This is a genomic window from Streptomyces sp. NPDC049541, assembly GCF_044465725.1.
GTDB lineage: Bacteria > Actinomycetota > Actinomycetes > Streptomycetales > Streptomycetaceae > Streptomyces.
Genome location: NZ_JBITLY010000010.1, coordinates 1 through 57,671 on the forward strand (window position 1 = coordinate 1; position 57,671 = coordinate 57,671).

The window sequence follows — 57,671 nt, forward strand, 5'->3', positions numbered from 1 at the left end:
ACCGACGAGACCGTCCTGCCGACCGAACTCACCGCATAGCCTCAAAAACGAGATCACCGAGTGGCCGTTGATACACCACTCCGGCGGACGTGACCGTTGTTCGCTTGCGTTCATGCAGCCTGCCGGCGGGAATTCGCTCACGGCAGACGAGAAATCGGACGACAGGACTGGATACCCCAGCGGGACCATGTCAACGTACAACGTCCCTGAAAATACCAGGCCAGAATGCGTAGGTGCCCGGCCGCACGGGGGCGAAGTATTTCGCAATCCTGCCCGCGTGTGACTGCTTGCTGGCATGGCATCTACTTGGGAGATTCGCCTGTCTGACCCCACGATTCGATCCGCCCGCATCGCTTCGCTCGCTCTCTGCGCCCTCGGCACACTGAACGTTGGTACGGCCAGGTGGCAATCGATTATGGCTCGGTCACCACCGGGCGTGCGTCTGCGCGGCCGGGTGCTCGGCGAGGACCACTTGCAGCGTGGTTTACGCGGCGACCGCGTCGTCCTTGCCTATGGCGCGGCACATCCTCGAGCCGCAACATGGCAAGCGGCAGTCGCCGTCGGAACTCCCAAGCGGCTTGCAGCGCGGAATCTCGATCGTCTCACGGAATATGGCTGGCTGGTGGTCGCCTCGGATGAGGTGCCCCAGGGCCTGCGCTCGTATCGGCTGACCCCAGCCTGCAGAGAACCTAAGAACTCCTAACAGAATGCCGCAACTTGCCTTGGAATGTTGGTGTCTGATGGGTTGTTAGCCTGGACATGAGAAGGGGTGAGCAGCCGCCGTGGATCGTGCCGGATGGGCTGTGGGAGCGGATCGAGCCGTTGCTGCCGGTTGTGCCGCGCCGCACGGATCACCCCGGTCGCAAGCGTCTGGACGACCGGAAAGTGCTGTCGGGCATCCTGTTCGTGCTGTACACCGGCATTCCGTGGGAGTTCTTGCCCCAGGAGCTGGGCTTCGGCTCCGGCATGACCTGCTGGCGGCGTCTGCGTGACTGGAACGACGCGGGAGTCTGGCAGCGGTTGCACGAGTCGCTCCTGGCCGAGCTGAACGCCGCCGGCGCGCTGAACTGGTCGAGGGCGGTGATCGACGGCTCGCACGTCCGGGCGCTCAAAGGCGGCCCAAAACAGGACCGAGCCCGGTCGACCGTGCCCGAACAGGCTCCAAGCACCATCTGATCACCGAAGGGCACTGCATTCCGCTGGCGGTGTCGCTGACCGGCGGAAACCGCAACGACGTCACCCAGCTCATGCCCCTGCTCCAGGCCGTCCCGCCCATACGCGGCCAGCGCGGACGGCCCCGACGACGACCGGTCTCGCTCTACGCCGACCGCGGCTACGACCACGACAAGTACCGCAAGCAGGTGCAGGCCCTCGGTATCACCCCGGTCATCGCGCGGCGCGGCGTCGAGCACGGTTCCGGACTGGGCGTGCACCGCTGGGTGGTCGAGCAGAGCTTTGCACTGCTGCACTGGTTCCGCCGACTGCGCATCCGCTGGGAGATCCGCGACGACATCCACGAAGCCTTCCTCAGCCTGGCCTGCGGCATCATCTGCTGGCGACGACTGGTCAACCTCTCACTTTGTTAGGAGTTCTAAGAGGGTGTCGGCTTCATGATGCGGCGTGAAACATAGACCACGATCGCCGGTTAGCCAAACCGGCGATTCCCACGACCATTGAGGAGTTCGCGATTGAGCCGAGTCCGATCGCGCGGTGGCGGTAGCGCTACTGCGAGGGCTCGTCTGCGGTTCTTCCCTGTCTCACGACAGGCAGCGGCTGGGCGGAGCACTGGCTTCCGCCCAGCCGGGCTCCCGTTTCCTGCACCTCACAGAGAACCTCCGATGCCTGCACGACCTCTGCTGATGGCGATTCGTGAAAACGGCCAGGGTCGCTCCTCGCCTCACTTGGTTGGTTCTTGATGTATGTGGGGAGGTTGGGGAGCGAAGAGCGGGCCTTGATCACTGGCGGTTAAGTTGGGGCCATGACTGGTGACTGGCGGATGGATCGGATCGGGGCTGCTCTGCGAGGTGAGAACCCGACCGTGCTGCGGCGGCTTGAGTCGGGGTTCGCGGTGATCGGCGACGTTCAGTTCTTGCCGGGTTACTCGGTTCTCCTCGTGGACGAGCCAGGTGTTCAGCGGCTGTCTGATCTGCCGAGGGCGAGGCGGCTGTCGTTTCTGTCCGACATGGACCAACTCGGAGAAGCCGTTGAGCGTGTCTGCCAGCGCCTGGACCCTGGCTTCCGCCGGGTCAACCTGGAGATTCTGGGGAACACTGACCCGTTCTTGCATGCCCATGTCTGGCCGCGGTTCGAGTGGGAGCCGGCCGAGCTGGTGGGCAAGCCTGTGTGGCTGTATCCGGGCGACCGGTGGAGTGACGAGGGCTTCAGGCTGGGTCCGGAGCATGACGTGCTGCGGGACGGGATCGGGAGCGAACTGGATCGGTTGCGTTCGATGGGCTAACGGCGTGAGCCCGCCGACCGTCAGGTCGGCGGGCTCGGTGATCAGTGACGGTCAGTGAACGACGGTCACGGAGTCCTTCGCAGCGGAACGATGTCGGGGCTGGCGGTGGGGACGGAAGGGCGGGCGGCTTCGGGGGTCGCGAGAAGCGCGACGATGGTGACCGGCTGCTGGCAGTGGGGGCAGTTGCGGGTCGCGGTCGGTTCCAACGGGTCACGTTCCGCGGCCACTTGCTGACGCGAGAGGGGCCTGCTGAGAGTCTTGGACGGCGGAGGAAGCTCGGGCCACGACGGCAGAGAAGCGGTCTCACCGAGACGACGCGCGCGGTCTTCGTCTCTTGCCTGGTCACGGCGGCGCTCGGCGTCTTTGCGGCAGGCCGGGGAACAGTAGATCTGGCGGGTGGTTTTCAGGGCCTCGAACGGACCGTTGCAGACCAGACAGACGCGCCGGTCCCGGATGTCGTCGCTGGTGCGGGCAGCGCCGCGGCACTCCTCCGAGCAGTAGGTCCGCCGACGGGCGACCGTCGTGGTGAACTCGTTTTCGCAGACCGGACAAGTCTGCCGGGCTGGTCTGCTGTTGCGGTTGGCCACTTTGCAGGTGGGCGAGCAGAAGACCTGTCGGCTGAAGGGGTAGGTGACGGTGAATACGGTCTCGCAGACCGGGCAGCGACGTGCCATCTCGGGTTCGCCCTCGGTGGTGTCGGGGGTGTCAGGAGACACGGGCGTTCACCCCGGCTCGGATGGTTTCGGCCTGGCTCTGGTGACCGCGGAGCCGGTAGGAGGGCCCGTCGATGCCGGCGACTGCGGCCCGGTGCAGGAGCCGGTCGAGCATCGCGGCGGCGACCGTGGCGTCGCCGAAAGCGGTGGCCCAGTCGGCGATGCCGACGTTGGTCGTCAGGATCGTGCTTGATTTCAGATATCGCTGGTTGATCACCTGGAACAGGGCTGATGCGCCGTCCTCGGGCAGCGGGAGATAGCCCAGTTCATCGATGATCAAGAGCTTCGGGCCGGCGAAGAAGTTCATGCAGGTCTTCCACCGGCCCTCCAGCGCGGCCTTGTGGCAGCGGGCGGCCAGGTCCGCCGCAGTGGTGAAGTAGACGCGGTTGCCCGCCTCGACCGCCGCCCGCCCGAGCGCGACGGACAGCATGGTCTTGCCGACCCCGGGCGGCCCCACGAACAGAACATTGGAGGCGTCGTCCAGGAAACGCAGGGTGGCCAGGTCTCGGATCAGCTTCTCGTCGACGCCGGGCTGGGCGGCGAAGTCGAAGTCGGACAGGGTCCACGGCTCGGGCAGGCAGGCGAAGCGTTCCCGGGCCGCGAGCCGGCGCGCCTCGGTGGCCTCGACCTCGATCTCCAGCAACCGCTCCAGGGCCGCGGTCAGCGACATCCGCTCGGTGCGGGCCTGGTCCAGCACCCGGTTCAGCGCCTCGGCGGCGTCGTTGAGTTTGAGATAGGACAGGTGGCCCCGCAGCTGCTGGAAGCGGCGTGCTTCGCTCACCTGCATCGGTGACGTACTCAATCCGCGTTCTCCTCCTCGGAGTTAGGGGCGGTCCGCAGCCGGTCGGCCACGGCGGCATAGTGGGACAGGTCGATCACGACCCGTTCGGCCGGATTCCCGGCGGCAGTCCCGCCGCGGAGCCGTTCGGCTTCCGCGAGCGCGGCCTCCGAAGGCGGGCGGCGGACCTTGGTCTTGCAGGGGGCCCGGTCGGTGAAGGCGGCCAGCACCGTCCGCTCCAGCGCGATCACGTGTCCGGCGTCGCGGACGGTCTGGCCCGCGCCGTCGACGGCCCGCCGGTGCTGGGCGATCACGGCCCGGCCGGCGGTGACAATGTGGAGGTGGTCCTCGCCGAGCCGGTGCACCAGGCGGACCTGGGCGCCGGGCATGCCGGGCGGCACCGAGTAGTAGTTGCCGCGGAAGGACACCAGGCTCTGAGGGCTGATCGTGCGTTCCACTTCGAGTTCGGCCGGGAACGGCCTGACCGGCAGGTCCAACAGCGGTTCACCTGCGGCCAGTTCGGCGACGGTGACTTCGCTCCCGTCGACTCTTCGGCGGCGTTCGTCCATGCGCAGCGCGAGCTTGTCAACCCCGGACTGGGCCTGCTCAACCGTCAGATGGTCCGGGACTGTCCGCGTACTCTCCAATGCGGCCGGGCCGGTACGTTTGAACGTGGCCAGTGGTCAGGCCACGTTGGTGTCCCGTTCGATGGCCTTGAGGCGGTTCTTGAGTCGGTAGCTGGGGCCGTTGATCGCGACGACGTCGCAGTGGTGCAGGAGCCGGTCGAGGATCGCGGTGGCGAGGACCTCGTCACCGAACACCTGTCCCCATTCGCTGAAGGTCTTGTTCGAGGTCAGGATGATCGAGCCCTTCTCGTAGCGCTTCGAAATGACCTGGAAGACCAGGTTCGCCTCGGCGCGTTCGAGGGGCTGATAGCCGACCTCATCGACCACGAGAACACCGGGCCGCAGGTAGGAGCCGAGTTTGCTGGTCAGCCGGCCCGCCGCCTCGGCGGCCTTGAGATGGCGGACCATGTCGTCGAGGGTGGTGAAGTAGACCGAGAACCCGGCCCGGCAGGCCGCGACCGCCAGGGCGACCGCGATGTGCGTCTTGCCCACCCCGGGCGGCCCCAGCAGGGCCGCGTTGGCCTTGGCCTCGACGAACGAGAGAGTGGCCAGGTCCTTGACCTTGCGTGGGTCGAGGTCGGGCTGGAACGAGAAGTCGTAGTCGTCCAGCGTCTTGTGGTGCGGCAGCTTCGAGAACAGCAGGGACCGGCGAAAGCGGCGGTCGTCTCGGACCGCGAGTTCCTCGGACAGCACGAGGTCGAGGAAGTCGAGATAGCCGAGCTTGCCCTCCTCGGCCCGGCGGGCCAACTGGTCCAGCCCGTCGGCGAGATGAGGCAGGCCGAGCTTGGTGGCCGTGGTGCGGATGCGGTTGCCGGTCAGCTCGCTCAAGACGATTCCTTGCTCTGGGGGCGGGAGTTGAAGGGCCGGGTGCCGGTGAGTTCGTCATAGACCGACAGCGGCCGGCGGCCGACCTCGATCCGTGTGGCCGCGGCCCGGTTGAGCAGGGCCTGGAGCGGTCCGGTGACCTGCCCGGCGGTGGCGTCCTGCCGCGGCGGGGAGAAGGGCACCTCGGTCGTGGTCCGCCGGTTGTTCCCCTCGGGCAGCCCGCTCCAGTGGCTCTCGTCGACGACGCGGACACCACGGCCGACAGCCCTTGCATGAACGGCCAGCAGGCTCTCGCCGCCGGCGGCCTGAGTGGTCGAGTGCAGGCTGATCTGCGACTTGGTGGCCCGGATCTCCACCAGCTGGCGAGGGCGGACCTTGCGTGCCGGAACCGAGTAGAGGTTGCCGTCGAACGCGACGAGGCAGTCCTTGCCGACATGCCGCAGTTGCCGTTCGGCCACCAGATAAGGGGTGAGTGGCAGCGGCTTGAGGGCCGCGTGGTCGCGAGCGGCCCGGTGTCCGATGACCTCGTGGTGGGTTGCGTGGGTGCGGGCGCGTCGCTGCGGCACCCAGGCCATGAACGCGGCGTCCATCTCCTCGATGGAGGAGAAGGCCCGGCCGGCGAGCACGTGGTCGCGGACGATTAGGACCTGGCGCTCGACCCGGCCCTTGCCGGTGGGCCGGTAGGCGGCCAGCACGTCGATGTCGAAGTCGTAGTGGCCGGCGAAGCCCACCGCTTCCGGATGCAGCGGGACTGCCTCACCTGGCGCGACATGCCGGCGGACGACGGTCTTGGTCCGGTCGTAGACGATCGACATCGGCACCCCGCCGTAGTGGGCAAACGCCCGCCGGTGGCAGTCGAAGAAGGTCTGCAAATCCTGGCTGGTGGTGAAGCAGCAGAACGGGTCGCGGGAGTACGACAGGGTCATGTGGAACGAATAGACCTTGGCGATGCCCAGGTGAGCGAGGATCCTGCCTTCGTCACCCCAGTCGACCTGGGCCTGGGCCCCGGGCACGACCTCGAAGCGGCGGTGCATGCCCGCCAACTCCCTCGGTGCGATGCCCAGTTCCTCGGCGACTCGTGGGCGGGCTTCCTGTAGATAGAGCTTGACCCGCTGGTAGTTGATGGTGGAGCCGTAGTTCTTCACCAGGCGCTCGTGCACCACCGCACCCTTGATGAGGATCTCCGCCCTCAGCATCGCGTCGATCAGCGGGGCCACCTCGTCCACCGCCTTCTTGCGCGGCAGCCCGTTCGACACCCTCCTCGGCGGTGCGGCCGGGGCCTGCCCGGACAGGTACTTGCGGACCGTCTTCCTGTTCAGGCCCGTCTCCTTGGCGACCTCCGTCAAAGTCACCGCGCCGGACTCGAACAAGGCGCGGAAACGCCGGAGCTCCAACCAGCGTTGCGGGTCCAAGACCATCGTCAACTGCCCTCCGCCGCCCCTTACCAACCAGCAGCAGAGTGCCGAGCAACAGGACTCACCGCACCAACAAGCGGCCCTTTTCACTCGTACGTGACTGGCCGCGTTCACGCGTACGGCGACAGGGACCGTCCGCCACCAGCGTTGAGCTGCCGAGTGGTTGGCCTTCTCCACCACGCCTTTGCGGTTCCCGCGCCGTGGCGGGCAGATGTCGACTCCGGCCCCGTAGTACTTCGCGACGCCAGCGAAGGCCGCGGTGACCTGCCCGCTGGAGGGGTAGCAGACGGTGGCCATCCGGTCGAAGCGCCAGCGCCGGGCGGTCCCGCCGAGCTTGCGCATCACCTGGTCCAGGGCGTGGACCAGGTGCGGGAAGTCCTCCGACTCCGCGAGGACCGCCCGCCAGCGGCCCGAGTGCGCCAGCGCGCCGACCAGCAGATGCGCGTGCCCGCCGACGGCCCACTCCTCGGGCGGGTCGGGCAGCTCAAGCCAGTCGAACTGGATCTCCTCGCCCGGTGGATGGGCGATCACCGCGACGTCCCGGCCGGTCGAGGTCTTGCACGGCTCGCAGTGCGGACGCACCTGATAACGGCGCAGCGCACGGGTGAAGGTGGAGTAGGCGCCCGCATAGCCAAGCGCGGTGACCTCGTCGAACAGCGTGGACGCCCACAGATGTGGATCGTCCGCCAGCCGCTGGCGACAGTAGTCCAGGAACGGCACGAACGCGTCCGGAGACTGACGCCGATAGCCGGGAACCCGCTCGCCGTTCAGATAGGCGCGGATTGTCTTGCGGTCCCGGCCCAAGTGCCGGGCGATGGCCGAGATCGTCCAGCCCTGCCGACGCAGTGCATGAGCATCCACGTCTTCCTCCCTGGTGAGCATCCAGGCCCCCGAACAGGCCGAACTCGAAGCTCACGCAGGCTTTCCAGACGCACCGCTGCCACCCCGACACGCCGATCAAGATCACACAAAGCGCCCAACCCGACCACACAAAAGGTGGGGAGATCAACAGAGCAGGTTTGCCCCATCCCTGAGCACTATGTGGGGAGATTCAAAGAGCGCCATCACTCTTGCCCCCACGGCTTCCTCCGTAGCCGTACGTGCGGCGTTCCTGACCGTGAAGGACGCCGCCGAGTACCTCGGCCTCTCGCCGCACACCCTCTACGTCTGGCGCCACCGGCGGCAGGGTCCGCCGAGCTTCCGCATGGGCCCGCGCGGCCGGGTGATGTACCGGCGGGAAGCCCTCGATGCCTGGATCCGTGCACAGGAGGAAGTCGACTCGCGCTCCAACACAGCGCTTAGCCCGCTGAGCATCGCGCCTCAGCAACGAGCAGCTGACCGACCCAGTGCCTGACGTCCACGTGTCGTGGAGCGCCGCATCCATCCCTTCTTCAAGGAGTTCCACCTGGCCGGCTACATAGAAGACCGATGGCTGAAGAAGCGCCCCGATCCGAAGACGGGCAAGCGCGAACGCACCGCCATGTACGGCAAGTGCACCCGCTACCGCGTCAAGGGCATCCCCGGCGTCAAGGACCGTTCCTTCGACACGCTCCAGGACGCCAAGACCTGGCTCGCCCAGGCCCAGACCGACGCCCGTCGAGGTGAGTTCGTCGATCCACGCGACGGAGCCATCTCACTCAAGGACTACATCGCCAACCACTGGTGGCCCACCCAGAGCGGCGATCCGTCCACCCTTGAGCGCATCGAGCAGCGAGTGCGTCGGCATATCGTCCCGCACCTTGGCGCCCTGCTCCTCAACAACATCGGCACGGAAGCACTGCGGGGCTGGAAGAAGCGGCTGGAGAAGGATCTTGGACCCACCTCAATCCGTCTCGTCTGGGCGACGCTGTCCGGCGTACTCCAAGCCGCCGTCGAGGACCGCCGCCTCGCACGCAACCCGTGCCGTGCCAGCACGGTCCGCCCTCCGGCTGCCGCACCGGGTCGGGTCGAGGCGTGGCCGCCGGAGCGAGTCCTGGCCGTACGGACAGCTCTGTCGGAGCGCTACCGCGTCCTGGTTGAGATCGGAGCCGGCCTCGGACTGCGTCAAGGAGAGGCATTCGGCCTGTCCGCGGAGGACATCGACTTCGACGAGGAAGTCGTCCACGTCAGGCGCCAGGTCAAGATGGTGCGGACGAAGCTGTGCTTCGCGCTTCCCAAGGGCCGCAAGGTCCGCGACGTGCCCCTGCCTTCAAGTGTGGCCAAGGCCGTACGGCAGCACATGGAGCTCTTCGCACCTGTGCCGGTCACCATGCCATGGGACGACCCGCGCCCGGCCGAGACACCGGTGGAGGCCAAGCACCGGCGCCCAAGGACGTACAACCTCCTGGTGACCGGGCGCGAGCGCAAGGCGGTCAACCGGAACTACTTCAACTCCTTCGTCTGGAAGCCTGCCCTGGCCGAGGCCGGCGTGATCGCCGCGTTGAAGGAGAGCGCCCTGGACGGGTCCCGCGTCTGGGAGCCCTCCCGAGAGCACGGCTACCATGCCCTGCGCCACTTCTACGCCTCGGAGCAGTTGGAGGCTGGCGTGTCCGTCGTGTCCCTGGCCCGGTGGCTCGGCCACTCGGATCCCGGGTTCACGCTCAGGAAGTACGCGCACTTCCTGCCCCGCGCTGGCTCGCGCGGCAGCGCCGCCATCGACGCGGTCTTCACGTAGCCACAGGCCGATCGGCAGCAGCCCGGTCCAGGCCCAAAGTCCCAGAGAAGTCCCACAGGCGCCGCCGCACCCCCTCCAGATCGGCATCAGCGCAGGTCAGAGAGGGTGCGGCGGCACTCGTTCCTCAGATGTCCCGGAAGATCTCGATCTGCGCCCCGACCGAGTTCAGCCGCTCCGCCAGATCCTCGTAACCCCGGTTGATGACGTACACGTTCCGCAGCACGGACGTGCCGTCGGCCGCCATCATCGCCAGCAGGACGACCACGGCGGGCCGCAGGGCGGGCGGGCACATCATCTCGGCGGCCCGCCAGCGGGTCGGGCCCTCGACCAGCACCCGGTGCGGGTCGAGGAGCTGGAGGCGGCCGCCGAGGCGGTTGAGGTCCGTCAGATAGATCGCGCGGTTGTCGTAGACCCAGTCGTGGATGAGGGTCTTGCCCTGCGCGACGGCGGCGATGGCCGCGAAGAACGGGACGTTGTCGATGTTCAGGCCGGGGAACGGCATCGGGTGGATCTTGTCGATCGGCGCCTCCAGCTTGGAGGGCCGCACGGTGAGGTCCACCAGCCGGGTACGGCCGTTGTCCGCGAAGTACTCGGGCGTGCGGTCGTGGTCGAGCCCCATCTCCTCCAGGACCGCCAGCTCGATCTCCAGGAACTCGATGGGCACGCGACGCACCGTCAGCTCCGACTCCGTCACCACCGCGGCCGCCAGCAGGCTCATCGCCTCGACCGGGTCCTCGGAGGGGGAGTAGTCGACGTCGACGTCGATCTGCGGCACGCCGTGCACGGTGAGGGTCGTCGTACCGATGCCCTCGACCCTGACGCCCAGCGCTTCCAGGAAGAAGCACAGGTCCTGGACCATGTAGTTGGAGGACGCGTTGCGGATGACGCTGACGCCGTCGTGGCGGGCGGCGGCCAGCAGCGCGTTCTCGGTGACGGTGTCCCCGCGCTCGGTCAGCACGATGGGCCGGTCGGGCCGCACCGCCCGGTCCACCAGCGCGTGGTACTGCCCCTCGGTGGCGGTGATGTCGAGGCCGAACCGGCGCAGGGCGATCATGTGCGGTTCGATGGTCCGCGTGCCCAGGTCGCAACCGCCCGCGTACGGCAGCTTGAAGTGGTCCATACGGTGCAGCAGCGGGCCGAAGAACATGATGATGGACCGCGTCCGTACGGCCGCGTCGGCGTCGATCGCCGCCATGTCCAGCTCGGCGGGCGGCACGATCTCCAGGTCCACGCCGTCGTTGATCCAGCGCGTGCGCACACCGATGGAGTTCAGCACCTCGAGGAGCCGGTACACCTCCTCGATCCGCGCCACCCGGCGCAGCACCGTGCGGCCCTTGTTGAGCAGGGAGGCACACAGCAGCGCCACACAGGCGTTCTTGCTCGTCTTGACGTCGATGGCGCCGGACAGCCGACGGCCGCCGACCACCCGCAGATGCATCGGCCCCGCATAGCCCAACGAGACGATTTCGCTCTCCAGGGCTTCACCGATCCGAGCGATCATCTCAAGGCTGATGTTCTGATTGCCGCGCTCGATGCGGTTGACGGCACTCTGGCTGGTGCCGAGTGCCTCCGCGAGCTGGGCCTGTGTCCAGCCCCGATGTTGCCGGGCGTCACGGATGAGCTTGCCGATGCGTACGAGGTAGTCGTCTGCCATGAGGTTGAGGCTATCTCAGATATGAGATGAGGCGCGTGAAGGGGGTCCATTCGGGTGATGGGCCGTCAAGGTCGCCTCATGGGGGGCCGGTGGGCGAGCGCCTCCCTTCAGGTCGGACGGACTTCCCCGTGGCGGGTCGAGTACCCAGGCTCGGCGCACTGATGGGCGCTCGCGCCAAATGTCTGTTTTCGCCGGATAATCGGCTGGCGAGTCCGGTCGTGTCGGCGTGTCGGAGCGGAGCCGTCGGGGTGCGGCTGTGACGAGGTCGGGCATGACCATCCCGGCCCCATGTACTAGAGTTATCTCGACATCGAGATATCTGCCGAGGAGCACCGCAGCCGCCATGCCCCGGTAAGGGTTACCTAACTTAGCCTTACCTTAGCGGATCGGCCCAGATGCCGTGGCGGCAGGATCGTGGTGAGTACGCGCACATCAATGAAGGAGACTGTCGTGTCGGCGAACAGCTTCGACGCCCGCAGCACGCTGCAGGTGGGCGACGAGTCGTACGAGATCTTCCGGCTGGACAAGGTGGAGGGCTCGGCCCGACTGCCGTACAGCCTCAAGGTCCTGCTGGAGAACCTGCTCCGCACGGAGGACGGCGCGAACATCACCGCCGACCACATCCGCGCCCTCGGCGGCTGGGACTCCCAGGCGCAGCCCAGCCAGGAGATCCAGTTCACGCCCGCCCGCGTGATCATGCAGGACTTCACCGGCGTGCCCTGTGTCGTCGACCTCGCCACCATGCGTGAGGCCGTCAAGGAGCTCGGCGGCGACCCCGCGAAGGTCAACCCGCTCTCCCCGGCCGAGCTGGTCATCGACCACTCCGTCATCGCGGACAAGTTCGGCACCCACGAGGCGTTCGCGCAGAACGTCGAGCTGGAGTACGGCCGCAACCGCGAGCGCTACCAGTTCCTGCGCTGGGGCCAGACCGCGTTCGACGACTTCAAGGTCGTCCCGCCGGGCACCGGCATCGTCCACCAGGTGAACATCGAGCACCTGGCGCGCACGGTCATGGTCCGGGGCGGCCAGGCGTACCCCGACACCCTCGTCGGCACCGACTCGCACACCACGATGGTCAACGGCCTCGGTGTGCTGGGCTGGGGCGTCGGCGGCATCGAGGCCGAGGCCGCGATGCTCGGCCAGCCGGTCTCCATGCTCATCCCGCGCGTCGTCGGCTTCAAGCTGACCGGTGAACTCAAGCCCGGCACCACCGCCACCGACCTGGTGCTGACCATCACCGAGATGCTCCGCAAGCACGGCGTCGTCGGCAAGTTCGTCGAGTTCTACGGTGAGGGCGTGGCCGCCACCTCCCTCGCGAACCGCGCCACCATCGGCAACATGTCGCCGGAGTTCGGCTCGACCGCCGCGATCTTCCCGATCGACGGCGAGACCATCAAGTACCTCAAGCTCACCGGCCGCTCCGAGCAGCAGCTCGCGCTCGTCGAGGCGTACGCCAAGGAGCAGGGCCTCTGGCTGGACCCGAAGGCCGAGCCGGACTTCTCCGAGAAGCTGGAGCTCGACCTCTCCACGGTCGTGCCCTCCATCGCCGGCCCGAAGCGCCCGCAGGACCGCATCGTCCTCGCGAACGCCGCCGAGCAGTTCAAGCAGGACGTCCGCAACTACGTCGACACCGTGGACGAGGCGGGCCAGGAGTCCTTCCCGGCCTCCGACGCCCCGGCCATCCACCCCAACGGCGCCCCGTCCAACCCGGTCACCGTGACCGCCCCCGACGGCTCGACGTACGAGATCGACCACGGCGCGGTGACGGTCGCGGCCATCACCTCCTGCACCAACACCTCGAACCCCTACGTCATGGTCGCCGCCGCCCTGGTGGCCAAGAAGGCGGTCGAGAAGGGCCTCACCCGCAAGCCGTGGGTCAAGACGACCCTCGCCCCGGGCTCCAAGGTCGTCACCGACTACTTCGACAAGGCGGGCCTGACCCCGTACCTCGACAAGGTCGGCTTCAACCTGGTCGGCTACGGCTGCACCACCTGCATCGGCAACTCCGGCCCGCTGCCGGAGGAGGTCTCCAAGGCCGTCAACGACCACGACCTCGCGGTCACCTCGGTCCTCTCCGGCAACCGGAACTTCGAGGGCCGGATCAACCCCGACGTCAAGATGAACTACCTGGCCTCCCCGCCGCTGGTCGTCGCGTACGCCATCGCGGGCTCCATGAAGGTGGACATCACCCGTGACGCGCTCGGCACCGACCAGGACGGCAACCCGGTCTTCCTGAAGGACATCTGGCCCTCCGAGGCCGAGGTCAACGACGTCGTGGCCAACGCCATCGGCGAGGACATGTTCAACAAGTCCTACCAGGACGTCTTCGCGGGCGACGCCCAGTGGCAGGCGCTGCCGATCCCGACCGGCAACACCTTCGAGTGGGACGCCGAGTCGACCTACGTCCGCAAGCCCCCGTACTTCGAGGGCATGGAGCTGGAGCCGGCCCCGGTCAGCGACATCTCCGGCGCCCGCGTCCTCGCCAAGCTGGGCGACTCGGTCACCACCGACCACATCTCCCCGGCCGGTGCGATCAAGGCCGACACCCCGGCCGGCAAGTACCTCACGGAGCACGGCGTCGAGCGCCGCGACTTCAACAGCTACGGCTCCCGCCGCGGCAACCACGAGGTCATGATCCGCGGTACGTTCGCCAACATCCGCCTGCGCAACCAGATCGCGCCGGGCACCGAGGGCGGCTACACCCGCGACTTCACCCAGCCCGACGCGCCGGTGTCGTTCATCTACGACGCCTCGCGCAACTACATCGAGCAGGGCATCCCGCTGGTCGTCCTGGCCGGCAAGGAGTACGGCTCCGGCTCGTCCCGCGACTGGGCCGCCAAGGGCACCGCGCTCCTCGGCGTCAAGGCCGTCATCGCCGAGTCGTACGAGCGCATCCACCGCTCGAACCTCATCGGCATGGGCGTCCTGCCGCTCCAGTACCCGGAGGGCGCCAACGCCGAGTCCCTCGGCCTCACCGGCGAGGAGACCTTCTCCTTCACCGGCGTCGAGGAGCTCAACAACGGCACCACCCCGCGCACCGTCAAGGTCACCACCGACACCGGTGTCGAGTTCGACGCGGTCGTACGCATCGACACCCCCGGTGAGGCCGACTACTACCGCAACGGCGGCATCATGCAGTACGTGCTGCGCAGCCTGATCCGCAAGTAAGCGGCGCGGCAAGGCGGTCGAGGGCCGCATCCCCGGTACTCCGGGGGTGCGGCCCTCGCTGCGTCCGGGCCCGGAAGACCACAGGTCATCACCCACCCTCAGGTGGAACACAGGGTTCCCTCAGCGGACCGGGACAGTATCGAGACATGTCTGGCATCTCCGCCTCCCGAACCGGCCGGGCCCGTGTCCTCGTCGTCGACGACGAACACGCGCTCACCGAAGCGCTGTCCGTCGCCGTCGCCGAGGCGGGTCGGCGGCCCTGTCCGGCCGCCGACGGACGCGGCGCGCCGCGGATCGTCCGCGCGTGCGCCCCGCACGCCGTCGTGCTCGACGGGACGCTGCCCGGCCTCCACTCGTCTTCGTGCCCTGGTGCTGAGCGACGGGAGCCGTCAGCCCGCGTGGCATGCCCCTCCGCCAGGTACACCCTCGGGCCGACGGAGAACGGAAGATGACCGCCCGCCCGGTCGCCCGCTCGCTGCGCGCCCGACTGCTGCTCTTCGTCGGTGCCACCCTCGTCGTCGTGTGCGCGGCGATGACGTTCACCACCGCGGTGGTCCAACGAGCCTCCCTCATGGGCGAGTTGGACGGCCGCGTCGGCAACGCCGCCGAGCGCAGCCTGGGCGGGGCGGCTCTGCACCGGGACGACAAGGCGGACCTCTCCTTCCTCACCGAGAACGGTCACCCCGTCGGCATGATCGCCGCCCGCCTCGACGACCACGGCAGGGTTCTCTCGGCGGCGATCGTCAGCCAGGACGCCCCGCCGCGGAACCTGACCGCCCCCCAGCGCACCGCCCTGAAGGGCATCGCGCCCAACGGCTCGAAGCACACCGTCACGGTCCCCGGCCTCGGCACCTACCGGGTCGCCGGGCTCGACTCGGACGGGATCAGCGTCCTCGCCGGACTCCCCATGGACGACGTACAGCACATGATCGACGGACTGGTCGAGGTGGAGGCGGCCGTCGCGGCCACCGGCCTTGCCGCCGCGGGCACCGTCTGCGCCGTGGTCGTACGACGCCAGCTGCGCCCCCTCGGCCGGGTCGCCGCCACCGCGGTCGAGGTCTCCCGCTCACCGCTCGGCCGCGGCGAGGTCACGGGCCTCACCCGCGTCCCCGCCCGGGACACCGACCCCACCAGCGAGGTCGGCCAGGTCGGCGCCGCCCTCAACCGCCTGATCGACCACGTCGAGTCCTCCCTCGCCGAACGCCGGCACAGCGAGGAACGGATGCGCCGCTTCCTGGCCGACGCGAGCCACGAACTGCGCACCCCCCTCGCGTCCATCGCGGGCTACGCGGAACTGATGAACCGCGGCACGGCTCGCATCGAGCCGGTGCTTGCCTGGCGCCGCGTTTCGGCGGAGTCGGCTCGTATGACAGGCCTGGTGGAGGATCTGCTGCTGCTCGCCCGCCTGGACGAGGGGCGCCCGCTCCCGTCCGCCGAGGTCGACCTGGCGGCCGTGGTCGCCGAGGCCCTCTGGGACGCACGGGCGGCGGGCAGCGGCCACGACTGGCAGCTGGCCCTCTCCCTCGCCGCCCCGGCCCTGGTCCTCGGCGACGAGGCCCGCCTCCACCAGGTGGTGGCCAATCTGCTGGCCAACGCCCGTACGCACACCCCTGCGGGCACCACGGTGGTCGCGGAGGTGGAGGCGACGGCGGAGCGGTGCGTCATACGGGTGCGGGACGACGGGCCCGGCGTTCCGGCCGAGTTGCTGCCGAGGGTTTTCGAGCGGTTCACCCGCGCGGACACATCCCGTGCCCGGGTGCCGGGGGCGGACGGCGGGTCGGGGCTGGGGCTTGCGATCGTGGAGTCCATCGTCTCGGCACACGGGGGCCGCAGCCACGTGGAGAGCGCCCCGGGGCGCACCGAGTTCACGATCGAGCTGCCACCGGCGGGCGTAGCGTCCGTGGAACGGACCACAGCCGTGGCCTCCCGGTAACAGCACGGCTGGATCAGAAGCCGAGGAGTGCGTCCAGGTCGATCTCGACGGGAAACGGCAGCTCGGTGACCAGCTTGTCGTGGTGCACCGGGTGCGACGGCGCGGGAAAGTACGAGAGAGTGTCCGCGTTGAGCCAGTACTCGTGCACCGCCAGCTTCTGGTCGCGGTCCAACTCCACGCGCCAGTAGTACGGGACCTTGTGCGTGGCGAAGAGCGCGGGTTTGCGTACGCGGTCGTCCTGGCGGGAGCCGGGGGAGACGACTTTTACGACGAGCGACACCTTCCCCACCGGGACACACTCAAGCTCGAAGAAGTCCAGCTTCCGCGGATCGAAGACGATCACGTCAGGCTTGGGCGTGTTCTGGTCGTCCACCATCACGCACTGCTCGGCCACGACCTTGTACGGCTCGGTCCGAGCTGCCTTCAAGGCGCTCAGCAGGTCGTCCCGCACCTGGTTGTGCCAGAACTTGGTCTGTCCTCGAACCCCGATCCGTCCGTCCACGAGTTCCCAGTCGAAGGGCAGCTCCAAGTTCTTGACCTGGTCGAAGGTCCAGCCGTCGGCCGGCGGGAACATCCAGGTGTCCTCGGTGGCCCGTCCCTGCTGGGGTGTGGTCATCACTGCTCCCATGGACGCCAGTGTGGACGCCGATACGCGACATGATCGTACGCACGAAGGTACCGCCACTCGAAGCGGCGAAGCCGCGGCGCACGGTTGACGCGCGTCGCGCCCCCACGTCATACCGCTCCCGCGTTTCCCGTTTACAACCGGCCCAACTGGCGCTACTTTCCCCACACGCGGGGTGGGAGCGCTCCCATATGGGGCGACGGACCGGAACCCGCCGCCCCGGGTCGCTCCCACCCCGCTCGCACCAGCACGCCCGCATCCACCCGGCCGTACCTGAAGGATGTATGTCATGATCCTGACAAAAACGCGCCGACCGGCGCGCCGATTAACGACCAGAGCCCTCTTTCTCGTCCTCGTCTCGCTCCTCGCCGCCGTCCCCGCCCTCGCCCTCGTCGTCACGGCGGGCGGCAAGGCACAGGCCCATGGCACGCCCATGAAACCCGGCAGCCGTACCTTCCTGTGCTGGCAGGACGGCCTCACCAGCACCGGTGAGATCAAACCGGTCAATCCGGCCTGCAAGGCGGCCCAACAGGTCAGCGGCACCACGCCGTTCTACAACTGGTTCTCCGTGCTGCGCTCCGACGGCGCCGGCCGCACCCGCGGCTTCGTCCCGGACGGGCAGTTGTGCAGCGGCGGCAACCCCAACTTCACGGGCTTCAACGCACCGCGCAACGACTGGCCGCTCACCCATCTCACCTCGGGCGCGACCATCGACTTCTCGTACAACGCCTGGGCGGCGCACCCGGGCTGGTTCCACGTCTACATCACGAAGGACGGCTTCGATCCGACCAAGCCCCTCACCTGGGACGCCATCGAGGACAGGCCCTTCCTCACGGTGGACCACCCGCCCCTCCACGGCACCCCGGGGACGGTCGAGGCCAACTACTCCTGGACGGGGCAGCTGCCCGCCGGCAAGTCGGGCCGCCACATCATCTACATGGTCTGGCAGCGCTCGGACAGCGCGGAGACCTTCTACTCCTGCTCCGACGTCGTCTTCGACGGCGGCCACGGCGAGGTCACGGGCATCCACGACCCCGGCAGCCCGACCGACCCCGTACCGGGCAGGTGCGAGGCCGTGCGCAGGACCACCAACACCTGGAGCGGCGGCTACCAGTCCGAGGTGACCGTCACCAACACCGGAGACGTCCCGATGCTGGGCTGGATGGTCGACTGGACGCTGCCGGGCGGCCAGAAGGTCGACAGCCTCTGGAACGGCGACGCGACCTACGACGGCCAGGACGTGATGGTCCACAACGCCGACTGGAACGGTTCGCTGGATCCGGGGAAGAGCACGACCTTCGGATACGTCGTCACGGGCGACGGCGGTGACACGGCGACGGACCTGCCCTGCCGGGTCGGCTGAAAAGCTGCTCAGGGCGGACCCGGTGGGGATGGGTCGTCCACCGGGTCCGCGAGCCGGTGCAGGCCGGGGGAGTACCTGCCCGGGTGGTGTTGGCTTCTGCGACACCGAAGGCGACGACAACGTTGTCGCATGGTCTGGCAAGACCCTACCGCCTCAACCGGCCGCGCTGTCAAACCAGTTGAGGCGGCAGGTATCCAACCCCTCTGCTCAGGCGAGCAGTTCCACCTCCGACAGCGCCGCCTGGCCGTCGAGGACCAGGCGGTACTTCCCGTACGTCCCCGGGGATCCCACGGTGAACGCGCGTGTCTGCCGGTCCCAGGTGAAGGACTCGCCGGACCGCTTGTCGAGGGTCTGCCAGGTGGTGCCGTCGTCGTCCGATCCCTGGAGCGTCCAGCCGGTCGGCGCCTTCGTGTGGTCGGTGGGGGAAGTCAGCGTGTACTGAAGGCCCTTGACCGGTCCCGACACCGGAAGGTCCACGGATGTGACGGTGGCTTCCGTCGCCGAGGTGTTGTCGAACAGTGGCCCCTCACCCTTCAGCACGTCCGCGCGGGGCGTCGGCACCTTGTCGTCCTGGGTGATCGACACGGGCGCCGCGTTCCGGCCCGTGCCCCACGACGACGGCTTCGCGCTCATGTCGAACTCCAGGACCCCGCCCCTGGCGAGCAGCGAGTGCGGGAGCGCAGTCGAGTTCCACGCCCGCCCGTTGAAGCGCACGCCCTGGACGTAGACGTTCCGCCCGCTGTTCCCGGGTGCCTTGACCACCAGGTCGTGGCCGTTCTCCAGATGCACGGTGGCCTTGGTGAACAGCGGTGAGCCGATGGTGTACTCGCCGCTGCCCATGACGAGCGGGTAGAAGCCGAGGGCCGAGAAGAGGTACCAGCCCGACTGCTCGCCGTTGTCCTCGTCGCCGTGGTAGCCCTGGCCGATCTCGCTGCCGGTGTAGAGCCGCGAGAGGATCTCGCGCACCTTCTCCTGCGTCTTCCAGGGCTGCCCGGCCGCATCGTACAGATAGGGGATGTGGTGGGCGGGCTGGTTGGACTGCCCGAGCATGCCCATCCGGGTGTCCCGGGCCTCGGTCATCTCGTGGATGACGCCGCCGTAGGACCCGGCGAACTCCGGGTCGGCCGTCTCCGGGGTCGAGAAGAAGCGGTCCAGCTTCTCGGCCAGCGCGCCCTTGCCGCCGTACAGGTTCGCCAGGCCGCGGGTGTCCTGCGGGACGGTGAAGGCGTAACCCCAGCCGTTGCTCTCGGTGTAGTCGTAGCCCCACACCCGGGGGTCGTACTTGGAGGCGTCGAGCCGCCAGTCGCCCTGGTCGGTGCGGCCCTGGAAGAAGTCGGCCGACTTGTCGTAGAGGTTGACGTAGTCCTGAGCGCGGTTGAGGAAGTACGCGGACTCTTCCCTGTACCGCTCGTCACCGGTCTTCTTGTAGAGAGCCTGGCCCATCCGGGCGATGCCGTAGTCGTTGTCGTAGCCGTCCATCGCCCAGGAGAAGCCCTCGTTGGTGGAGGTCGTGGTGTAGCCGAGGAAGGGCGAGGTCGCCATGCCCTTGCGGCCCACGCCCGACATCGGCGGGACGACCGTCGCGTTCTTCACGGCAGCTTCGTACGCCGCCTTCGCGTCGAATTTCACGCCCTTGATGTACGCGTCCGCGAACGCCACGTCCGAGGAGGTGCCGGTCATCAGGTCCGCGTATCCGGGGGAGGACCAGCGCGAGGTCCAGCCGCCGTCCTTGTACTGCTGCACGAAACCGTCCACCATCTCGCCCGCCTGCCCCGGCGTCAGCAGCGAGTACGCCGGCCACGTCGTCCGGTAGGTGTCCCAGAAGCCGTTGTTGACGTACACCTTGCCGTCCACGATCTTCGCGCCGGTGTGCGTCGGCGTGTCCTGGCTGGGCATCGGCGAGAACGGGGAGGCGTAGCGGAAGACCGAACCGACCTTCTCGAAGCCGGAGTTGGGGTACAGGTACAGCCGGTACATGGACGAGTACAGCGTGGTCAGCTGGTCCGGTGTCGCGCCCTCGACCTCGACCTTGCCGAGCAGGCGGTCCCAGATCCGCTGGGCGCGGTTCTTCACCGCGTCGAAGGAGGTGCCGTCCGGGATCTCCTGGCGGAGGTTGTCCCTGGCCTGGTCGATGCTGATGAGCGAGGTGGCCAGGCGCAGGGTGACCGTGTGGTCCTCGCCGGCGTCGAAGCGCAGATAGCCCCTGACCCCGCTCGACGAGCCGTCCGTCACCTTCCTGTCGAACACCCCGTACACGAACAGCCGGGTGGCGCCCGTCGACAGCCCGGACTTCACGTCCGAGTAGCCGGTGACGATCCCGTTGTCCTTGTCGAGCGTGAGCCCCGCCTGCTCCGTCACGTTGTCGAAGATCACGCTCGCGTCGTCGCCGGGGTAGGTGAACCGGAGCGCCGCCGCATGGTCGGTCGGGGCCATCTCGGCCTTCAGGCCGTTCTCGAACCGCACCCCGTAGTGGTACGGCCGCGCGGTCTCGTTCTCGTGCCGGAAGGCCAGCTCACGCGCCTGACGGCCGGTGTCCGGGGTGCCGGCCGCGACCGACGGCATCACCTGGAAGGTCTGCCGGTCGCCCATCCACGGGCTCGGCTCGTGACTGGCACTGAACGCCTGGATCGTCGGCAGGTTGTCGTCGTTGTTCGCACGTGCATAGTCGTACAGCCAGCTCAGCGAGGACGCGTTGGTCACCGGCGTCCAGAAGTTGAAGCCGTGCGGCACGGCGGTCGCGGGGAAGTTGTTGCCGCGCGAGAAGCCACCGCTGGAGTTGGTGCCGCGGGTGGTGAGCGCGTAGTCGGACAGATGGGCCTTCGGCGGCTCCGGCGCGACCGGCTTGATCGCGATGTCGTCCAGCCAGCCGCGGAACTTCGCCGGGCCCTTGGGCGAGTCGTACGCCACCAGGATCCGGTCGACCGTCCTCCCGGCCGCGACCGACCCGATCCGCGAGGCCACGTTGTTCCACTGGTTGACGTAGAGGGCCTTCGAGGCGCCCTGGCCCTGCGGTGACAGTGCGAACCCGTGCTGGTCGGTCGCGCCGAGATCGCTCAGGTAGCTGCCGTCCGTGAAGGCGAGATCCACCGACACGTTCGTGGCGTCGTAGTCGCGGTCCCCGTCCGCCATCGACGGGAAGATCCGGTACGACAGCCGGGTGTCCCGGCCGACGGGCACGTTCACGTCGAAGACCTTGTTGTACGAGTACGCCCGCCCGCCGGCGGTGTGCCGTCCGGCGTAACGCAGGGCTCTCTTTCCGGTGAACCCTGCGCCCGCCTTCGCGGTGGGCGATCCGCTCGGGCCGCGGTCCACCAGCGAGAGCATGTCCTGCGGGACCGGACCGCCGCTGCCGCCCGTGGAGAACTGCACATCGGCCAGCTGCAGGAGGTCCGCGCCGTTGTTCTTCGTGATGTCGAGCCGGAAGTGCTGGTACTCGGCCGGCTCGGCGAGGTCGTACGACCTGGTCTGGAAGCGCTCGGAGAAGGACTCGCCGGAGCGGGTGTCGAGGATCTTCCAGTCCTTGCCGTCCGTGGAGCCCCGCAGGGTCCAGTCCCTCGGATCGCGCTCGGCGACGTCATTGGCCGAGGTCAGCGCGTAGGTCACCAGCTTGATCGGCTTGTCCAGGTCGAACTCGGCCCAGCCGGTGGGTGCGAAGGTCAGCCATTTGGTGCCGGACTCCCCGTCGACGAGGTTCTCCTTCACCTCGCCGCCGTCCGTGTTCTCGGCACTGGCGCGCACATCCGTGACGTGGTCGGTCACATTGCCCGGGATGCCGGTGCTGTAGCCGCCGTCGACACCGGAGGACCGCTTGCTGCCGTCCGCCGTGGTGTCGACGGTGTTGAGCCAGTCCGGGGCCGGATCGCCCGCCTCGAAGGAGGAGGCGAACTCCCGGTCGCCCTTGGGTGGCGCGTCGGGCAGGGCGACCGCCGCCCCCTGCGAGCCCACTGCCATGACAAAGGCGGCCGTGATCACGACCGCCGGACCCCACCTGTGCCGAGCTCTGTGCCGCATACGCCAGCACCCTCCCTGGGCTCTCCGCGCTTGTGGACAACGTTGTCAACTGTGACGCGCAGAGACCAGTAGTGGGTCAAGTGCTCAGTGATGTCAAGGGTGTTGACTGTGGCATTCGGGGTGTATGTCGCGGATTTTTCCGGCAAGGCAGCCACAGGCGCCTCATATTTCCTGGAGGTCTCAACTCGGATAAGACCATTGGCCAACTATGCATTCGATCTTGCTCCGCTGGCGGGAAGTGGACTATACCTGTCGGCGATTCACCCGATCCGTTCTTCACCATCCGCACTTCCTGCACGACCCTGCTGACCTGACCGCGGTGCCGGGGAGGATCCGGTTCACCGCCTGAGTCCTGGAGAAGGCGAGGACTTGAGCATGGGATCCACTTCCGCCGAGAACACCGGCAACGCGGGTGTCGGCCGCCGCGATCTGATCAAGCGGTCCGCTGCGCTCGGACTGATCTCCGTACCTACGATGAGTTTCCTGTCGGCCTGTGCGAGCAGCGGCGGCGACAACGGGAACAAGGCCAAGGCGGGCAAGAAGACCGCCAAGAACCCGCTGGGCGTGAACGACACGGCGGGCATGGAGTTCGTCCTGTTCGACGGCGGCTTCGGCAAGGAGTATGCCCAGGACGCCGTGAAGATCTACGAGAAGAACTTCCCCAAGGTGAAGGTGAAGTTCTCCGCCACCCAGAAGATCCAGTCCACGCTCCAGCCCCGCTTCAACCAGGGCACCCCGCCGGACCTCATCGACAACTCCGGCGCCGAGCAGATGGACATGGGCGTCCTGGTCGGAAAGAACCAGCTCGCCGACCTCACCCCGCTCCTCGACGCCCCGTCCTACGACGACCCGAACAAGAAGGTCCGCGACACGCTGCGCCCCGGCATCGTGGAGATGGGCCAGTTCGACGGCAACCCGGTCTGGATCATGTACTACGCCTACACGGTGTACGGCGTCTGGTACTCGCAGAAGGCGCTGGACTCGCTCGACGTCCAGTACCCGAAGACCTGGGACGAGATGCTCGCCGTGTGCGAGAAGGCCAAGAAGAAGGGCATGGCGGGCTGGACGTACGCGGGCAAGTACCCGTACTACATCCCCTTCTCGCTCTACCCGATGATCGGCAAGGTCGGCGGCCGCGAGGTCCTCGACGCCATCGACAACCTCGAGCCGAACGCCTGGAAGCACCCGGCCGTCAAGGCGTGTTTCGATGCCTACTACGAGCTCTACAAGAAGGGCTACATCCTCCAGGGCACCCCCGGCCTCGACCACATCCAGTCGCAGACCGCCTGGGCCAAGGGCAAGGCGCTGTTCATCCCGAACGGCTCCTGGGTGGAGAACGAGTCGGCGAACGTCATCCCCGCCGACTTCGATCTGGCGGTCTCCGCGCCCACCGGCATCGACAGCTCCGACAAGATGCCCTTCGGCACCATCTGGGCCTCCGGCGGCGAGCCCTTCATCGTCCCGGCCAAGGCGAAGAACCCCGAGGGCGGCATGGAGCAGCTGCGCATCATGCTCAGCGAGGCCTCCTCGAAGAACTTCACCACCAAGGTCAAGTCGCTGACCGCGTTCAACGGCGGCACCACCGGGATCTCCCTGACCCCGGGCCTGAAGTCCGGCGTCGCGGCGCTGAAGCTGGCCGGGGACAACGTCCTGAATCCACGCCTCCAGGACTGGTATGTCCAGTTGCAGAAGGAGCAGATTGGTGTGGCGGGTCTCGGCGAGATGATGGCCGGCCGTCTCACCCCGGCCGAGGCCATCAAGAAGATCCAGGGCTTCGCCGACGCGGCCGCCAAGGACACGTCGATCAAGCACTACAAGCACCAGTGAGGGTCCGTCACCACCTGCAGCACAGGCAGCACCCGCCCAGAGATCGGGGTAGGTAGTAATGCAGCACGGCAAGTACCGGTTCATCGTGGGGTTTCTGGCGCTACCCCTGGGGCTTTATGCGCTGTTTGTCGTCTGGCCGTTCATCCAGTCCATCTACTACTCGTTCACGGACTGGACCGGCCTGAGCCCCGAATTCAAGATGGTCGGCTTCGACAACTACAAAAGGATGCTCGACGACGAGATCTTCTGGAAGTCGTTGCAGCACAGCCTGCTGTTCGCGTTGGTGCTGCCGGTGGTGACGATCAGTCTGGCGCTGTTCTTCGCCTTCATGATCAATGTGGGCGGTCGGAGAAGGCGGGGCGGTCCGGTGATTTCCGGTGTCCGCGGTTCGTCCTTCTACAAAATCGTCTATTTCTTCCCGCAGGTGCTCTCGATCGCGATCGTCGCCCTGCTGTTCGCCTTCGCGTACAACCCGGACAGCGGCGCGATCAACTCCCTGCTGAGGGGAATCGGGCTCGACAGCGTCCAGCCGCTGTGGCTGGGCGACCCGAGCCTGGCCCTGTGGTGCGTGATGGCGGTGCTGGTCTGGTCCTCGGTCGGCTTCTTCGTGGTCCTCTTCTCCGCCGGTATGGCCTCCATTCCGGCGGACCTGTACGAGGCCGCGCTGCTGGACGGGGCGAGCCGCGTCAGCACGTTCTTCCGGATCACCCTGCCCCTGCTGTGGGACACCGTGCAGTCCGGCTGGGTCTACATGGGCATCCTCGCGCTGGGAGCCGAGTCGTTCGCGGTCGTACAGATCATGACGACCGGGCCCGGCGGTCCCGACTACTCGACCACCGTCATGGTCCTGTACGTGTACCAGAAGGCGTTCCGTGACGGACAGGCCGCCTACGCGACCACCATCGGCGTCGCCCTGCTCATCGTCACGCTGGCCTTCGCGGCGATCGTGATGCGGCTGGGCCGGCGCGAGCGGCTGGAGTACTGATCACATGAAGACGACCGATACCCCCGCCTCCGTACCGGCCGAGTCCGGCGCCTCCGTCTCCAAGGTGGACGTCCCGTCCGCCGCGCCCGCGAAGGAGAAGAAGGAGGGCAACGTCCTCAACGTCTTCTCCCACGGCATGCTCGTCCTGTGGGCGTTCATGGTCGTCATGCCGCTGCTGTGGGCGGTGATGACGTCCTTCAAGGACGACAGCTCCATCTTCAGCTCGCCCTGGGCGCTGCCGGACAAGCTGCACTTCGACAACTGGGCGCGGGCCTGGACCGACGCCAACATGAGCGACTACTTCCTCAACACCATCCTGGTGGTGGGCGGTTCGCTCATCGGCACGCTGGTGCTCGGCTCGATGGCGGCGTATGTGCTCGCCCGGTTCGACTTCCCGGGCAACCGCTTCATCTACTTCCTCTTCATCGGCGGCATGAGCTTCCCGATCATGCTGGCCCTGGTCCCGTTGTTCTACGTCGTGAACAACATGGGCCTGCTGAACACCATCCACGGCCTGATCCTGGTCTACATCGCCTACTCGCTGCCGTTCACGGTCTTCTTCCTGACGGCGTTCTTCCGCACCCTGCCGACCTCGGTCGCCGAGGCGGCCTTCGTCGACGGGGCCTCGCACAGCCGGACGTTCTTCCAGATCATGCTGCCGATGGCCAAGCCCGGCCTGATCAGCGTGGGGATCTTCAACTTCCTCGGGCAGTGGAACCAGTACATGCTGCCGACGGTGCTCAACACCGACCCGGACAAGCGCGTGCTCACCCAGGGCCTGGTGCAGCTGGCGGCCAGCCAGGGCTACAAGGGCGACTGGTCGGGGCTCTTCGCCGGCCTGGTGATGGCGATGCTGCCGGTGCTGGCGGCGTACATCGTCTTCCAGCGCCAGGTGGTGCAGGGGCTGACGGCGGGCGCACTGAAATAGCGCTCCCACGCCCGGCGTGCGCGCCGTTCCCCGAGTCCGGGGGGAACGGCGCGCACCCGTCTGTGCGCGGGTGCCTGCTTGTGTCCAAGGGCCCGGAAACAGTTCAACCTCTTGACGGGAGGCGACCCTAACGGCTCAGCTTAGAGTTCACTAGTTGGACATAGACGGGGCCTCATTGAAGCGGTCCCGCGCGCAGGAGGTCGTCGTGGAGACTCCGGGGTCGCAGTCGTCACTGCACCGAGCCAACCTGGAGCGGGTCGTACGGGCCGTCCGGCTGGCCGGGTCACTCACGCAGGCGGAGATCGCGAGGACCACAGGGCTGTCCGCGGCAACGGTCTCCAACATCGTCCGCGAGCTCAAGGACGGCGGAACGGTCGAGGTCACGCCCACATCGGCGGGCGGCCGAAGAGCCCGCAGCGTCTCCCTCAGCGGTGACGCCGGGATCGTCATCGGGGTGGACTTCGGGCACACGCATTTGCGCGTCGCGGTCGGGAACCTCGCCCATCAGGTGCTGGCGGAGGAGTCCGAGCCGGTGGACGTGGACGCCTCCTCGGCGCAGGGCTTCGACCGGGCGGAAGAGCTGGTCAATCGCCTGATTGCAGCAACGGGTGTCGACCGGTCCAAAGTCGCCGGCGTGGGCCTCGGTGTGCCCGGTCCGATCGACGTCGAGTCCGGCACCCTCGGCTCGTCCGCGATCCTGCCCGGCTGGATCGGCACCAAGCCCGCCGAGGAGCTGCAAGGGCGGCTCGGCGTGCCCGTGCACGTGGACAACGACGCCAACCTAGGCGCCCTCGGCGAGCTGGTCTGGGGCAGTGGCCGGGGGGTCAGGGACCTGGCGTACATCAAGGTCGCGAGCGGTGTCGGCGCGGGTCTGGTGATCGACGGGAAGATCTATCGGGGTCCCGGCGGTACTGCGGGAGAAATCGGACATATTACACTCGATGAATCCGGCCCTGTCTGCCGCTGCGGTAACCGGGGATGCCTGGAAACCTTTGCGGCAGCGCGCTATGTGCTTCCGTTGCTCCAGTCGAGCCACGGCACCGACCTGACGATGGAAGGCGTCGTGCGGCTGGCCAGGGACGGAGACCCGGGCTGCCGTCGGGTGATCGCCGACGTCGGCCGTCACATCGGTTCTGGAGTCGCCAATCTCTGCAATCTGCTGAACCCGAGCCGGGTGGTCCTGGGCGGTGATCTCGCCGAGGCCGGTGAGCTGGTGCTCGGGCCCATCAGGGAGTCTGTCGGCCGCTACGCCATCCCCAGTGCAGCGCGCCAACTGTCCGTTCTCCCGGGGGCACTTGGGGGCCGTGCGGAGGTGCTCGGAGCGCTCGCTCTCGCACTCAGCGAGATGGGCGATTCGACCCTTTTGGACGGCACCTTGTCGACTGCGACACCTGCCTTCACTTAGAGAACGCATGACGCCGTTGCCATCTCGTTAAGTATTTACTTCTTGACGTCGCACGTGTGGCCGAGTTGACTTCCAGCCACCTCGGCCGCAGCGTTGCGGCCCTGTCAGGGAGGCACCCCCAATGAACGCAACGATGCGTAGAGTCGTGATCGGCACGGCCGCGGTTTCGATGGCTCTCTCCATGGCCGCCTGCGGCAAGGCGGGCGACAAGGACAAGAGCAGCGGCAACAGCGCCAGCTCCGGCACCGGCGGCAAGTCGATCGGTCTGCTCCTGCCCGACAGCGTCACCGCGCGGTACGAGAAGTTCGACAAGCCGTACTTCGAGGCCAAGGTCAAGGAGCTGTGCAGCGACTGCACCGTCTCCTACGCCAATGCCAACGCTGACCCGGCCAAGCAGGCCCAGCAGATGAGCAGCATGGTCACCAAGGGCGTCAAGGTCATCGTGGTCTCCGCCCAGGACTCCGCCGCCATCAAGTCCTCCATCGCCTCCGCGGTGAGCAAGGGCGTCAAGGTCGTCGCGTACGACCGTCTGGCCCAGGGTCCCGTCTCCGCGTACGTCTCCTTCGACAACGTCAAGGTCGGCGAGCTCCAGGGCCAGGCCCTGCTCGACGCCCTCGGCTCCAAGGCGACCCCCAGCGCGAACGTCGTCATGATCAACGGTGACGATGCCGACCCGAACGCCGCGCAGTTCAAGCAGGGCGCGCACAAGATCCTCGACGGCAAGGTCAAGATCGCCTACGAGCAGACCGGCCTCTGGAAGGACACGGTCGCCGCGCAGAAGATGTCCGCGGCCATCACCCAGCTCGGCGCCAAGAAGATCGCCGGCGTCTACGCCGCCAACGACGGCATGGCCGGTGGTATCGCCAACACCCTCAAGGGCGCCGGCATCAGCGGCATCCCGCTGACGGGCCAGGACGCCGAGCTTGCGGCCATCCAGCGGATCGTCGCCGGTACCCAGTCCGCGACGGTCTACAAGGCCTACAAGCCCGAGGCCGACAACGCCGCCGAGCTCGCGGTCAACCTGCTGCAGGGCAAGGACATCAAGTCCCTGGCCGACACCACGGTGACCAGCGGTTCCGGTGACAAGGTCCAGGCCAAGCTGCTGACCCCGGTCTCGGTGACCGTGAAGAACATCAAGGACACGGTCGTCAAGGACGGTCTCTACACCATTTCTCAGATCTGCACCGCGGACTACGCCGCCGCGTGCAAGAAGGCCGGCCTGCAGTAAGAGCCGCCCGAGCCCCGGGGCGAGTCCCTCGCCGGACCCGCCCCGACGGCAGGCACAGAGCCTGTCCGGCGCCCGCTCCGCCCAAACACCCCGCTGCGGGGCGGGCGCCGGACGGAAGCATGGTGGTCGCAGCCGTTGCCAAGAGGCATCGGCCGCGCGCATGTTCGACCTGTAAATCAGTGCTTACAGCACAACCCTCCGCGCCCTACCCCAAGCGCGGCATCCCCGCCGGTCAGGCGGCGAAGGAGATGGTTCACGTGTCCGCTACGCCCGTGCTGGCGTTGCGCGGAGTCTCCAAGCGATTCGGTGCGGTCCAGGCCCTCACCGACGTCGAACTGGAGGTCCACGCCGGAGAAGTGGTCGCCCTGGTGGGCGACAACGGCGCCGGAAAGTCCACGGTGGTCAAGACGATCGCCGGAGTGCATCCCATCGATGAGGGCGTCATCGAGTGGGAGGGCAAGCCCGTCAGCATCAACAAGCCGCACGACGCCCAGGGACTCGGCGTCGCGACGGTCTACCAGGACCTCGCCCTGTGCGACAACCTCGACGTGGTCGGCAACCTCTACCTCGGGCGCGAGCTGCTGCACCGCGGCGCCATCGACGAGGTCGCGATGGAGAAGAGGGCGCGTGAGCTGCTGAGCACCCTCTCCATCCGTATCCCGAGCGTGCGCATCCCGATCGCCAGCCTCTCCGGCGGTCAGCGTCAGGTCGTCGCCATCGCGCGCGCCCTGATCGGCGACCCCAAGGTCGTCATCCTCGACGAGCCCACCGCCGCGCTCGGTGTCGAGCAGACCGCCCAGGTCCTCGACCTCGTCGAGCGGCTGCGCGAGCAGAACCTCGCCGTCATCCTCATCAGCCACAACATGGCCGACGTGAAGGCGGTCGCCGACACCGTCGCCGTACTGCGGCTGGGCAGGAACAACGGTTCCTTCTCGGTGAAGGACACCAGTCAGGAAGAGATCATCTCCGCGATCACCGGAGCCACGGACAACGCCGTGACCCGTCGTGCGGGACGTCGCAGCACGGAGGCGGCACAGTGAGCGACACATCCAAGGTTTCCAAGGCGGACGCCGGGACGGAGGCGCAGAACAACACCGCGCCCGCCGACGACCCCACCGCCGCGGGGGTCGCCGTAGTCGACCCCCGGCTGCTGGTCCGCGAAGAGGGCCTCAAGGGCTACTGGACGGAGTTCACCCGCAAGGTCAAGGGTGGTGAGCTCGGCTCGCTGCCGGTGGTGATCGGCCTGATCATCATCTGGACGATCTTCCAGCTGAAGAACGACCGCTTCCTCAGCGCCGACAACCTTTCGAACATCAGCTACTACATGTCGGCCACCGGCATGATCGCCATCGGCCTGGTGTTCGTCCTGCTGCTCGGCGAGATCGACCTGTCGGTCGGTTCGGTCAGCGGTCTGGCCTCCACCCTGTTCGCCGTGTTCGTGGTGGAACACGGCATGAACACCTGGCTCGCGCTGGTCCTTGCCGTCATCACCGGCATCGCCATCGGCGCGCTGCACGGCTTCTTCTTCGCCAGGATCGGGGTGCCCGCGTTCGTCGTCACCCTGGCCGGCCTCCTCGGCTGGAACGGCCTGATGCTGTGGCTGCTGGGCTCCAGCGGCACCATCAACATCCCGTCCGACTCCGGTCCGGTCCATCTGCTCGGCCAGAGCTCCTTCTTCATGGACCAGGCCATCGTCGGCGCCTATCTGCTGGCCGGCCTCGGTGTCGTGCTCAGCCTCATCGGCAACTTCAACGAGCAGCGCCGCCGTCGCGCCGCGGGTGTGCCGTTCCGGCCGACCGTCGAGATCCTGGTGCGCGTCGGCGCGCTCGCGGTCGCCTCCTTCGTCGCCGCGGCCGTGCTGAACGACTCGGCCGGCGTCTCCAACTCGCTGGTGATCTTCCTGGCGGCACTGGTGATCGTCGACTTCGTGCTGCGCCGTACGACGTTCGGCCGCAAGGTGTTCGCGCTGGGCGGCAGCATCGAGGCGGCGCGCCGTGCCGGTATCAACGTGCCGATGGTCCGAATCACCGTGTTCGCCATCTCCGGCGGGTTCGCTGCGATCGGCGGCATGTTCTTCGCCGGCCAGACCGCGAGCGCCACGCTCAGCGCCGGTAGCGGCAACGTGCTCATGCTCGCCATCGCGGCGGCGGTCATCGGCGGTACGTCGCTGTTCGGCGGCCGGGGTTCGGTCTGGTCCGCCCTGCTGGGCATGCTGGTCATCCAGTCGATCCAGACCGGTCTGGACCTGCTCAACATGAACCAGTCGATCCAGTTCATGATCACCGGTGGTGTTCTGCTGGGCGCGGTGGTCATCGACTCGGTGTCCCGCAGGAGCCAGAAGGCGGCTGGCCGGGCATAGCCCCGCGAGCTGCGACACTGCTCCTTTCGGATCTGCGCCCGGTACCCATGGCGGTGCCGGGCGCAGTCGTGTCATAGGGGCGGCGGATCTTGGGTACAGCCGATCGCGTGACCTATGACGCACTGCCCGGGCGTCGGGCGTTCGGGCGGAACATTAGACTCGACGAGCCCGGCAACAGCTCTACTGCAAGGAGGCACGGGTGCCGCTGCTGACCCGCATCAGGGGACCGCGCGATCTGGACCGGCTCAGCCTGGAGCAGCTGGACCAGCTGGCAGAGGAGATCCGGACCTTCCTCGTCGACGCCGTCTCCAAGACCGGCGGCCACCTCGGCCCCAACCTGGGCGTCGTCGAGCTCACCATCGCCCTGCACCGCGTCTTCGACTCCCCGAAGGACAAGGTGCTGTGGGACACGGGCCACCAGTCCTATGTGCACAAACTGCTCACCGGCCGCCAGGACTTCACGAAGCTGAAGCAGAAGGGCGGCCTGTCCGGCTACCCCTCGCAGGCCGAGTCCGAGCACGACGTCATCGAGAACAGCCACGCCTCCACGGTGCTCGGCTGGGCCGACGGCCTCGCCAAGGCCAACCAGATCCTGGAGCGCGACGACCACGTAGTCGCCGTGATCGGTGACGGCGCCCTGACCGGCGGCATGGCCTGGGAGGCCCTCAACAACATCGCCGACGCCAAGGACCGCCCGCTCGTCATCGTCGTCAACGACAACGAGCGCTCGTACGCCCCGACCATCGGTGGCCTCGCGAACCACCTCGCGACTCTTCGTACGACCGACGGCTACGAGCGGTTCCTGGCCCGCGGCAAGGACCTGCTGGAGCGCACGCCGGTCGTCGGCAAGCCGCTCTACGAGACCCTGCACGGCGCGAAGAAGGGCCTCAAGGACTTCATCGCACCGCAGGGCATGTTCGAGGACCTCGGTCTGAAGTACGTCGGTCCCATCGACGGTCACGACATCGAGGCCCTGGAGTCCGCCCTCGCGCGGGCCAAGCGGTTCGGCGGCCCGGTGATCGTGCACTGCCTCACCGAGAAGGGCCGCGGCTACCAGCCGGCCCTCCAGGACGAGGCCGACCGCTTCCACGGCATCGGCCCGATCCACCCCGACACCGGACTGCCCATCAAGGCCTCGGGTGCCGACTGGACGTCCGTCTTCGGCGACGAGATGGTCCGGCTCGGCCGGGAGCGCAAGGACATCGTCGCCATCACCGCGGCGATGCTGCAGCCGGTCGGCCTGAAGAAGTTCGCGGACGCCTTCCCCAAGCGAATCTACGACGTCGGCATCGCCGAGCAGCACGCGGCCGTCTCCGCGGCGGGCCTCGCCACCGGCGGACTGCACCCCGTCTTCGCCGTCTACGCCACCTTCCTGAACCGGGCCTTCGACCAGGTCCTGATGGACGTCGCGCTGCACAAGTGCGGTGTCACCTTCGTCCTGGACCGGGCCGGTATCACCGGCACCGACGGCGCCTCCCACAACGGCATGTGGGACATGTCGATCCTCCAGGTCGTCCCCGGGCTCCGGCTGGCCGCCCCGCGCGATGCCGACCAGGTGCGGAAGCAGCTGCGGGAGGCCGTCGAGGTCAAGGACGCGCCGACCGTGGTGCGCTTCTCCAAGGGCGCCGTCGGCCCCGCCGTACCCGCCGTGGGACGGGTGGGCGGCATGGACGTGCTGCGTGAGCCCGGAACGGACACCCCGGACGTGCTGCTCGTCTCCGTGGGTGCCCTGGCCCCGATGTGCCTGGAGATCGCCTCCCTGCTCGACAAGCAGGGCATCTCCACCACGGTCGTCGACCCGCGCTGGGTCAAGCCCGTCGACGAGGCCATGGCGCCGCTCGCGGAGCGGCACCACGTGGTCGTCACCGTCGAGGACAACTCCCGTGTCGGCGGCGTCGGTTCGTCGATCGCGCAGGCCCTGCGGGACGCGGGCGTCGACGTACCGCTGCGCGACTTCGGCATCCCGCCGCGCTTCCTCGACCACGCCTCCCGGGCCGAGGTCATGACGGAGATCGGGCTCACCGCCCCCGACATCGCCCGCCAGGTCACCGGCCTTGTCTCCAAGCTCGACGGCCGCTTCGACCGTGAGGCGGCCGAGGTCGACTCGGTGGAGCCCGCGCGCGACTGACCTCCCCCATACGACCGGATGGGCCGCTTCCACCACTGCCAGGGGTGGTGGAAGCGGCCCATCTGCGTGAATCCGCCTGCGCCGGGGCATACGCAGTACGCCCCCTCTCGATCATGTCGAGGACGACGAAGCGTGGGAGGTAAACCCGTGAGCAGCACCCTCTTCCGGACGAAGAAGGTCGAGCAATCCATCCTCGATACCGAGGAACCCGAGCACGCACTCAGGAAATCCCTCTCCGCGCTCGATCTGACGGTCTTCGGCGTCGGCGTCATCATCGGCACCGGCATCTTCGTCCTGACCGGCACGGTGGCCAAGAACAACGCCGGCCCGGCCGTCGCCCTGGCCTTCGTCGCGGCCGGCGTCGCCTGCGGCCTCGCCGCGCTCTGCTACGCCGAGTTCGCCTCCACGGTCCCGGTGGCCGGCTCGGCGTACACCTTCTCGTACGCCTCCCTGGGCGAACTGCCCGCCTGGATCATCGGCTGGGACCTGGTCCTGGAGTTCGCGCTCGGCACGGCGGTGGTGGCCGTCGGCTGGTCCGGGTACATCGCCTCGCTCCTCGACAACGCCGGCCTGCATCTGCCCGAAAGGCTCAGCGGCAGGGAGGGGGCGCACGGCTTCGGCTTCGACATCCTCGCCGCCGCCCTGGTCCTGGTGCTGACCGCGATCCTCGTGGTGGGCACGAAGCTCTCCGCGCGGGTCACCTCCGTCGTCGTCGCCATCAAGGTGACCGTCGTGCTGACCGTGATCGTCGCGGGCCTCTTCTTCGTCAAGGGCGACAACTACCAGCCGTTCATCCCGAAGTCCCAGACCGTGGAGGCGGGCAGCAGCCTCAAGGCCCCGCTCATCCAGCTGATCTTCGGCTGGGCGCCCTCCAACTTCGGTGTGATGGGCATCTTCACCGCCGCGTCCGTCGTCTTCTTCGCGTTCATCGGCTTCGACGTCGTCGCCACGGCCGCCGAGGAGACCAGGAACCCGCAGCGGGACATGCCGCGCGGCATCCTCGGCTCGCTCGTCATCTGCACGGTGCTGTATGTCGCCGTGTCGATCGTCGTCACCGGGATGGAGCACTACACCAAGCTGTCCGTGAGCGCCCCGCTCGCCGACGCCTTCAAGGCCACCGGGCACCCCTGGTTCGCGGGCTTCATCAGCTTCGGAGCCGCCGTCGGACTGACGACGGTCTGCATGATCCTGCTGCTCGGGCAGACCCGGGTCTTCTTCGCGATGAGCCGGGACGGACTGCTGCCGACCTTCTTCTCGCACGTCCACCCGCGGTTCAGGACCCCGCACCGGCCGACCATCCTGCTCGGCGTGATCATCGCGATCGTCGCCGGCTTCACCAGCCTCAGCGAACTCGCGGAACTGGTGAACATCGGCACGCTCTTCGCCTTCGTCGTCGTCGCGATCGGCGTGATCATCCTCCGCAACACCCGCCCCGACCTGCACCGCGCCTTCCGCACCCCGTGGGTGCCGGTCATCCCGGTCCTGTCGGTGTGCGCCTCGTTGTGGCTGATGCTGAACCTGCCGGCCGAGACCTGGCTCAGGTTCGCCATCTGGATGGCGATCGGCTTCGTCGTGTACTTCCTGTACGGCCGCTCGCACAGCCGGCTGGCCCGCGGCGAGCAGACCGGGGCGGCGAGGTCCTGAGGCCGCCGGGCGGGGGAGGGGGAGCGGCCAACTCCGCCGTCACGCAGGCCTGACGGTACGGGGTCCCGCGACCTCCGCCCCCAACTCCCGCACCCGGCGCCGCAGTTCCCGGTCCGCGGTCACCACCAGGACCGGGCGGGCCCCTGCCCCGGCGACCAGGTCGACCATGTGGTCGTCCCCGCTGCCCGGCGCCGGCTCCACCCGGACGCCGGGCACCGTCTCCACCCCGCGCGCCGCTCCCTCCACCACGAGGACGATCTCCACGGGGCCCAAGTGGCCGGGGAGGCCGTCGGCCGCGAGCCGGTCGCGGAGGCGTTCCGCGGCCCCCCGCCGGTCACGCCACCAGCCGTCGGGCACCGACCCGACGACGTTCGCGGCGTCGACGATCACGAGCAGGGGGTCGCTCTCAGTCATGCGGCAAGGTTCGCACGACGGCAGCCGCCGGCCGCCAGGGCCTGTCCGGCGGATCAGCACGACGTCACGTTGTCTGGCACGCACCCCACTGCCCTCAAAACCGAGGGCCGGCCGCTCGCGTTGCCGTCGGCCGCCGACGCTCGTCGCCGACGCCCTCCTCCGGATTGCCGTCGCATGCTGGCGCCGTCTCTCGCAGCCGGCCTGAGCCGCCGGACGGACCGTAGGGCCTGTCATGTGGATCAGCCCGGCGTCGCGGGGGCCCCATGACCCCGCTCGGGGCAGCCAAGAAGCGCCGTCAGCTGCAGCCGACCTGATCCGAACAACAGCCCCTAGTCCGCCGGCTTCCCGTCGAAGCTGGCGAAGTACGCGGCGGCCATGTCCTCGTCGCCGTGGCCCTGCGCTGCGGCGCGCTCCATGCGTTCGGCGGTCGCGGCGGCGACATCCAGACGGACGCCGTTCCGCTGCCCGGCCTCGACGATCAGACGGGCGTCCTTGGCGGCCGTGTCCACCGCGAACTGGGCCGGGGACAACTTGTCGTCGAGGACCAGCCCCGCCTTGACCTTGAGGTAGCCCATGTCCAGCGGGCCGCCCGCGATCAGGTCGAAGAAGTTCTGCGGGTCGACGTCCAGGGCCCGGGACAGGGCGAGCACCTCGCCGGCCGCCGCGGTCGCCGCGAGGACCCAGCTGTTGGCGACCAGCTTCAGCCGGGTCGCGCCGCCGGCGACGTCCCCCGTCCACATGGTGCGGGCGCCGACCGCGTCGAACACCGGCTCCACCGCCGCCCGCCCCTCGACGGGCCCGGCGGCCAGCACGGTCAGCTGCCCCGCCTCCGCGGGCTGGCGGGTCCCGAGCACCGGGGCGTCGAAGAAGACGAGGCCGTGCTCGTCGGCGAACGCGACCAGGTGGGGGATCGCCTCGATGCCGGCCGTGGTCGACTGCACCCAGGCCGCGCCGGGGCGTAGCGCGGGGGCCGCCTGGCGCATGACGTCCAGGGTGGCCGGACCGTCGTAGAGCATGGTCAGGACGACATCGGCGCCCTGGACGGCCTCGGCGGGCGTGTCGGCGATGTGCGCACCGTCGGCGGCGAGCGGCTCGGCCTTGGCGCGGGTGCGGTTCCAGGCGCGGACCGCGTGGCCGGCGCGGGTGAGGTTGCGGGCCATGGCGGCGCCCATGATGCCGGTGCCGAGGACGCTCACGGTGAGCTGGTCGGTCATGAGATCGGCTTCCTTCTCCCTGTTGCTGTGGTTGCTCAGGAACAGCCTGCCCGCTCGGCGCCCGGCCGCACGTACGAGCACGCAGGCCCTGCCGTTTGGATCAGCTCGGCGTCGCGGGCCCTGGCACGCACTCCCCCACTGCCTTAAGGGCGTGGGACCCCCATGACCCCGCTCTGGGCGGCTGCAAGGCACCGTGCCCTGCAGCCGACCCGATCCAAACGGCAGGGCCCAGGGGGCGGGCCGCGGCCCGCGTGTCGCCCCGCTTAGAGTGAAGCGGTGAACGGCGACTGGCTCCTACGCGGCCGTGACGGCCGGCTCAGTGTCTACCTCCCCACCGACGACGCCCTGCTGTGCCGGGCGGAGCGCTCACCCGGCGGCCCCTGGACGGCCCCGCACCGGGTCGGCGGGGAGCAGAGACTGCACCCGTCTCCCGCGGTCGGACAGGGCAGCGACTGCTACGCCCATCTGGTCTCCTGGCGGCCCACCGTGTCCGGCGAGGCGGGCCTCGTGCACTCCACCCACTTCCGGCCCCGGCTCGCCGCCCTCGACTGGGCGCCGATCGGGCACCCGGACAAGAAGGGATCCCGCACCGGCCCGCCCGCCGTAGCCGTCGACGCCGAGGGACGCGCCCATGTCTTCGTCCGCAACAACGGCAGCGGGGTGAGCATGGTCGCGCAGAAGGAGAAGGGCGGCTGGGAGCCTTGGCGGGACCTCAAGGGGCGTGACGTACAAGGCGAGTTGGCGGCGGTCACGGGGGAGTCGGGGCGCGTCGAGGTGTACGCGGCCGTCCCCGGCGGCATCCTGCACTGGCGGCAGGAAGAGGCGGGCGCCCAGCCGTCCCTGGAGGAGGCGCTGGAGGCGCAGGTCCGCCCGGGCACCCTGCGTGCGCTGGCCACCTCCCCGGAGACCACGACCCTCTTCTACACCGACGAGTCGGGCGACCTGTGCGCCTGGCGCCCCGGCGCCAAGCCCGTCACCCTGCTGCCCTCCGCCGGACCCGGCCCCGTCTCCGCGGTGCGCTGCGAACTCGACGGCCACGACTGCACCTTGCTCGCCCAGCGATCGGCGAGCGGCCGGGTCGCCTTCGCCGCGTACCCCACCGAGCAGGAGTCGGCCGGTGCCTGGTGGACGGAGTCGGGCCCGGCCCTGCCCGCGGACGCCACGGTGTCCCTCGCGGTGGACGAGGACGGCCGCGTGGTGGCGGCAACGTTGTCCCCGTCCACCGCACAGCTGCTGCTCACCCGCCGCAAGGACGAGCCGGGACTGGCGCTGGCGGCCTGGCGCAAGGTGTGACGCCCGAGACCAGATGAGGGCAGCCAGTGACAGGAGGCACCCAAGGTAGGGAAAGGGACGGCAAAGGGGGCGGGTTACCGGATCGATACCGGTGACCCGCCCCCTTACAGGGCAGTGCCCTTACGCAGGAACGCTTGCCAGGCCAGGAGCCAGGAACTTCTTGCCGTTCACGCGCTCCGAGACACCCTCGCGGTCCAGGTACGGCGTGATGCCGCCCAGGTGGAAGGGCCAGCCGGCGCCCGTGATCAGGCAGAGGTCGATGTCCTGGGCCTCGGCGACGACACCCTCGTCGAGCATGAGCCCGATCTCCTGGGCGACGGCGTCGAGGACACGGTCACGGACCTGCTCCTCGGTCAGGACGACATCGCCCTGCTTGAGGAGCGCGGCGACCTCGGGGTCCAGCTCCGGCTTGCCGGAGTCGTAGACGTAGAAGCCGCGCTTGCCCGCCTTGACGACGGCCGCGAGGTTCGGGGAGACCGTGAAGCGGTCCGGGAAGGCCCGGTTGAGGGTCTCCGAGACATGCAGACCGATCGCGGGGCCGACCAGCTCCAGGAGCACCAGCGGGGACATCGGCAGACCGAGCGGCTCGACGGCCTTCTCGGCGACCTCGACCGGGGTGCCCTCGTCGATGACGTTCTGGATCTCGCCCATGAAGCGGGTGAGGATGCGGTTCACGACGAACGCCGGGGCGTCCTTCACCAGCACCGCGGTCTTCTTCAGCTTCTTGGCGACGGCGAAGGCGGTGGCCAGCGACGCGTCGTCGGTCTGCTCGCCGCGCACGATCTCCAGCAGCGGCAGGATCGCGACCGGGTTGAAGAAGTGGAAGCCGACGACCCGCTCGGGGTTCTTCAGCTTCGACGCCATCTCCGTCACCGACAGCGAGGAGGTGTTCGTCGCGAGGATCGCGTGCGCCGGGGCGACCGCCTCGACCTCCGCGAACACCTGCTGCTTGACGCCGATCTCCTCGAAGACGGCCTCGATGATGAAGTCCGCGTCGGAGAAGCCCTCCGCCTTGTCCAGCACGCCGGTGACCAGGGCCTTGAGACGGTTGGCCTTGTCCTGGTTGATACGGCCCTTGCCGAGCAGCTTGTCGATCTCGGCGTGGACGTAGCCCACACCCTTGTCGACGCGCTCCTGGTCGATGTCGGTCAGCACGACCGGCACCTCCAGGCGGCGCAGGAAGAGCAGGGCGAGCTGCGAGGCCATCAGGCCCGCGCCGACCACGCCGACCTTGGTGACCGGACGCGCCAGGTTCTTGTCCGGGGCGCCCGCAGGACGCTTGCCGCGCTTCTGCACCAGGTTGAACGCGTAGATGCCGGCGCGCAGTTCGCCACCCATGATCAGGTCGGCGAGCGCCTTGTCCTCGGCGTCGTAGCCCTGCTGCAGGTCGCCGTTCTTGGCGGCGGCGATGATGTCCAGGGCGCGGTAGGCGGCCGGGGCGGCGCCGTGCACCTTGGAGTCCGCGATGAACCGGCCCTTGGCGACGGCCTGGTCCCAGGCCTCACCGCGGTCGATCACGGGACGCTCGACCTCGACGTCACCCTTGAGCACCTGAGCGGTCCAGATCAGCGACTGCTCCAGGAAGTCGGCGCCCTCGAAGATCGCGTCCGCGATACCGAGGTCGAAGACCTGCTGACCCTTGAGCTGCTTGTTCTGGTTGAGGCTGTTCTCGATGATCACCGAGACGGCCTTGTCGGCACCGATCAGGTTCGGCAGGATCGTGCAGCCGCCCCAGCCCGGGACCAGACCCAGGAAGACCTCGGGCAGCGAGAACGCCGGGAGCGCCTTCGAGACCGTCCGGTACGTGCAGTGCAGACCGACCTCGACGCCACCGCCCATCGCGGCACCGTTGTAGTACGTGAAGGTCGGCACCGCGAGGCCCGACAGACGCTTGAAGACCTCGTGGCCGCCCTTGCCGATAGCGAGCGCGTCCTTGTGCTCCTTGAGAAGCTCGACACCCTTGAGGTCGGCGCCGACGGCGAAGATGAACGGCTTGCCGGTGATGCCGACACCGACGATCTCGCCGGCCGCGGCCTCCTTCTCGACCTGGTCGATGGCGGTGTTGAGGTTCGCCAGCGAGGCCGGGCCGAAGGTGGTCGGCTTGGTGTGGTCGAAGCCGTTGTCCAGCGTGATCAGGGCGAAGCGCCCGGCGCCGAACGGCAGGTCGAGGTGGCGTACGTGCGCGGACGTCACGACCTCGTCCGGGAACAGCTCGGCCGCGCCCTTCAGGAGTTCGGTGGTGCTCACTTGTTGCCTCCGGCGTCCTTGTGGTTCGGGTTCTCCCAGATCACCGTGGCGCCCATGCCGAAGCCGACACACATGGTGGTGAGGCCGTAGCGGACCTCCGGCTGCTCCTCGAACTGGCGGGCCAGCTGCGTCATCAGCCGGACGCCGGAGGAGGCCAGCGGGTGGCCGTACGCGATCGCGCCGCCGTACTGGTTGACGCGGGCGTCGTCGTCGGCGATGCCGTAGTGCTCCAGGAAGGCGAGCACCTGGACGGCGAAGGCCTCGTTGATCTCGAAGAGGTTGATGTCCTCGATCGACAGGCCCGCCTTGGCGAGGGCCTTCTCGGTCGCCGGGATCGGGCCGTAGCCCATCACCTCCGGCTCGACGCCCGCGAAGGCGTACGAGACCAGGCGCATCTTGACCGGCAGGTTGTTCTCGCGGGCGAAGTCCTCGGAGGCGATGATCGAGGCGGTCGCGCCGTCGTTCAGACCGGCGGCGTTACCGGCGGTGACGCGGCCGTGCACACGGAACGGCGTCTTCAGGCCCTGGAGGTTCTCCAGGGTGGTGCCCGGGCGCATCGGCTCGTCGGCGGTGACCAGGCCCCAGCCCGTCTCACCGGCCTCCGCGTTGGTGCGGCGCACCGAGATCGGCACCAGGTCCTGCTGGATCTTGCCGTTGGCGTACGCCTTGGCGGCCTTCTCCTGCGAGCGCACGGCGTACTCGTCGGCGCGCTGCTTGGTGATCGTCGGGTAGCGGTCGTGCAGGTTCTCCGCGGTCATGCCCATGAACAGCGCGGACTCGTCGACCAGCTTCTCGCTGACGAAGCGCGGGTTCGGGTCCACGCCCTCGCCCATCGGGTGCCGGCCCATGTGCTCGACACCACCGGCGATGACGGCGTCGTAGGCACCGAAGGCGATCGAACCGGCGGTGGTCGTCACGGCGGTCAGGGCGCCGGCGCACATGCGGTCGATGGAGTAGCCCGGGACCGACTGCGGCAGCCCGGCGAGGATGCCGGCCGTGCGGCCGAGGGTGAGCCCCTGGTCACCGATCTGCGTGGTCGCGGCGATGGCGACCTCGTCGATCTTCTTGGGGTCGAGGCCGGGGTTGCGGCGCAGCAGCTCCCGGATCGCCTTCACGACGAGGTCGTCGGCGCGGGTCTCGTGGTAGATGCCCTTCGGGCCCGCCTTGCCGAACGGGGTACGGACGCCGTCGACGAAGACGACGTCCCTGACGGTACGAGGCACGATGGCTCTCCTCCAGATGCGGGATGGCACTGCTGCACGGCGCAAGCGCAAGCGCTGAGCGCGCGCTCAGGTCCATGCTACTTGCGGGTAACGTGCCTGCACACCCCTGTAGCCCGGAGCGGTGAAGGTCACACCCGAGGAGGAGCCGGCGAGCCTCTGGGGCCGCCGATTGATCACGACCCGGTACGCGCTCCTAGGCGGACAATGCCGCGACCAGCACCGGCGTCACCTGCTCGACCTGCCAGGGCCGCGCGCCGAAACCTGCGAGCGCCGCACCGACCGAGTCCGCGTCGACGACCTTCGGCGGCTCCCAGCACACCCGCCGCACCGTGTCCGGCGTGATCAGGTTCTCCTGGGGCATGTTCAGCTGCTCGGCCAGCGCGGACACCGCTGCCCGTGCGGCCGAGAGACGGGCCGCGGCGGCCGGGTCCTTGTCGGCCCAGGCACGCGGCGGCGGAGGCCCGGTCACCGGCTGCCCCGGCGCCGGCAGCTGCGCCTCCGGCAGGGCCTTCGCGCGGTCCACCGCGGCCTGCCACTGCTCCAGCTGCCGCCGCCCCATCCGGTTCCCGAAGCCGTTCAGGGCGGCCAGCGCGTGCACGTTGCCCGGAAGGGAGAGCGCCGCCTCCACGATGGCGGCGTCCCCGAGGACCTTGCCCGGCGACACGTCCCGCCGCTGGGCGATCCGGTCCCGCGTCTGCCACAGCTCCCGCACCACGGCGAGCTGCCGGCGCCGCCGCACCTTGTGCATCCCGGAGGTACGCCGCCAGGGGTCCTTGCGGGGCTCCGGCGGCGGAGCCGAGGCGATCGCGTCGAACTCCTGCTGGGCCCACTCCAGCTTGCCCTGCCGGTCCAGCTCCTTCTCCAGCGCGTCGCGCAGATCCACCAGGAGCTCGACGTCCAGCGCCGCGTACCGCAGCCAGGGCTCAGGCAGCGGGCGGGTGGACCAGTCGACGGCTGAGTGGCCCTTTTCGAGCACGAAGCCGAGGACGTTCTCGACCATGGCGCCGAGGCCGACCCTGGGGAACCCGGCGAGACGGCCCGCCAGCTCGGTGTCGAACAGCCGCGTGGGTACCATGCCTATCTCGCGCAGACACGGCAGGTCCTGAGTGGCCGCGTGCAGCACCCATTCGACGCCGGAGAGCGCCTCACCGAGGGCGGAGAGATCGGGACAGGCCACGGGATCGATCAGCGCGCTCCCGGCGCCCTCGCGACGCAGCTGCACGAGATAGGCCCGCTGTCCGTAGCGGTAGCCGGACGCGCGCTCGGCGTCGACGGCGACGGGTCCTGAACCGGCCGCGAAGGCGGCGACGACCTCGGCGAGCGCGTCCGCGTCGGCGATCACGGGCGGGATGCCCTCGCGCGGCTCGAGCAAAGGGATCGGTTCAGGGCTCGGTTCTGCGTTCGGCGCCCCCGTAACAGATGTTCCGCCGTCTTCCGGAGGGGCGCCTCCGGTGGTTCGCAGTGAGCTGTCTGCTGCGGTCTCTTGGGCGTCGGTCACGTGTCAAGGGTATCTGTGTATGGACAGCGCCCGCCGACGTAACGTTCCGTCGACGGGCGCCTGGGGGTCGTAAACCAGTCAGGTCGGTGAAAGATCCGGTTCACGACAGGTGGGACACGGGCGGGGGATCAGCGGTCGATCCTGTTCACGTCCGTGAATGGCAGTGATGTGCAGGGGAGAGGGCCGAGGAGAGGGAGAGGAGAGAGGGGGAGGGGAGCGAGAGGGGGAAGGGGAGAGGTAAGGGGCTGAGGGGTACGGGTCAGTGGATGATGCCGGTCCGCAGGGCCACGGCCACCATCCCGGCGCGGTCGCCCGTGCCGAGCTTGCGGGCGATGCGGGCGAGGTGGCTCTTGACGGTCAGCGCGGACAGGCCCATCGAGACGCCGATCGCCTTGTTCGACTGGCCCTCCGCGACCAGTCGCAGCACCTCGACCTCGCGGCCGGAGAGCTCGCGGTAGCCACCCGGGTGGCTCGGGGCACCCGGGGGGCGGCGGTGCATACGCGCGGCGGCGGATCCGATGGGGGCGGCGCCCGGCCGGGTGGGGAGCCCGACGTTGGTACGGGTGCCGGTCACGACATAGCCCTTGACGCCGCCCGCGAGGGCGTTGCGCACGGCGCCGATGTCGTCGGCGGCCGACAGGGCGAGGCCGTTGGGCCAGCCCGCCGCGCGGGTCTCCGAGAGGATGGTGAGGCCGGAGCCGTCGGGCAGGTGGACGTCGGCGACGCAGATGTCGCGGGGGTTGCCGATGCGGGGACGAGCCTCCGCGATGGACGAGGCCTCGATGACGTCACGCACACCGAGCGCCCACAGATGGCGGGTCACGGTGGAGCGGACGCGGGGATCGGCCACGACCACCATGGCGGTCGGCTTGTTCGGGCGGTAGGCGACCAGGCTTGCGGGCTGCTCGAGGAGAACGGACACCAGGCCTCCTGGGGTGCGGGACGGCTTTCAAGGTCACAGTCGTCTTCGGCACCAAACCCGAAGTCCTTTAGGGAAAGATCACGATTTAGTGAGTATCAATTAGTGCAATTCGGACACGCGATCGATCGTGCGATGAACGAATCGGTTCATCCGCGGCGCTGTTCTTGACCGAAAGTGGCCGTATCGACAAAGTGACGGTCAAGAAGGCGGCCGAGGCGCCGGTCAGCGTGCCTGCGGGTCCCGCCGCTGCGGCAGCGTCACGACCGACGCATCACCCGGACCGGCCGGCGGCAGGCCCGCGACCTGGGCCAGCAGATCGCACCAGGAGGCCAGGTGGGACGCCGTGTCCGGGACCCCGCCCAGGCCCTCGCGGGGCGTCCAGGAGGCACGGATCTCGATCTGCGAGGCCGCCGGGCGCTCCGCCAGACCGCCGAAGTAGTGCGAGCTCGCCCGGGTGACGGTGCCGCTCGCCTCGCCGTACGACAGACTGCGTGCCTGCAGCGCGCCGGTCAGCCAGGACCAGCACACGTCCGGCAGCAGCGGGTCGGCGGCCATCTCCGGCTCCAGCTCCGCACGCACCAGCGTCACCAGCCGGAAGGCGCCCCGCCAGGCGTCGTGCCCGTCCGGGTCGTACAGCAGTACCAGGCGGCCGTCGGCCAGGTCCTGGTCGCCGTCGACGACGGTCGCCTCCAGCGCGTACGCGAAGGGGGCGAGCCGCTTGGGCGCCGGCGCCGGCTCGATCTCGATCTGCGGCCGCAGCCGCGCGGTCCGCAGCGCGTCGACGGCAGCCCGGAAGGGCAACGGAGGCGGCGTTCCGCCGCCATTCCGATCCCCGTCCTTGGTGTCGTCCATTCCGTCAGCGCCGTCCGACAGTCGTCCCTGAGCCGCAGCCATGCGGGGAAGATTAAGGGGAACGGGGGCTTCGCGCAGGGAGGGACACCCGTGCGGGGTCCGCATGTCCGGATAGTGCCTCATGAACCCCGGCCGTAGCGCCTCGGGCGCCGTGCGAGACTTGCGGTCGTGAGTGCGAACGAGAGCCCCGCGGGCCAGGCCCGGACACAGCCGTCAGCCACGTACGAATCGGCCTTCCTCAAGGCGTGCAGGCGCGAGCCCGTGCCGTACACGCCCGTGTGGTTCATGCGGCAGGCCGGGCGCTCCCTGCCCGAGTACCGCAAGGTCCGCGAGGGCATCCCGATGCTGGAGTCCTGCACGCGCCCCGAACTCGTCACCGAGATCACCCTCCAGCCGGTGCGCCGGCACGGCGTGGACGCGGCGATCTACTACAGCGACATCGTCGTCCCGCTCAAGGCCATCGGCATCGACCTCGACATCCAGCCCGGCGTCGGCCCGGTCGTCGCGCACCCGATCCGCACCCGCGCCGACCTGGCCCAGCTGCGCGACCTCACCCCCGAGGACGTCCCGTACGTCACCGAGGCGATCGGCCTGCTGACCCGCGAGCTCGGCCCGACCCCCCTCATCGGTTTCGCCGGGGCCCCTTTCACCCTTGCGAGCTACCTCGTCGAGGGCGGCCCGTCGCGCACGTACGAGAACGCCAAGGCGATGATGTACGGCGACCCCGAGCTCTGGGCCGACCTGCTCGACCGCCTCGCGGAGATCACCTCCGCCTTCCTGAAGGTGCAGATCGAGGCGGGCGCCTCGGCCGTCCAGCTCTTCGACTCCTGGGCCGGCGCCCTCGCCCCGGCCGACTACCGCCGCTCGGTGCTGCCCGCCTCCGCGAAGGTCCTCGACTCCGTCGCCGGGTACGGCGTGCCGCGCATCCACTTCGGTGTCGGCACGGGCGAGCTGCTGCGGCTGATGGGCGAGGCGGGCGCGGACGTCGTGGGCGTCGACTTCCGGGTCCCGCTCGACGAGGCGGCCCGCCGGGTCGGCCCCGGCAAGGCGCTCCAGGGCAACCTCGACCCGACCGTCCTGTTCGCCTCCACGGAGGCCGTCGAGGCCAAGACCCGCGAGGTCCTCGAGGCGGCCGCGGGCCTCGAGGGCCATGTCTTCAACCTCGGCCACGGCGTCATGCCGTCCACCGACCCCGACGCCCTGACCCGGCTCGTGGAGTACGTCCACACGCAGACGGCCCGCTAGACCTGTTCTCCACGGCTCACCACGTGTGCCGGGGCCGCGCCCTCCTGCCGAACACCAGGCCGCGCGGTTCCGGCGGCGGAGGCGTGCCCGGCTTGAGCGGCCAGGCGAGCAGCATGCCGACGAGGAAGCCGACGACGTGCGCCGCGTACGCCACCGTCCCCGCGGTGGAGACGCCCTCGCCGGACGAGTACAGGGCCTGCAGTACGAACCAGAAGCCCAGCACCAGCCAGGCCGGCAGCCTCAGCGGCAGGAAGAGCAGGAACGGCACGAGGATCCAGACCCTGGCCTTCGGATACAGCACCAGATAGGCGCCCAGGACCCCGGCGATGGCTCCCGACGCGCCGATCAGGGGGTCGGAGGAGTCGGCGTTGGCCAGCGCGAAGCCGTACGACGCCGCGTAGCCGCAGACGACGTAGAACAGCGCGTACCTGATGTGCCCCATACGGTCCTCGACGTTGTTGCCGAAGATCAGCAGGAACAGCATGTTGCCGAGCAGATGCAGCCAGCTGCCGTGCAGGAACATCGCGGTGAAGACCGACACGGGCGGCGACTTGTCGTAGCTCGGCGGCCCCACCACACAGCCCGCCCCGTGCGCGCCCACTCCTATGTCGCCGGTCGGGACCACCCGGGGCATCTGATGGTGGATCAACTCCCTTGGTACGGCCGCGTAGTGGTCCAGGAACGCCTGCAGATGGCACAGCTGGGACAGGCTGCTGTCACCCGCCACGGAACCGGCCAGGCCGGGCGTGGAAAGGAACACGTACACGTTCGCGGCGATCAGTGCGTACGTGACCCAGGGGGTGCGGCGCACCGGGTTCACATCATGGACGGGTATGACCACAAGGAATTAGTGCCCCCGGTGGACCGCGCGAATCGGTGAACGCGGTCACGCGCGCGTGCGTATGTCTCCTCAACCGCCCGCGGCACGGGGAAGGCGGGTCGCGGGGACGACGTGAGGAACAGGCGATGAACGACCGAGTTACTCCTCCGATGCACGCCACGCCCGACGGGGAGGCGGAGCTCTCCCTGGTGGTGAGGCTGCCCTGGGAGGACGTCGCCCGGCTCGGCCAGGAGGCCGGACGGCTGGCTTCGCAGATGCAGCGGCCGGTGACGCTGGACGAGGCGGTGAGCCACCGGCTCAGGTCCGTACGGGGGGCTGCGCATGCGAAGCCGGCGGCGGAGCAGCCTGCGGCTGTCGCTGCTACGGCTTCGGTGTCGTCGTTGCCGCCGCGGCCTCCGGCGGAGCAGGCGCGGCAAGCCATTGAACGGATCAATGGCTCGGCGTAGGGGTTTCGCCGTGGGGGTGCGGGTGTGCTGCCCGCACCCCCGTCAGGAGGCGCCCTTTTTCACGGCCGCCGTCGCCTTGCGGGCGGCAACCAGCACCGGGTCCCAGACCGGGCTGAACGGTGGGGCATAGCCCAGGTCCAGGGACGTCATCTGTTCCACCGTCATGCCGGCCGTGAGGGCGACCGCTGCGATGTCCACTCGCTTGCCGGCGCCCTCGCGGCCGACGATCTGGACGCCGAGCAGGCGGCCGGTCCGCCGCTCGGCGAGCATCTTCACCGTCATCGGGGAGGCGTTCGGGTAGTAGCCCGCGCGGCTGGTTGACTCGATGGTGACCGTCTCGAACTGGAGGCCGACCCGGCGGGCGTCCTTCTCCCGGAGGCCCGTGCGGGCGATCTCCAGGTCGCAGACCTTGGACACCGCGGTGCCGACGACGCCCGGGAAGGTGGCGTAGCCGCCGCCGACGTTGGTGCCGATGACCTGGCCGTGCTTGTTGGCGTGAGTGCCGAGGGCGATGTGGCGCTCCTGCCCTGAGACCAGGTCGAGGACCTCCACGCAGTCGCCGCCGGCCCAGATGTTCTCGTGCCCGCGCACCCGCATCGACAGGTCGGTGAGCAGGCCGCCGTGGGCACCGAGGGGCAGCCCGGCGGCCTCGGCCAGTGCCGTCTCCGGGCGTACGCCGATGCCCAGGATCACGACGTCCGCCGGGTACTCGGCGTCCTCCGTGGCCACCGCCCGCACTCGGCCGTCCTCGCCGGTGTGCACCTTGGTGACCTCGGCGTCGTCGACCATGGTGATGCCCATGCCCTCCATGGCCTCGTGCACCAGGCGGCCCATGTCGGGGTCGAGCGTGGACATCGGCTCGCTGCCGCGGTTGACGACGGTCACCTCGTAGCCGCGCTTGATGAGCGCCTCCGCCATCTCCACGCCGATGTAGCCCGCCCCGACGACCACCGCGCTACGGCCATGCGTGCGCGTGAGCGAGTCGATGAGCGCCTGGCCGTCGTCCAGCGTCTGCACGCCGTGCACACCGGGAGCGTCGACGCCGGGCATGTCCGGGCGGATCGGGCGGGCACCGGTCGCGATCACGAGTTTGTCGTACGACGTCCAGGACTCGTCGCCGGAATCGACGTCACGCGCGCGTACCCGGCCGCCCGCCACGTCGATCTCCGTGACCTCCGTCCGCATGCGCAGATCGATGTCCCGCGCGCGGTGCTCGTCGGGGGTACGGGCGATCAGCTGATCCCGTTCGTCGACGTCGCCGCCCACCCAGTACGGGATGCCGCACGCCGAGAAGGAGGTGAAGTGGCCGCGCTCGAACGCCACGATCTCCAGCTCGTCGGGGCCCTTCAGACGGCGTGCCTGCGACGCCGCGGACATCCCCGCGGCATCGCCGCCGATCACGACCAGTCGTTCCCTCGCAGCGCTCATGTCCATGCGAACACGCTACGGGGGCGCGGCATTTCAGGCCCGTGCCCGTCACTCCTCGTTCTTGCCGTTCGCCGGTGCCGCCGAGGACTCCAGGGCGGGGCGGTGCGGCAGCCGGGGCCGGACGAGCCGCAGCCACACCAGCGCGAGCAGGGCCGCCACCGCGGCGAACGGCAGCACCGCGCCGAACGCCACCGCGAGCCAGCGCAGCATCGTCACGAACGCGCCCCAGCCGCCGGCCAGCGCGTCCAGGAACCCGGGGCTCTCGTCCTTCGCGGCCGCCTTCACCGGTGTCTCCGAGAGGGACAGGGTGATCGTCGCGAGGCTGGTGCGGTCCTTCAGGGAGGCCTGCTGGGCGAGCAGCGCCTCCAGATCGGCCTCCCGGTTGCTCAGCTCGCCCTCCAGCGCCACCACGTCGCTGAGCTTGCCGGCCCGGTCCATCAGCTCCCGGACCCGGGCCACGCTCGCCCGCTGCGACCTGAGGCGGCTGTCCACGTCGACGACCTGGTCGGTGACGTCCTCGGCCTTCGCGGTGCGGTCGAGGAGCCGGCCCGCACCCTGAAGGCCGGCGAGGACCTCGTCGTACCTGTCGACCGGCACACGCAGCACGACACGGGTGCGCTCGTGGCCCTTCTCGTCCCGGCTGGTGGTCTCGTCGCCGACGTAGCCGCCCGCGTTCTCGGTCGTCGTACGGGCCTCGTCGAGTGCCTTCGGTACGTCCTTGACCTGCACGGTCAGCGAGGCGGTGCGGATGATGCTGCTCGCGGTGAGCTTCGGCGCCCGCTTGGCCCCGGCGCCGCTCGCGTTCCTCTCACCGCCCGGCGCGGCGGCCTTCCCGTCGCTCCGGGCGGCCTTGTCGGCGGTGGTGCCGCCTCCGGAGTCGGAGTTGCTCCCGCTGCATCCGGTGAGTGCGAGAGCCGCGGCGAGCAGGATCGCGGCCAGGGCCGGGACGGGTCGTACGGGACGTGGTGCGCGCATGTGGGTGTACCCCCGAGGGTCGTGACGACTGACGCTCCTTCGACGCCCCAAGAGGCCGGGACGTTTGGATCCGGACGGTCCCGAAGCGGTCACGGTCGGGACTCGTGAAGGACACCGGGTCGCCGACGGGCTGTCAGAGGGGTCTGAGACGCTTGAGGACATGCGCGAAGTGGAGAGTCGTACGGGCGCCGGGCGGGTCGTCGTCGTCGGAGCCGGGATCGCCGGACTGGCCGCGGCCCACCGGTTGTTGCAGCAGGGTGCGCGGGTCACCGTGCTGGAGGCGTCGGACCGCGTCGGCGGCAAGCTGCTGCCCGGCGAGATCGCGGGCGCGCGCGTGGACTTCGGCGCCGAGTCGATGCTGGCGCGCAGACCGGAGGCGGTGGCCCTCGCCCGCGAGGTCGGGCTCGACGACCGGCTGCAGCCGCCGGCCACGGCGACGGCCTCGATCTGGACCCGCGGCGCCCTGCGTCCCATGCCCAAGGGCCACGTCATGGGCGTCCCCGGCACCGCCGCCGCGCTGGCCGGCGTCCTGTCCGACGAGGGCCTGGCCCGTATCGAGCGCGACGCCGACCTGCCGCGCACGGAGGTCGGCGACGACATCGCGGTCGGCGAGTACGTGGCGGCCCGGCTCGGCCGCGAGGTCGTCGACCGCCTGGTGGAACCCCTCCTCGGCGGCGTCTACGCGGGCGACGCCTATCGCATCTCGATGCGCTCGGCGGTCCCGCAGCTGTACCAGGTCGCCAAGACGCACGACTCGCTCACGGAGGGCGTTCGGGAGCTCCAGGCCAGGATGGCCGCCGCCCAGCAGACCGGACCCGTCTTCATGGGCATCCGGGGCGGCATCGGCAGCCTGCCCCTCGCGGTGGCGGACTCGGTGCGCGCACGCGGCGGCGAGATCCTGACCGGGACGCCGGTGACCGAGCTGCGCCGCGAGACCTCCGGCGGCTGGCGTGTCGTCGCCGGCGACCGTGTGCTGCACGCGGACGCCGTCGTCGTGGCAGTCCCCGCCCCCGCGGCCGTCGGCCTCCTGCGCCCCGAGGCCCCGGAGGCCGCCACGGAACTCGCCGCCGTCGAGTACGCCTCCATGGCCCTGGTCACCCTCGCCTACCGCCGCGCCGACACCGCCCTCCCCGAGGGCAGCGGCTTCCTCGTCCCGCCGGTGGACGGACGCACCATCAAGGCGTCGACCTTCGCCTCCCAGAAGTGGGGCTGGATCGCCGAGGAGAACCCGGACACGGTCGTCCTGCGCACATCCGTCGGCCGGTACGGCGAGACCGAGATCCTCCAGCGCGAGGACACGGGCCTGGTGGACGTCTCCCGTCACGACCTGCGCGAGGCCACCGGACTGGACGCAACCCCCCTCGAAACCCACGTCACCCGCTGGACCGACGGCCTGCCCCAGTACCCCGTCGGCCACCACGCCCGCGTGGCCCGCATCCGCGAGCACGTCGCCAAGCTGCCGGGCCTCGCCGTCTGCGGTGCCCAGTACGACGGCGTCGGCATCCCGGCCTGCATCGCGAGCGCTTACGCGGCCGTCGACCAGATCGGCGGGGACCTGAGCGGTGTGGAGGAGCTCACCGCCAACCCGGTGCAGAGTCTGCACGGCGGAGCGGGAGAATAGCCGCATGAGTGACGACGCCCCCACCACCGCCCCGGACCGCATCGCGAACAAGGGCAAGCTGGCCAAGGACCTCAACGAGGTCATCCGCTACACCCTGTGGTCCGTCTTCAAGCTGAAGGACGTGCTGCCCGAGGACCGCGCGGGCTACGCCGACGAGGTCCAGGAGCTGTTCGACCAGCTCGCCGCGAAGGACGTGACGATCCGCGGCACGTACGACGTCTCGGGCCTGCGCGCCGACGCCGACCTCATGATCTGGTGGCACGCGGAGACCAGCGACCAGCTGCAGGAGGCGTACAACCTCTTCCGCCGCACCAGGCTCGGCCGCGCCCTTCAGCCGGTCTGGTCGAACATGGCGCTGCACCGCCCCGCCGAGTTCAACCGCTCGCACATCCCGGCCTTCCTCGCCGACGAGACGCCCCGCAACTACGTCAGCGTCTACCCCTTCGTGCGCAGCTACGACTGGTACCTGCTGCCCGACGAGGACCGCCGCCGCATGCTCGCCGACCACGGCAAGATGGCCCGCGGCTACCCGGACGTGCGCGCCAACACGGTCGCCTCGTTCTCCCTCGGCGACTACGAGTGGATCCTGGCCTTCGAGGCCGACGAGCTGTACCGCATCGTCGACCTCATGCGCCACCTGCGCGCCTCCGAGGCCCGCATGCACGTCCGCGAGGAGGTCCCGTTCTACACGGGCCGCCGCAAGGACATCGCGGAACTCGTCGCGGGCCTGGCGTAAGCAGGCCGAGCGAAATTCGCTGCGGTTCTGCCGCGCCCCAACGGGGCGCGGGGCTGTATCGATATGCGGCTCCGCCGCGTGGGCGCGACCAGCCACGACGGCGCCGCAGTCGGGCACGGTCATTGGGCCCCGCGGCGGCGCCGCAGATCCGCCAGGCAGCGCACCGTCACGGCCGGGCCGTCTTGCCCTTCAGGTTCTCCTTGATGGGCGCCGGGTGTGCCCGGCCGTCCGTCGCGGCCGGGTTAGGCTCCGCGTGCGGGGCGCAGGACGCCTCCTCCTCCGGCAGCCGGCCCTCCAGCAGATACGCGTCCAGGTAGCCGTTGATGCACCGGTTCGGGCCGCCCGCGATGCCGTGCGTGCCCGCCCCCCGCTCGGTCACCAGGACCGAGCCGTTCAGCCGCCGGTGCAGCTCCACGGCACCGTCGTAGGGCGTTGCCGCGTCCCGCTCGGCGGCCAGGATCAGCGTCGGCGGCAGCTCACCCGGCCCGGTCCGCACATCGAGCGGCTGCTGCCGGGGCGCCGGCCAGTAGGCGCACGGCAGGTTCATCCACGCGTTGTCCCAGGTCTCGAAGGGAGCCACCTGCGCGAGCTGCGTGTTGTCCTGGTCCCAGACCTTCCAGTCCGTCGGCCAGGGCGCGTCGTTGCACTCGACGGCGGTGTACACCGCGTTGGTGTTCTCCGCCTCGGCGGCCGTCTCGGTGGCCGGGCCGGCCTGCTCGACCAGCGGCTTCGCATCGCCCTTCAGATACGCCGACAGCGCCTTCGCACGGGTCGCCCAGTAGTCGTCGTAGTACCCGGCCGACAGGAACGCCGCCTGCAGTTCCGCCGGTCCCACCTTGCCGCCCGCCGGCTTCGCCGCCAGATGCTCGCTTGCCTTCTCGTAGCTGGCCTGCACCGCGTCGGCCGTCTTCCCCAGCCCGTACACGTCGTCGTGCCGGGCGATCCACTCCCGGAAGTCCGCCCAGCGCTTCTCGAACGCGGCCGACTGGTCGAGGTTGTTGCGGTACCAGATCTGCTCGGGATCCGGGTTCACCGCCGAGTCGAACACCATCCGCCGCACGTGCGAGGGGAACAGCGTCGCATACAGCGCCCCGAAGTAGGTGCCGTAGGACGCACCCATGAACGTCAGCTTCTGTTCGCCCAGCGCCGCCCGCACGACGTCCAGGTCACGGGCGTTGTTGAGCGAGTTGAAGTACTGCAGACCGCCGCCGGACCGCTTGGCGCAGCCGGTCGCGTAGGCCTTGGCCTCCTTGATGCGCTCCTGCTTGTACGCCTCCGAGGGGTACGTCGGCGCCTGCGAGGGTGCCTTGAAGAAGAGCTTGGGCTCCTCGCAGGACAGGGGTGAGGACTTGCCGACGCCGCGCGGGGAGTAGCCGATCAGGTCGTAGGCCGCCGCGAGCCGCTTCCACTCCGGGAGCATCCCGACGAGCGGGAAGTACAGGCCGTCGCCGCCGGGCCCGCCGGGGTTGTAGACCAGGGCGCCCTGGCGGGGCACCCGCCGCTTGCTGTTCTGGGGGTCCTTGTGCGTGGCCGTCACCCGGCTGACGGTCAGCTTGATCTGCTTGCCGCGGGGATGCGCGTAGTCGAGCGGCACGGACACCGTGCCGCACTCCATCTTGCCCGGCATGTCCTGCGCGGCGGCGCACTTCCCGAACTCGATGCCGGCCGCCCGGGCGCGCGCGGCGGCCACCGCCGTGCCCTGCAGCTCGGCCGCGTCCGGGGCGACGGGGGCGCTGCCTGCCGGGGCGGCCACGAGGGCGGTCAGGACCAGCGATCCGGCGGCCGAGTAGAGGGCGGCAGCTCTCATGACGTATCCCTTCGGTGCATGGCAGCGACAAAAGGGATGTTTCGTTCGGTGCATGCAGAAGGCAAGCACCGCCCCGGCGGTGTCGGCCTCAATGCCCCCTATGCGCCCCTGACGTGTGGTTCGCGCCAGGACTGCTCGCGGTGCGCGAAAGCTGCGCGCAGGTCCGGTTCGCCGATCGCGCGGACGCCTCGTACGGCGACGGTGGTGAGATACGTACGGTCGTCACCGTTGGAGGCGCGCCGGGTCAGGGCGCCCAGCAGCCGCTGCCCGGCCGGGGAGGCCCAGCGCGAGTAGGGGTGGGCCTCGATCCGGGCGATGGCGAGGCAGCTCAGCGTCAGCGCGAGCGGCAGGGCGAACCAGAGGGCGATCAGGCCGCGCGGCATCTCCGGCCGGGCGGGCAGCAGCAGCGCGATCGCGCCCAGCACGAGCACGGCCAGCGCGGCGAGCTGTACCTGGCGCACTCCGGCCGCGACGGTGGTCCGGGCACCGGCGGGCACGGCCAGGCCCGCGTCGACGAGCCGGTCGCCGAGACCGGCGACGGCGTCCGCGGAGGCCGCCGCGGCCCGGACCGGGGCGATGCGGCTCTGCCCCTCCGGCCCGATGGCCCCTATGACGGACCGCTCCATCTCGTCCCGGCCGCGCGGGTCGACCACCGTCGCCCAGCCCGTGTGGGCGAGCAGCAGGCGCCGCTGCCGGGCCATGGAGACCAGGGTCAGATCGGCGACCCTGCCGGGTCCGCCGGACAGGAACGCGGCCTCGTAGAGCGTCAGATCATGATGCCTGTCCTGCGCTGCGAGGTCCGCGTCCGCGGCCGCCGCACGTACGGCGGCCAGGCACAACCGCGTGCACGCGGTACCGGCGACGGCCCAGGCCGGCAACAGGAGAACAACCCAGAACATGCCGCGTTTCTATGCCAGATGCCCCGGGAAATGCCATGCCCTTTTCACGATGTGGACGGAGTGTTGTGGGTATGTGACGTTCCGTTTGCCGGGCCTGGCAGAGGTCACGGCGGCGGACTGGAGGCGGCCGGCGGCAGCGTGTAGGTCGGGGACGAGGACGGCTCCAGCGGGAGGACGGGACCGGGGCCCGTGGTCGGGTCGGCCGGCGGGGGAGCGCTCGGGGAGGCCAGGTCCTGGGCGAGGGCGTCCCAGTTGATGTAGCCCGTGGCCTCCAGGACCTTGATGTGGTCCAGCACGGTCGTGTTGGCGTCGTCGGCGAGCGCGCGCACCAGCGAGTTGCGGGTGCTCGCGCGGACCTGGGCGACGACCGAGAACACCCTGCCGTGGGCCAGCCGCAGGATGTTGGCGAACTTGCTGTCGTAGTCCGTGCCCTGCGCCGCGTTCAGGGTCGCCAGCCACTGCTTCTGCTGGTCGTTGGGCTCGTTGGGCAGCTGCAGCCCGAGCTTGGCCGCCACGTCCCGTACCCGCTGGTCGAGGAAGGTGTGCCCCAGAACCAGGTGCTGGCCCGCGGTCCGTACGGCCTCGGTGGTCCCCTTCTGCTCGGCCTGCTGTCCGGCGGGCAGCTCCCACAGGCCGGCCAGCCGGACCTTCGTGATGAAGTCGCGGTCGAGCGCGGACAGCGGCCCGTACTGCGTCGAGACGGTTTCGGCGTTCAGTACGTCGGCGCTGACGCCGGTGCCGGACCGGTCGGCGTACGACCAGATCGGGAAGATCAACGCCAGCAGGGTGGCCGTCAGGCCGATGATGATGACCCCGGTGCCGCTGAATATGCCTCGGCCGGTGACAGGTGGTCGCGGTCGCATGGTGCCTCCTACGGCACCGCATATTACTGCGGGGTTCGGCGGTCCCCGCTGTCGCGGCCGTCACCCTGGCGCTCAGCGGTGCAGGAGCACCCGCCGGGCCGCCCTGGCCATCCGCACCGCCGGCCGCTGTGAGCGCGGGACGGGCCCCGACCGCTCCAGCCACCACTGCCTGAGCTCCCGCCGGGCGCGGCTCTCTTCCAGGCGTCCGTCGAGCAGCAGCTGCCCGGCGAAGTCCAGGGCGTCCCGGCGGTAGCCGCCGGTCATCGGGTGACGCTGGGCGTACGAGAGAAAGGCGGGCCGGTAGGCGTCCCCGAGGATCTCCGGCAGCTCGGGCGCGACCTTGGCCACGACATCCGCCCGCTTCCCGGCGAGCGCCCGCGCCTGCACCCCGAGCCGCACCCGGTCGAACCCCTCCGGCACGGGCGTCCCGGCCACGAGCGCGGACAGCAGGGCGGCCTGGGCGAGCCCGAGTCGCTGCCGGGCGGCGTCGCTCGCCGGGGCGACGACGGAGTCCGGGGCCGCCTCCGCCGCCTCTGCCACGGTCTCCTCGCATATCGCCCGTCCCTTCGCCACGGCTGCCCGGATGGCCTCCAGCTCCCCTTCCAGCTCGGCGGGTTCGGGAAAGTTCTCGTCCCTCTCCAGCAGTACCCCGGGCGGCGAGACCCGCGAGGCGAGGTCGGTCAGGATGTCGAGGACCGGCTGCGGCACCGGGTGGGCGTGGCTGTCGTGCCAGACGCCGTCGCGTGCGAAGCCGCCCGCGACATGGACGTACGCGACGGCCTCCAGCGGGAGTTCCGCGAGCGCCTTCGCCGGGTCCTCGCCGCGGTTGACGTGGTTGGTGTGCAGGTTGGCCACGTCGATCAGCAGCCGCACGCCCGTCCGGTCGGCGAGCTCGTACAGGAACTGCCCCTCGGTCAGTTCCTCGCCCGGCCAGGAGATCAGCGCGGCGATGTTCTCCACGGCGAGCGGCACCGGCAGGGCGTCCTGTGCGATGCGGACGTTCTCGCACAGCACGTCGAGGGCGTCCCGGGTGCGCGGCACGGGCAGCAGATGACCGGCCTCCAGGAGCGGGGACGCCGTCAGCGGCCCGCCGGCCCGTACGAACGCGATGTGCTCGGTGACCAGCGGCGCACCCAGCGCCTCGGCCCGCTCGGCGAGTGCGGTGAGCCGGTGCTCGTCGGGCCGGTCGGCGCCGCCGAGGCCGAGCGAGACGCCGTGCGGGATCACGGTCACCCCGCGCTCGCGCAGCCGCCGCAGCGACTCGGGGAGGTGCCCTGGGCACACGTTCTCGGCCACGGCCTCGACCCAGTCGATGCCCGGCATGCGTTCCACGGCGTCGGCGATCTCCGGCCGCCACCCGATGCCCGTTCCCAGTCGCTCCATGGTCCGTCCCCTCCCTGCCGTCTCCTCGAAGAACGTGACGGGGGTATGGCCCCGCCGCTCGGACGCGAATCCCGTCGCCGGGACCTTCAGAGCAACATTTGAGGTTCGGCGCGGTCGGCTCGGCTCACCGCAGCACACCCTCGGAGTCCACCGGATCCGGCCGGCTGGTGTTGACGGTGCCCGGGGCGCCCGGCGACGGCCGGGAGGTCGTGCCGATGTCACCGGTGGCCTCGGCGGCGGGCGCCGAGGGCGCCACCTGGCCGGGGACCGGTGCGGACGGGCCGGTGGGGCTGGCGGTCGTGGTGGCCACCGCGTCGTTGGCGATGGCGTCGAAGTCGACCCGGCCGGTCTTCTCCAGCACCGTGATGTGGTCGAGGACCGTCTGGTTGGCGTCCGAGGCCAGCTGGCGTACGAGCGTGTTCCGGGTGGAGTTCCGGACGGTGCCGATGGCCGGGAAGATCTTGCCGTGCGCGGAGCGCAGCAGGTTCACGAACTTGTACTCGTACTCCGCGCCCGTCGCCGCGGTCATCTCCTGCAGCCAGCCCTGCTGTTGTTCGTTCGGCTGGTTCGGCAGTTCGACGCCGAGCCGGGCCGCGACGATCCGTACCCGCTTGTCGAGGTCGGTGTGGCCGACGATGAGGTGGTCGCCCGCCTCCTTGATCGCCTGGCTGGGCGCGCGCTCGACCGCCTGCTGCCCGGCGGGCAGCTCCCACAGGCCGGCCAGCCGCACCCGCACGATCAGATCGCGGTCGGCGGCGGTCAGCGGGCCCCACTGAGTGTTCACCGTTCCCGCCGCGACGTTGGCCTGACCCGTGCCCGACCGGTCGGCGTAGGACCAGACGGGGAACGCGATGACTCCGATGGTGACGACGATGGCCGCGAGGAGCAGGGCCGTACCGTTGATCCGCATGCCGGGAAGTACGGGCGGGGCCCCCGCATTGTTCAAGCGGAAGAAAAAAAGCTAAATGACTGGCAAAGCCGCAGCGGGTCCGGGTCAGCGCAGCGCCGGGTGATCGGCCACCACCGTGCAGGAGCCGG

General features: G+C 69.4%; 46 protein-coding genes (1 of these 46 running past the window's edge). 22 read left to right on the forward strand and 24 right to left on the reverse strand.

Annotated features, from left to right (window positions below; all coding sequences use genetic code 11):
* The first annotated feature begins 759 nt into the window (after positions 1-759).
* Together ACIBW9_RS31785 and ACIBW9_RS31790 are read left to right on the forward strand one after the other, a co-directional pair.
* A protein-coding gene (locus tag ACIBW9_RS31785) for an IS5 family transposase (protein WP_398960472.1) occupies positions 760-1,586 on the forward strand; the annotation gives its coding sequence in 2 pieces (ribosomal slippage) (positions 760-1,120 and positions 1,120-1,586; 828 coding nt in all).
* 392 nt (positions 1,587-1,978) lie between these two features.
* Positions 1,979-2,458, forward strand: coding sequence for an HIT family protein (locus tag ACIBW9_RS31790; protein ID WP_398960473.1), 480 nt, complete (start codon positions 1,979-1,981; stop codon positions 2,456-2,458).
* Between the two features lie 65 nt (positions 2,459-2,523).
* Here ACIBW9_RS31790 and ACIBW9_RS31795 read toward each other — a convergent pair whose 3' ends face one another.
* From ACIBW9_RS31795 to istA, 5 genes are all read right to left on the reverse strand, one after another.
* A complete protein-coding gene (locus tag ACIBW9_RS31795; protein ID WP_398960474.1) occupies positions 2,524-3,174 on the reverse strand; it encodes a hypothetical protein in 651 nt (216 codons plus the stop codon).
* A complete protein-coding gene (gene istB / locus ACIBW9_RS31800) occupies positions 3,164-3,973 on the reverse strand; it encodes an IS21-like element helper ATPase IstB (RefSeq protein ID WP_398960475.1) in 810 nt (269 codons plus the stop codon). Before istB (ACIBW9_RS31800) ends, ACIBW9_RS31795 begins: the two co-directional genes overlap by 11 nt.
* A complete protein-coding gene (locus ACIBW9_RS31805; protein WP_398960476.1) occupies positions 3,970-4,518 on the reverse strand; it encodes a Mu transposase domain-containing protein in 549 nt (182 codons plus the stop codon). The genes istB (ACIBW9_RS31800) and ACIBW9_RS31805 overlap by 4 nt, the downstream gene beginning before the upstream one ends.
* A 114-nt stretch (positions 4,519-4,632) precedes the next feature.
* On the reverse strand, positions 4,633-5,403 hold the full coding sequence (gene istB, locus ACIBW9_RS31810) for an IS21-like element helper ATPase IstB (RefSeq protein ID WP_128382574.1): 771 nt from the start codon (positions 5,401-5,403) through the stop codon (positions 4,633-4,635).
* Complete coding sequence (istA, locus tag ACIBW9_RS31815; RefSeq protein WP_398960755.1) at positions 5,400-6,818, reverse strand: IS21 family transposase; 1,419 nt, start codon at positions 6,816-6,818, stop codon at positions 5,400-5,402. The genes istB (ACIBW9_RS31810) and istA overlap by 4 nt, the downstream gene beginning before the upstream one ends.
* A gap of 1,036 nt (positions 6,819-7,854) precedes the next feature.
* Here istA and ACIBW9_RS31820 point away from each other — a divergent pair.
* Together ACIBW9_RS31820 and ACIBW9_RS31825 are read left to right on the forward strand one after the other, a co-directional pair.
* The gene (locus ACIBW9_RS31820) at positions 7,855-8,169 is read left to right on the forward strand and encodes a helix-turn-helix domain-containing protein (protein ID WP_398960477.1); all 315 of its coding nucleotides are present in this window, start codon (positions 7,855-7,857) and stop codon (positions 8,167-8,169) included.
* A 12-nt stretch (positions 8,170-8,181) separates the two neighbouring features.
* Positions 8,182-9,468, forward strand: a complete 1,287-nt coding sequence (locus ACIBW9_RS31825; protein WP_398960478.1) for a tyrosine-type recombinase/integrase — start codon at positions 8,182-8,184, stop codon at positions 9,466-9,468.
* Between the two features lie 124 nt (positions 9,469-9,592).
* On the opposite strand, the gene ACIBW9_RS31830 is transcribed toward ACIBW9_RS31825, so the two are convergent.
* A complete protein-coding gene (locus ACIBW9_RS31830) occupies positions 9,593-11,122 on the reverse strand; it encodes a helix-turn-helix domain-containing protein (protein WP_398960479.1) in 1,530 nt (509 codons plus the stop codon).
* Positions 11,123-11,572: 450 nt separating this feature from the next.
* Between ACIBW9_RS31830 and acnA the strand changes: the two genes are divergently transcribed.
* From acnA to ACIBW9_RS31845, 3 genes are all read left to right on the forward strand, one after another.
* Entirely contained in the window at positions 11,573-14,290 is a 2,718-nt protein-coding gene (gene acnA / locus ACIBW9_RS31835; RefSeq protein ID WP_398960480.1) for an aconitate hydratase AcnA, read from the forward strand.
* A gap of 146 nt (positions 14,291-14,436) precedes the next feature.
* Entirely contained in the window at positions 14,437-14,742 is a 306-nt protein-coding gene (locus ACIBW9_RS31840) for a hypothetical protein (RefSeq protein ID WP_398960481.1), read from the forward strand.
* Positions 14,739-16,223, forward strand: coding sequence for a sensor histidine kinase (locus ACIBW9_RS31845; protein WP_398960482.1), 1,485 nt, complete (start codon positions 14,739-14,741; stop codon positions 16,221-16,223). Before ACIBW9_RS31840 ends, ACIBW9_RS31845 begins: the two co-directional genes overlap by 4 nt.
* 13 nt (positions 16,224-16,236) lie before the next feature.
* Here the strand turns inward: ACIBW9_RS31845 and ACIBW9_RS31850 are convergent, their stop codons facing one another.
* Positions 16,237-16,851, reverse strand: coding sequence for a Uma2 family endonuclease (locus tag ACIBW9_RS31850; protein ID WP_398960483.1), 615 nt, complete (start codon positions 16,849-16,851; stop codon positions 16,237-16,239).
* A gap of 286 nt (positions 16,852-17,137) precedes the next feature.
* Between ACIBW9_RS31850 and ACIBW9_RS31855 the strand changes: the two genes are divergently transcribed.
* Positions 17,138-18,211: a lytic polysaccharide monooxygenase gene (locus ACIBW9_RS31855; protein ID WP_398960484.1), complete on the forward strand. Its 1,074-nt coding sequence runs from the start codon at positions 17,138-17,140 to the stop codon at positions 18,209-18,211.
* 207 nt (positions 18,212-18,418) lie between these two features.
* Here the strand turns inward: ACIBW9_RS31855 and ACIBW9_RS31860 are convergent, their stop codons facing one another.
* Positions 18,419-22,222, reverse strand: coding sequence for a GH92 family glycosyl hydrolase (locus ACIBW9_RS31860; RefSeq protein WP_398960485.1), 3,804 nt, complete (start codon positions 22,220-22,222; stop codon positions 18,419-18,421).
* A gap of 375 nt (positions 22,223-22,597) precedes the next feature.
* Between ACIBW9_RS31860 and ngcE the strand changes: the two genes are divergently transcribed.
* The 9 genes from ngcE to ACIBW9_RS31905 all read left to right on the forward strand — a co-directional run bounded on the left by ngcE (position 22,598) and on the right by ACIBW9_RS31905 (position 34,726).
* Complete coding sequence (gene ngcE / locus ACIBW9_RS31865) at positions 22,598-24,049, forward strand: N-acetylglucosamine/diacetylchitobiose ABC transporter substrate-binding protein (RefSeq protein WP_398960486.1); 1,452 nt, start codon at positions 22,598-22,600, stop codon at positions 24,047-24,049.
* 58 nt (positions 24,050-24,107) lie between these two features.
* A complete protein-coding gene (locus ACIBW9_RS31870) occupies positions 24,108-25,034 on the forward strand; it encodes a sugar ABC transporter permease (RefSeq protein WP_344401837.1) in 927 nt (308 codons plus the stop codon).
* A 4-nt stretch (positions 25,035-25,038) separates the two neighbouring features.
* Positions 25,039-25,962, forward strand: a complete 924-nt coding sequence (locus ACIBW9_RS31875; protein WP_365832934.1) for a carbohydrate ABC transporter permease — start codon at positions 25,039-25,041, stop codon at positions 25,960-25,962.
* A gap of 205 nt (positions 25,963-26,167) precedes the next feature.
* The gene (locus tag ACIBW9_RS31880) at positions 26,168-27,367 is read left to right on the forward strand and encodes an ROK family transcriptional regulator (RefSeq protein WP_398960487.1); all 1,200 of its coding nucleotides are present in this window, start codon (positions 26,168-26,170) and stop codon (positions 27,365-27,367) included.
* A gap of 133 nt (positions 27,368-27,500) precedes the next feature.
* Positions 27,501-28,595: a sugar ABC transporter substrate-binding protein gene (locus ACIBW9_RS31885; protein WP_398960488.1), complete on the forward strand. Its 1,095-nt coding sequence runs from the start codon at positions 27,501-27,503 to the stop codon at positions 28,593-28,595.
* 248 nt (positions 28,596-28,843) lie between these two features.
* Positions 28,844-29,635 (forward strand): ATP-binding cassette domain-containing protein, encoded by a 792-nt coding sequence (locus tag ACIBW9_RS31890; RefSeq protein ID WP_398960756.1) that lies wholly within the window; start codon positions 28,844-28,846, stop codon positions 29,633-29,635.
* Complete coding sequence (locus tag ACIBW9_RS31895; RefSeq protein WP_398960489.1) at positions 29,632-30,954, forward strand: sugar ABC transporter permease; 1,323 nt, start codon at positions 29,632-29,634, stop codon at positions 30,952-30,954. Before ACIBW9_RS31890 ends, ACIBW9_RS31895 begins: the two co-directional genes overlap by 4 nt.
* A 199-nt stretch (positions 30,955-31,153) precedes the next feature.
* Positions 31,154-33,082, forward strand: a complete 1,929-nt coding sequence (gene dxs, locus ACIBW9_RS31900; RefSeq protein ID WP_398960490.1) for a 1-deoxy-D-xylulose-5-phosphate synthase — start codon at positions 31,154-31,156, stop codon at positions 33,080-33,082.
* A 147-nt stretch (positions 33,083-33,229) separates the two neighbouring features.
* Positions 33,230-34,726, forward strand: coding sequence for an amino acid permease (locus tag ACIBW9_RS31905; protein ID WP_398960491.1), 1,497 nt, complete (start codon positions 33,230-33,232; stop codon positions 34,724-34,726).
* 39 nt (positions 34,727-34,765) lie between these two features.
* Here ACIBW9_RS31905 and ACIBW9_RS31910 read toward each other — a convergent pair whose 3' ends face one another.
* Entirely contained in the window at positions 34,766-35,140 is a 375-nt protein-coding gene (locus ACIBW9_RS31910) for an NTP pyrophosphohydrolase (protein ID WP_398960492.1), read from the reverse strand.
* A 329-nt stretch (positions 35,141-35,469) separates the two neighbouring features.
* Positions 35,470-36,354, reverse strand: a complete 885-nt coding sequence (locus ACIBW9_RS31915; protein WP_398960493.1) for an NAD(P)-dependent oxidoreductase — start codon at positions 36,352-36,354, stop codon at positions 35,470-35,472.
* A gap of 276 nt (positions 36,355-36,630) precedes the next feature.
* Between ACIBW9_RS31915 and ACIBW9_RS31920 the strand changes: the two genes are divergently transcribed.
* The gene (locus ACIBW9_RS31920; RefSeq protein ID WP_398960494.1) at positions 36,631-37,647 is read left to right on the forward strand and encodes a hypothetical protein; all 1,017 of its coding nucleotides are present in this window, start codon (positions 36,631-36,633) and stop codon (positions 37,645-37,647) included.
* A gap of 120 nt (positions 37,648-37,767) precedes the next feature.
* On the opposite strand, the gene ACIBW9_RS31925 is transcribed toward ACIBW9_RS31920, so the two are convergent.
* The 5 genes from ACIBW9_RS31925 to ACIBW9_RS31945 form a co-directional block, all read right to left on the reverse strand.
* On the reverse strand, positions 37,768-39,894 hold the full coding sequence (locus tag ACIBW9_RS31925; RefSeq protein WP_398960495.1) for a 3-hydroxyacyl-CoA dehydrogenase NAD-binding domain-containing protein: 2,127 nt from the start codon (positions 39,892-39,894) through the stop codon (positions 37,768-37,770).
* Complete coding sequence (locus ACIBW9_RS31930; RefSeq protein ID WP_344401850.1) at positions 39,891-41,117, reverse strand: acetyl-CoA C-acyltransferase; 1,227 nt, start codon at positions 41,115-41,117, stop codon at positions 39,891-39,893. The genes ACIBW9_RS31925 and ACIBW9_RS31930 overlap by 4 nt, the downstream gene beginning before the upstream one ends.
* Positions 41,118-41,310: 193 nt before the next feature.
* Positions 41,311-42,615 (reverse strand): HRDC domain-containing protein, encoded by a 1,305-nt coding sequence (locus ACIBW9_RS31935; RefSeq protein WP_398960496.1) that lies wholly within the window; start codon positions 42,613-42,615, stop codon positions 41,311-41,313.
* A gap of 259 nt (positions 42,616-42,874) precedes the next feature.
* Positions 42,875-43,537, reverse strand: a complete 663-nt coding sequence (locus tag ACIBW9_RS31940; protein WP_030939825.1) for a response regulator transcription factor — start codon at positions 43,535-43,537, stop codon at positions 42,875-42,877.
* Between the two features lie 222 nt (positions 43,538-43,759).
* Positions 43,760-44,431, reverse strand: a complete 672-nt coding sequence (locus ACIBW9_RS31945) for a DUF3000 domain-containing protein (protein ID WP_398960497.1) — start codon at positions 44,429-44,431, stop codon at positions 43,760-43,762.
* 126 nt (positions 44,432-44,557) lie between these two features.
* On the opposite strand from ACIBW9_RS31945, the gene hemE reads away from it, so the two are divergent.
* Positions 44,558-45,634 (forward strand): uroporphyrinogen decarboxylase, encoded by a 1,077-nt coding sequence (gene hemE / locus ACIBW9_RS31950; RefSeq protein WP_398960498.1) that lies wholly within the window; start codon positions 44,558-44,560, stop codon positions 45,632-45,634.
* Positions 45,635-45,650: 16 nt separating this feature from the next.
* On the opposite strand, the gene ACIBW9_RS31955 is transcribed toward hemE, so the two are convergent.
* On the reverse strand, positions 45,651-46,475 hold the full coding sequence (locus ACIBW9_RS31955) for a rhomboid family intramembrane serine protease (RefSeq protein ID WP_398960499.1): 825 nt from the start codon (positions 46,473-46,475) through the stop codon (positions 45,651-45,653).
* Positions 46,476-46,600: 125 nt separating this feature from the next.
* Here ACIBW9_RS31955 and ACIBW9_RS31960 point away from each other — a divergent pair, with 125 nt between their 5' ends.
* Positions 46,601-46,921 (forward strand): hypothetical protein, encoded by a 321-nt coding sequence (locus ACIBW9_RS31960; protein WP_398960500.1) that lies wholly within the window; start codon positions 46,601-46,603, stop codon positions 46,919-46,921.
* A 42-nt stretch (positions 46,922-46,963) separates the two neighbouring features.
* On the opposite strand, the gene ACIBW9_RS31965 is transcribed toward ACIBW9_RS31960, so the two are convergent.
* Positions 46,964-48,355 (reverse strand): FAD-dependent oxidoreductase, encoded by a 1,392-nt coding sequence (locus ACIBW9_RS31965; protein WP_398960501.1) that lies wholly within the window; start codon positions 48,353-48,355, stop codon positions 46,964-46,966.
* A gap of 42 nt (positions 48,356-48,397) precedes the next feature.
* Positions 48,398-49,324 carry a DUF4349 domain-containing protein gene (locus ACIBW9_RS31970; protein WP_398960502.1) on the reverse strand — a complete coding sequence of 309 codons (927 nt, stop codon included), beginning with the start codon at positions 49,322-49,324 and terminating at the stop codon, positions 48,398-48,400.
* Positions 49,325-49,454: 130 nt separating this feature from the next.
* On the opposite strand from ACIBW9_RS31970, the gene hemG reads away from it, so the two are divergent.
* Positions 49,455-50,945, forward strand: a complete 1,491-nt coding sequence (hemG, locus tag ACIBW9_RS31975) for a protoporphyrinogen oxidase (protein ID WP_398960757.1) — start codon at positions 49,455-49,457, stop codon at positions 50,943-50,945.
* A 4-nt stretch (positions 50,946-50,949) separates the two neighbouring features.
* Positions 50,950-51,681, forward strand: coding sequence for a hydrogen peroxide-dependent heme synthase (gene hemQ / locus ACIBW9_RS31980; protein ID WP_344401859.1), 732 nt, complete (start codon positions 50,950-50,952; stop codon positions 51,679-51,681).
* 166 nt (positions 51,682-51,847) lie between these two features.
* On the opposite strand, the gene ACIBW9_RS31985 is transcribed toward hemQ, so the two are convergent.
* The 6 genes from ACIBW9_RS31985 to ACIBW9_RS32010 all read right to left on the reverse strand — a co-directional run.
* On the reverse strand, positions 51,848-53,488 hold the full coding sequence (locus tag ACIBW9_RS31985) for an alpha/beta hydrolase (RefSeq protein WP_398960503.1): 1,641 nt from the start codon (positions 53,486-53,488) through the stop codon (positions 51,848-51,850).
* Positions 53,489-53,586: 98 nt separating this feature from the next.
* On the reverse strand, positions 53,587-54,387 hold the full coding sequence (locus ACIBW9_RS31990; protein ID WP_398960504.1) for a TIGR04222 domain-containing membrane protein: 801 nt from the start codon (positions 54,385-54,387) through the stop codon (positions 53,587-53,589).
* Between the two features lie 104 nt (positions 54,388-54,491).
* Positions 54,492-55,250 carry a DUF4142 domain-containing protein gene (locus ACIBW9_RS31995; protein ID WP_398960505.1) on the reverse strand — a complete coding sequence of 253 codons (759 nt, stop codon included), beginning with the start codon at positions 55,248-55,250 and terminating at the stop codon, positions 54,492-54,494.
* Positions 55,251-55,322: 72 nt separating this feature from the next.
* Positions 55,323-56,633, reverse strand: coding sequence for a DUF692 domain-containing protein (locus ACIBW9_RS32000; RefSeq protein WP_398960506.1), 1,311 nt, complete (start codon positions 56,631-56,633; stop codon positions 55,323-55,325).
* A 124-nt stretch (positions 56,634-56,757) separates the two neighbouring features.
* Positions 56,758-57,543 carry a DUF4142 domain-containing protein gene (locus ACIBW9_RS32005; protein ID WP_398960507.1) on the reverse strand — a complete coding sequence of 262 codons (786 nt, stop codon included), beginning with the start codon at positions 57,541-57,543 and terminating at the stop codon, positions 56,758-56,760.
* A gap of 84 nt (positions 57,544-57,627) precedes the next feature.
* On the reverse strand, positions 57,628-57,671 hold the end of the coding sequence (locus ACIBW9_RS32010) for an aminoacyl-tRNA hydrolase (protein ID WP_398960508.1). It continues 673 nt past the right edge of the window; only the last 44 of its 717 coding nucleotides appear in the window; the start codon falls outside the window, past its right edge; its stop codon occupies positions 57,628-57,630.

Excerpts from the sequence above, each read along its gene's own strand:
- ACIBW9_RS31970 (WP_398960502.1), bottom strand. The coding sequence starts at position 49,324 with ATGCGCGCACCACGTCCCGTACGACCCGTCCCGGCCCTGGCCGCGATC.
- ACIBW9_RS31820 (WP_398960477.1), top strand. The coding sequence starts at position 7,855 with ATGTGGGGAGATTCAAAGAGCGCCATCACTCTTGCCCCCACGGCTTCC.
- ACIBW9_RS31890 (WP_398960756.1), top strand. The coding sequence starts at position 28,844 with ATGGTTCACGTGTCCGCTACGCCCGTGCTGGCGTTGCGCGGAGTCTCC.
- hemQ (WP_344401859.1), top strand. The coding sequence starts at position 50,950 with ATGAGTGACGACGCCCCCACCACCGCCCCGGACCGCATCGCGAACAAG.
- ACIBW9_RS31995 (WP_398960505.1), bottom strand. The coding sequence starts at position 55,250 with ATGCGACCGCGACCACCTGTCACCGGCCGAGGCATATTCAGCGGCACC.
- ACIBW9_RS31840 (WP_398960481.1), top strand. The coding sequence starts at position 14,437 with ATGTCTGGCATCTCCGCCTCCCGAACCGGCCGGGCCCGTGTCCTCGTC.
- istA (WP_398960755.1), bottom strand. The coding sequence starts at position 6,818 with ATGGTCTTGGACCCGCAACGCTGGTTGGAGCTCCGGCGTTTCCGCGCC.
- ACIBW9_RS31855 (WP_398960484.1), top strand. The coding sequence starts at position 17,138 with ATGATCCTGACAAAAACGCGCCGACCGGCGCGCCGATTAACGACCAGA.
- ACIBW9_RS31965 (WP_398960501.1), bottom strand. The coding sequence starts at position 48,355 with ATGGACATGAGCGCTGCGAGGGAACGACTGGTCGTGATCGGCGGCGAT.
- ACIBW9_RS31790 (WP_398960473.1), top strand. The coding sequence starts at position 1,979 with ATGACTGGTGACTGGCGGATGGATCGGATCGGGGCTGCTCTGCGAGGT.
- ACIBW9_RS31860 (WP_398960485.1), bottom strand. The coding sequence starts at position 22,222 with ATGCGGCACAGAGCTCGGCACAGGTGGGGTCCGGCGGTCGTGATCACG.
- ACIBW9_RS31915 (WP_398960493.1), bottom strand. The coding sequence starts at position 36,354 with ATGACCGACCAGCTCACCGTGAGCGTCCTCGGCACCGGCATCATGGGC.
- ACIBW9_RS31850 (WP_398960483.1), bottom strand. The coding sequence starts at position 16,851 with ATGGGAGCAGTGATGACCACACCCCAGCAGGGACGGGCCACCGAGGAC.
- ACIBW9_RS31845 (WP_398960482.1), top strand. The coding sequence starts at position 14,739 with ATGACCGCCCGCCCGGTCGCCCGCTCGCTGCGCGCCCGACTGCTGCTC.
- ACIBW9_RS31830 (WP_398960479.1), bottom strand. The coding sequence starts at position 11,122 with ATGGCAGACGACTACCTCGTACGCATCGGCAAGCTCATCCGTGACGCC.
- ACIBW9_RS31990 (WP_398960504.1), bottom strand. The coding sequence starts at position 54,387 with ATGTTCTGGGTTGTTCTCCTGTTGCCGGCCTGGGCCGTCGCCGGTACC.
- ngcE (WP_398960486.1), top strand. The coding sequence starts at position 22,598 with ATGGGATCCACTTCCGCCGAGAACACCGGCAACGCGGGTGTCGGCCGC.
- ACIBW9_RS31985 (WP_398960503.1), bottom strand. The coding sequence starts at position 53,488 with ATGAGAGCTGCCGCCCTCTACTCGGCCGCCGGATCGCTGGTCCTGACC.
- ACIBW9_RS31875 (WP_365832934.1), top strand. The coding sequence starts at position 25,039 with ATGAAGACGACCGATACCCCCGCCTCCGTACCGGCCGAGTCCGGCGCC.
- ACIBW9_RS31960 (WP_398960500.1), top strand. The coding sequence starts at position 46,601 with ATGAACGACCGAGTTACTCCTCCGATGCACGCCACGCCCGACGGGGAG.
- ACIBW9_RS31805 (WP_398960476.1), bottom strand. The coding sequence starts at position 4,518 with ATGGACGAACGCCGCCGAAGAGTCGACGGGAGCGAAGTCACCGTCGCC.
- ACIBW9_RS31885 (WP_398960488.1), top strand. The coding sequence starts at position 27,501 with ATGCGTAGAGTCGTGATCGGCACGGCCGCGGTTTCGATGGCTCTCTCC.
- ACIBW9_RS31910 (WP_398960492.1), bottom strand. The coding sequence starts at position 35,140 with ATGACTGAGAGCGACCCCCTGCTCGTGATCGTCGACGCCGCGAACGTC.
- ACIBW9_RS32000 (WP_398960506.1), bottom strand. The coding sequence starts at position 56,633 with ATGGAGCGACTGGGAACGGGCATCGGGTGGCGGCCGGAGATCGCCGAC.
- ACIBW9_RS31945 (WP_398960497.1), bottom strand. The coding sequence starts at position 44,431 with ATGGCTGCGGCTCAGGGACGACTGTCGGACGGCGCTGACGGAATGGAC.
- ACIBW9_RS32005 (WP_398960507.1), bottom strand. The coding sequence starts at position 57,543 with ATGCGGATCAACGGTACGGCCCTGCTCCTCGCGGCCATCGTCGTCACC.
- ACIBW9_RS31870 (WP_344401837.1), top strand. The coding sequence starts at position 24,108 with ATGCAGCACGGCAAGTACCGGTTCATCGTGGGGTTTCTGGCGCTACCC.